This window comes from Paraburkholderia gardini (assembly GCF_907164545.1).
Lineage (GTDB): Bacteria > Pseudomonadota > Gammaproteobacteria > Burkholderiales > Burkholderiaceae > Paraburkholderia > Paraburkholderia gardini.
The window spans coordinates 57,672-115,342 of record NZ_CAJQZB010000001.1; the positions used below are offsets into that span (position 1 = coordinate 57,672).

A 57,671-nucleotide genomic window follows, 5' to 3' on the forward strand; every position below is an offset into this window, starting at 1 on the left:
CAAGGAGCTCGGGTTGACGAACCCGGTTATTCACTTCGTTCATGCAATCCCGAGCGGCCCGACTGTCGACTTTCTCGTGAACGGCGCAGCGCTGCAAACCAAAATCGACTACAAGGGAGTGACGAACTTCGCGAACATCAACACCGGACAGACCTCGGTGGCTTATGCCGCCACGGGCACGACGACACCGCTTGCAAGCGGCTCGTTTCCTGATGTCGCGAAAGGTCATGAATACACGGTGCTCGCGGTCCCCGGGCTGCCGACACCGGATATCGGCCTGATCGACGATCCGTTCGACAAGGGGCTGCTGTCCAATAGCGCCCGCGTGCGTGGCTTCAATGCATCGGTGAACGCCCAGAACATCGACCTGTATCTCGTTGCGCCGGGCACCGACATCACAACCGTGAGCCCGACGATGTCAGGCCTTTCGTTCAAGAATGCGGTGCCTGCAAGCGGCCAGGATTCGATCTATGTGAACGGCGGCACGTACGTGCTGATCGCGACGACGGCGGGCAGCAAGACGAAGATCTACCAGTCGGGCTCGTTCACGCTCGGCAATAACGCGGACTGGCTGATCACTTCGGTGCCGACCGCGGGCGCGCTGAGCCAGGCGATTCCGAACCAGTTGCATATGCTCGTCGCGCAAGGCGGCAATACGACCACGCCCGCGATCGAACTGAACGATACCCTCACCGGGCTCTGATGCCGGTGAAACGGCTCGCGCTGGAATAACGCAGGCGACATGGCGGGGGGGAGGGCACGACGGCGATCCACGAGCGTGGATCGCCGTTTTGTCTTGATACATGTGCATCCGCGAACCGGATGCACAAACAACAAAAATGCCCGTCGCATTCGGCGCGACGGGCAGGCAGCCCTCGGAGGCCAAAGTCAGGGCGCGCACCTGAAGGCGCGCGCGGACAGCGGATTTACTTGGCCTTTTCCGCCGAGTTCGAAATGGCGTTGCCGCCTTTGGAGATATCCTGGCCCGCGCCCGCAACGGTATTGCAGCCGGTGACCAGCATCGCGGACCCTGCGAGCAGAAGCAAAGCGATCAGTCGAGTCATGAGTGTTCCCCTTATGAAGTGTGGCATTGGCAAACGCGCCGTGTGGCTCGACGCGTGCTATCTATCGTCCGACCGGGCGATGAAGCAGGCCGATCGGGTCTGATTGTATGTTAAAAAAGGGGGCAGGCAGGCGCTGTCGGTGCGGCGGCGATTTTCCTGTAGGCACACTCCGGTGTTTGCGTCGGTGCAGTCCTACGTGCGCACACCGGGTGTCGTGACCGGCGGCGCGGAGGTCGGGGGCGCCCCGTCGGACGGCGCGATCGTGCTGGCCGTCGGCATTGTGACGCGAATGTCCGTGCCGCCGGCAACGCCGCGCCGGATGTCGAAGTGACCGCCGCGCGCGGCGACCCGCTGGCGCATGCCGAGCAGCCCGTGAGTGTGCGTGCGCCTGAGATCGGCCGGTGTGATGCCGATGCCGTTGTCCGCGATATCGAGCGCGACCTGGTCTGCGTGAACCGTCAGGCCGATCGACACGCGCGACGCGTTCGCATACTTCGCGGCGTTCGTCAGCGATTCCTGGGCGACGCGAAAGAGGGCGATTTCCGTCTGCTCGTCGAGCTTGATGTCGTCTTCGGGAAGGCGCTGGTCGAGCACCCAGCCATTGCGTTGGGCCGCTTCGTCGCCGAGCGTGCGAAGCGCGGTGACGAGCCCGAAATTGGCGAGCACGGTGGGCCGCATGTCCTCGATGATGCGCCGCTTCAGCGCAATACCCTGATCCAGATTGGCCAGCGCGCGCGCGAGCTTTTCGGAAATCGCGGGCTCGTTGTCCTTCAGCTTGCGGTTCGCCCATGCGACATCCATCTTGCTCGCCGTGAGAATCGCGCCGAGTTCGTCGTGCAGTTCGCGCGCAAGCTGCGTTTTCTCGTTTTCGCTGACGGCCTGCAGATGCCAGCCGAGCGCTTCGAGCTGGCGTGTGCGCTCGGTGACAAGCTGGTCGAGCTCTTCCTGTTGCGTGATCAGCTGGCGCTGCACGCGCGCCTGTCGCTCGAACTGGATGCCGAGGTTACGGAACAGCAGAATGAACAGGACGATGTTCAGCGCCGACAGCCCGCCCGCAATGAACGTCGAGATGCGCTGGTCGCCGCGGCTCGCATCGAGGGCGTGCTGGGCACGGCGCTCTTCGTTGTCGCGCAGCAGCGCGAGCGTGCTGTCGATCAGCGCGGTATCGACGGGACGTGCCTCTGTCGTGGCCGGACAGGTCGCCAGACCGGCGTCGGGCCCGGCATGTTGCAGCGCGTCGCGACCGGCGCCCGTGCGCGCCTCGATCAGCCGCGCGATCTGGCGGAAGCCTGTCTCTTCCGCGCTGTCGGCCCGATGACGGAAGTAGGCGTCGAGTTGCTGCGAGGTCTGACGAATCTTCCCTGCGGTCGTGCAATAGCCGCTTGCCCATAGCTGCTGTTTCGTCAGAAGGAATGTGCTTTCGTCGGCGGTGAGCTGCGCAAGCTGTGCGGCGAGCGTGCCCAGTTGCACCGTTGCATCTTTCGCTTCGAGTGCGGTTTCGTATTCGTCAGCGATGCGCTGGCGTCCCGTTTCGAGAATCACAAGACCCCCGACTGTGATGACGATCGCTACCGTCATCGCAATCGTCCAGCTGCGATCGCGCATCCAGTCGTTGAGTCGTGTCGCTGTATTCAAGGTCGCTCCTGAATTGAAGCACCAGTGTAGCGTCTGTCATGCCTTCTGCCGCGTGCTCCGGTCAACGCAGACGGCGCATGAGCGCGAGTAAAGCTTCCGTCATGGCGTGTAAGCGGATTCTCACACGAAAAACGGCGTGAGCCGGAGTGTCAACGTCGACGTGCATCTTTACCATGAGAATCAGTCCCGGTCTTTTACGCATACAGGAGGAAACGATCATGCTCAAATGGGCGCTGATTTTCGCCGTCATCGCGGTCGTCGCCGGCCTCTGTGGATTCACCGGCATTGCAGCAGGCGCAGCGGGAATCGCCAAATTCCTGTTCGTGCTGTTCCTGATCCTGTGCGTGGTGTTTCTTGTAATCGGCTTCGTCATCACGAAAAAAATCGTCGACTAGCGAAACGCGTTCTGGAGCCCGTTCCATTCAATGCTTTAACCAGAACCAGCAGTCACAGGGAGAAACGCCATGCTTCACTATGCGCTCATATTTTTCGTCATAGCGATCATCGCCGCCGTGTTCGGTTTTACCGGCATCGCGGCGGGCGCGGCGGAAATCGCGAAGATTCTGTTCTATATTTTTCTGGTCGTCTTCGTCGTCACACTGCTGCTCGGCGTGTTTCGAACCTAGCCAGAACATTCGCCACTATCAAGCGCGTGGCCGCTTTCGCAGCATGCGCGCAGTCCCCCCACGGATCAATACAAGGAGTTGCTAAATGTCGAAAACCTCTAGCGGGCAAAGCACGGCGAAAGGCTCTTTTGTGATGGATGTGAAGAAGATCCGCGAGCAGGCGCGCCAGCACATGTCCGAAGGATCGGTCACACAAAGCTATGCCGCGGATCGTGAGACAGTGCTCAAGCTGCTGAACGATTCGCTCGCGACGGAAATCATCTGCGTGCTGCGTTACAAGCGCCATTACTTCATGGCCAAAGGGATCAATTCGGAAGGCGTCGCCACGGAGTTTCTCGAGCACGCCAACGAAGAGCAAGGTCACGCCGACACGCTCGCCGCACGCATCGTGCAACTGGGCGGCGAACCGGACTTCGCGCCCGACGGCCTCGCTTCGCGCGCGCATTCGGAATACAAGGAAGGCAAGGATCTGACCGACATGATCCGCGAGAACCTGATCGCCGAGCGCATCGCCATCGATTCGTATCGCGAGATCATTAACTATATCGGCGACAAGGACGTCACGACGCGCCGTATCTTCGAGGAAATCCTTGCTGTCGAAGAAGAGCATGCCGACGATATGGCGGATCTGCTCGAAGGCCGCAAGTAGGTGAGCCGGCGGATGAAACGGCAAACGCCGCGGTGCGGTTGCGTGGCACGGAAGCGGTCCCGGCTTGCATGCGCCGGGACACCACTACAATAGGTGCTCTGGATGGATCGCCACGGCATGGATGGGAACCGATGATTCGAGTCTTGATAGCGGACGATCACGCCATCGTACGAGGCGGGTTCAGACAGTTCGTCGCCGATGAGCCGGACATGTGCGTCGCGGCGGAAGCCTCGACCGGCGACGAAGCGATCAGTCACGTGCGTGAGCAGGCGTTCGACGTTGTGCTGCTCGATATCGCGATGCCCGACAAGAACGGCATCGATACGCTGCGCGTCATCAAGCAGGTGCGCCCCGAGCAGGGCGTGCTGATTCTGTCCGGCTATCCCGAGAGCCAATATGCGATCAATCTGCTGCGCGCGGGTGCCAACGGCTATCTGAACAAGGACTGCGAGCCCGACGAGATCGTGCGGGCGATCCGCGCGGTGGCGCGTGGACACCGTTATCTGTCGGAGACGATAGCCGATACGCTTGCGAACAATCTCGACAAACCGGCCGCGGGCCAGCCGCACGAGCAGTTATCGGAGCGCGAATTCCAGATCTTCCGCAAGCTTGCCGCCGGACAGATTCCCACCGATATCGCCGAGGAACTGCATCTCTCCGTGAAGACAGTGAGCACCTATCGCGCGCGCGTGCTGGAGAAAATGAATCTCACGAACAACGCGGACCTGACGTACTACGCGATCAAGAGCGGCCTGATCGAGTAGGCATGCAATGGCAAACCATCCCATGAGCCGCGAACCTGAAACGCTTTCCGACGAAACCCGCAGCGCGCCGTTACGCGTGCTGCTGATCGAGGATTCGCCGCTGATCCGGCGCAGTCTGGTGGAAGCGATCGATGCTTCCGGCACGCTCCAGGTGGCCGCCTGGGCCGATACTGCCGACGACGCCATCGCGCTGCTCGACGGCGAGCGGTTCGACGCCGTGATCGTCGATCTGCAGCTCAAGCACGGTTCAGGCGTGCCGGTACTGGCTTATCTTCAGCGCGACGGACTGATCGACACGACTTTTGCGGCGGTACTCACGAATCACGCCTTGCCGGCGTACCGCGCGCGCTGCGAGCAGTATGGCGTCCGCCACTTCTACGACAAATCGTTCGAATTCGATCGCGTGATCGACGCGTTGCACGACTACGCGCGCTCGCGCGGCAGCCGGCCCGTCTGATTGTCGACGGACCACGCGACCGGTCCCAGATGGTTCAGATGAATGCGCGACGCGTTCAGGTCGCGCGGACCGCTGCCGGACCACCGCGCAGATGATTCCATGCCGCGAGCGCGGCGCACAGAAAACCGGCAACCGACACACCGATCCAGCCAGCCGCCTGCCACGTGAGCGCGCCGATTGCCGATCCTGCCGCACCGCCGATGAAATAGCACACCATGTAGACCGTATTCACGCGGCTGCGCGCTTCGGGCTTGAGTGCGTAGATGCGCGACTGGTTGGAAATCTGCGCGGCCTGCACGCCGATATCGAGCACGATCACACCGACGACCAGCCCGGCAATGCTCGCGCCCGACACGCCGAAAATCACAAACGACACGGCGACGAGCCCGATCGCGAGTGTGATGATCGAGCGCGGCCCGCGCCGGTCGGAGAACTTGCCGGCAAGCGGCGCGGCCAGCGCGCCCGCGGCGCCCACGATGCCGAAGAGGCCAGCCGCCTGCGGCCCCAGATGAAACGGCGGCCCGGCAAGCAGCAGCGACAGCACCGACCAGAAGATACTGAACGCGGCGAACAGCGCGGCGCCCGTGAGCGATGCCTCGCGCAGCCCGCGGTGCTCCACGCTCAGATGCCACATCGAGGCGAGCAGTTTGCCGTAGCTGAGCGTCGACGTCGGCTTGCTGTGCGGCAGGCGCATCACGATGACAACCGAGAGGCCAAGCAACGCGACGACCGAGGCAAAGAACACCGCACGCCAGCCGAAATACTCCGCGACAAAACCCGCGGCGGTCCGGGCGAGCAGGATGCCGAGCAGGAGGCCGCTCATCACCATGCCGACGGCGTGTCCGCGAGCCGAGGGCGGTGCCAGTTCGGCCGCGAACGGCACGGCCTGCTGCGCGATCGTCGCCAGTACGCCGATCGCGAGGCTCGCGACAATCAGGACCGTAAGGCTGGGGGCGATGCCCGCGACGAGCAGCGAGACGCACATGCCGGCCGTCTGCAGCAGGATCAGGAAGCGCCGGTCGAAGCGGTCCCCAAGCGGCGCGAGCAGCAGCATGCCGAGCGCGTAGCCAAGCTGCGTGACCGCCGGTACAGCGCCGATCCACGACGCGCTGTGCGGAAACGACTGACGGAAATCGTCGAGCAGCGGCTGGTTGTAATAGATGTTGGCGGCGCCGACCCCGGCGATCGTCGCGAGCAGCAACAACAGGCCGCGCAGCGAAGCAGGGGAAGGATCGGTAGCACTCGAACCGGATGTGGACATGGAAATACGTAAAGGCGAACGGGATGGGCTCAACCGGCCAGTCAATCAGCTGCCCAGCCGGAGAGGCGGTGCCGCGCATCGGCGGCACCTTGAGCGTGCCGATCATACCGGAGCGCGCGCGACCCTGCTGGGCATGGCTTTGTGCCCTTGCGCCTTCGCGTCGTTTCGCCTTTGTACGCTCTTGCCGCGGACGCGCTCAGTCGATCAACGCGCCAGCCGGCTCATGGAACGGATATGGGCCGTCGGCGGCGTCGACATACGCGTGATGCGTGACGATGCCGGTGGCGGGCTCGTAGCGGTGCAACGCGAACGCGGGCGGTTCCAGCACGAAGGCGGACGGCGCATCGTCGCGCAGATCGAGCGCGACCTGATGGGCGGGCGCGGGCACAGCTGACGCAATCGTGCCGCCGAAGCGCACGAACATCGGCCGGTGCACGTGGCCGCAGATCACGCGCTCGACGTTCGGATGCTGCGCGATGAGCGCTGCGAGACGCACGGCGGCGGGCGGATCGAGCCGCGCGCGGTCCATATGACCGATGCCGCATTCGAACGGCGGATGATGCAGCGCGACGATCACGGGCCGGTTGCGCGCGACGTCGAGTTGCGTGACGAGCCACGCGAGACGCGCGTCGCACAGCTGGCCCGCGCTCTGGCCAGGCTGCAGCGAATCGAGCGCGATGAAGCGGATCGGGCCGATGTCGGCGGCGTAGTGCACGAACTCGCCGCCTTCGAACAGTTCCGCGCGCTCGGGAAACACCTCGCGAATTTCAGCGCGCCCGTCATGATTGCCGAGCAGCAGGTAATACGGAATCTCGAGCGCGGCGAGCAGCGACTTCAGATGACGATATTGTTCGACCGTGCCCTGGTCGACGAGATCGCCCGTCATCAGCACCACGTCGGGTCGCGGTACCAGCGCATTGAGCCGTACGATGCAACGCTGAAGTGCGGCGGCGGTATCGACGCGCCGGTAGGCGAGCGCGCCGGGGGTCTTGATGTGCAGGTCGCTGATCTGGGCGATAAGCATGAAGAAAGGTCCTTACGTACGTAGTCAGACGTTTGAACAGTATTGCATTATCACGCGAGCGCGATCAGCGCGTCCTCGGCGATCGACAGCCCGACTGGTGTTCCGCACGCCAGTTCGACGCGCCCGGCGACATCGACGACGAGCACATCGGGTGCCGCGCCACGGATCGTGAGGCGTGTACGTTCGCCGAGGAACGACGCACCGTCGATCGTCCCACGCAGTTGCGCGTGCGCCGGGTCGACCAGTTGCGCGTCCTCGGGCCGGAAAAACAGTTCGCGCGTACCCGTGCCGGACGCGTGCGCCGGACGTGCCGCCGGCACTGCGCCGCCGGTCGTGATCAACGCGCCATCGCGCCATTCTCCCGCAAGCCGGTTGATCGTGCCGATGAACCCGGCGACGGTGCGGTTCGCCGGCTGGTAGTAAATGCCGCGCGGCGTGCCGATCTGCTCGATGCGTCCCGCGCTCATCACGACGATGCGATCGCCGAGTTCCATCGCTTCGGCCTGGTCGTGCGTGACGTAGACGGTCGTTACACCGAGATCGCGCAGCAGCGTATTCATTTCAGCGCGCAATGCGTCGCGCAGACGCGCGTCGAGCGCGGTCAGCGGTTCGTCGAGTAACAGCACGCGCGGTTGCAGCGCGAGCGCACGCGCCAGTGCGACGCGCTGGCGCTGGCCGCCCGAGAGCTGGTCGACCGGCTTGTCGGCGTGGTCGGTGAGACGCATCATCGCGAGCAGTTCGTCGACGCGCCCACGCAACGTCGCGGCCGCGACGCGCCGGATTTTCAGGCCATAGCCGATATTGCCGCGCACGTTCAGATTCGGGAACAGCGCGTAACTCTGGAACACCATGCCGACCTGGCGTCGCTCGATGGGCAGCGCCGTGACATCTTCGTCGCCGAACAGCACGCGGCCGCCGGCGTCGGGCGTTTCGAGGCCGGCAATCATGCGCAGCGTCGTGGTCTTGCCGCAGCCTGACGGCCCGAGCAGCACCAGTGTTTCGCCTGCCTCGATCGACAGGTCGAGCGGTTCGAGCACGCGGGTATCGCGAAACGTCTTCGAGCAGCGGTTCAGCGTGATGGGAACGGAGGCGAGTTTCATGGCGTAACGTCCGGATGGTTCGGGGTATCGGGCGAAGAGAGCGGGGCACGCGCGCGATGTTTCGAAGCGCCGCGCCGCTGCCCGGTGGCATCGACGCCGAGCCATTGCATGACGATCAGCAGCGGCATCGTCATCAGGAAGAAGAGGATCGTGTACGCGCTGCCGATTTCGATACGTAACGATGCATACGTGTCGGCGAGCCCGACCGGGAGCGTCCTGGTATCGGGTGTATGCAGCATCCACGTGAGGTTGAATTCGCCGATCGACAGCGTGAGCACGGCAAGCGCGCCCGCGACGATGCCGGGTTTCGCGTTCGGCAGGACGATCGTGACGAAGCGCTGAAAAAACCTCGCGCCGAGACTTGCCGCGCCTTCTTCAAGCGTACGCAGATCGGACCCCGCGCAGACGGCGGAGACGGCGCGCACCATGAACGGCAACGTGAACACCACATGACCGGCGACGATAAACGCAACGCTCATGCGAAACATCGTCCATCCGCCGTATACGACGAGAAGCGCGAGCGCGGAAGCGAGCCCCGGCAGCGCGACGGGCAGTACCAGCAGTTCCTCGATGACACGTGACAGACGCGTCTTGCTGCGCGCGAGGGCGTAACCCGCCGGAACGCCGGTCAGCAGCGTGATGACGAGCGTGGCCGCCGCGACTTCGAGCGAAAGAAACACCGACGCGTGATACTGCGTCCACACTTCGACGAGCCAGCGCAACGTCAGTCCGCTCGCGACGCCCTGAAAATAGTTGACCGTCAATCCCGCGACGATCGACATCACGACGGGAAGAATCAGGAACGCGCACAGCAGGAGCGTAACGCACCATTGCCCGAGCGCGAGCCACGTACGCAGAGAGGGAAACCTGGACGCGCGTCCCGCAGGCGCCGTCGATGCACTGCTGTGTGCGAGCGAACTCATGATGCGCTGATCCTCCTGCATTACGCGGTAGCGGCAACTGCCGATCCGGTTGCGCTTCGCGCGAGCGCCAGTACCAGCCACGTCACGACGCCGAGCAGGATCGACAGGCCCGCGGCCGTCACCATGTTCGCGTTCAGCGTGAACTCGGTGTAGATGGTCATCGGTAGCACGTCGATGTCGGTGGCGAGCGTGAACGCGGTGCCGAACGCGCCCATCGCGGTCGCGAAGCACACCGCACCGGCGGCGATCAAGCCTGGTGAGAGCGCCGGCAGAACGACGTCGCGCATGATCTGCCACGGCGATGCACCGAGCGAGCGCGCGGCTTCTTCGAGCGACGCATCGAGTTTCGTGGCCGATGCCATTACCGTGACGATCACGCGGGGGATCGAGAAATACAGGTAGCCGAGAAAGAGCCCGCTCATCGAATACGCGAAGACCCAGCGGTCGCCGGTGAGTTTCAGCGAGAGCGCACCGATCAGACCTTGTCGCCCGGCGAGCATGATCACCATGAAGCCGACGACCACGCCGGGAAACGCGAGCGGAAACGTCAGCAATGCGAGCAGCGCGCGCTTGCCCGTGAATTCGCGACGTGCGAGCAGCAGACCCGCGATCACCGACAGCACGAGCGTCGTCAGCGTGACCGCGGCGGACAGGACGACGGTTGCGCCGAGGCTGCGCATATAGCGGCCATTGCCGAGCAGCATGCGATACGTTTCGAACGCGTGACCGTCGGCGCTGACCTGCAGCAGCACGACGACGGGGAACAGCCAGAACGCGATAAAGACGGCGAGCGCCGGTGCGAGCAGCGCGATGCGCCAGCGTAACGGGAACGTGATGTCGTGCATGACGGGTGTGAGAGGCGTAATAAACGTGGGCGTGCCGGCATTGTCGCGACCTGCGCGCGTTAAAACCGCGCACAGGTCGCGCTTTCGTTCAATGCATGATCTGCAGATAGCGTTCGCCGAAGGCGGTCTGCTTTGCGGCCATCTTGCCGAAGTCGACCGGCTGGGCGCGTGCGTAGTCGCTGGCGGGCAGGAACTTCGAAGCGGCCTCGCTGCTCATCGCGCCTGCGCGTACAGGGCGCAGATACGCGTTCGCCCACAGTGTCTGGCCTTCATCGGACAGCACGAAATCGAGCACCTTCCTGCCGTTCGCATCGTGCGGCGCGCCCTTCACGAGACTCATCACGTACGGCACGGAAATCGTGCCTTCCTTTGGAATCACGAACTCGACGTTCGCGTGATCCTTGTACTTCGCGCGATAGGCGTCGAAGTCATAGTCGAGCAGGATCGGAATTTCGCCGGACAGCACGCGCGCATAGGCCGTCTGTTTCGGCACGATCGGCGCGTTGGCCTTCATCTTGCAGAACCAGTCGAGGCCCGGCTCGAAATTATCGAGCGTGCCGCCCAATGCCTGATTCACCGCGACCGCCCCTGCGTAACCGACGAACGCACTCGACGGATCGAGATAACCCACCATGCCCTTATATTCGGGTTTCAGCAGATCCGCCCATGAGCGCGGCGCGGGTCTGCCTTCGAGTGCATCCTTGTTGACGAAGAAACCGAGCGTGCCGGAATGGATCGCGAACCAGTAACCCTGCGGGTCCTTCAGGTTCGCGGGAATGTCGTTCCAGTGCGCCGGTTTGTACGGCTGGATCACGCCTTTTTCCTTCGCCTGGAACGCCGAGGACACGCCGAGATATACGACATCGGCGACCGGGCTTTTCTGCTCGGCCATCAACTGCGCAATCGCCTGGCCCGAATTCTTGTTGTCGTACGGCACGCGAATACCGGTCTTCTGCTTGATCGCCGCGATCTGGCTGGCCCAGTCGGCCCATTCGGGCGGGCAGTTGTAGCAGATCGCGGTTTCTTCGGCGTGGGTGAGCGGTGCCGCCAGCAGCGCGGCCGACGCGACGAGCGTCATGCCTGCCGCGCGCACGAGCCGGCGCAGCAGCGAATCGATAACGAAGGGGCGACGGTTCACAACAGGTCTCCTTTCAGGGGAAGTGTCAATGCATACGGATGAAGCGTGAGCGTGGGAGAGGACGCGCGCGTGGATTTCACCGGCCTGCCTGCGGCAATTCGCGCGCGCGGGCGACACCGCCGTCGCTTGCGATGGCGGCGATCGTCGCGCCTGCGCGCAGCGTGTGCGGCAATGTCAGCGAGAGCGACGCATCGCTTTCATACGTGCCTTCGATGCGACCGGTGAGCCGGCGCCACGCGGCGCAGCCGATCTCGCGATTTGGCGCACCGATGCTCGCCAGCGGCGGCGACAGCAGGTCGCCGACCGCGAGCCCGTCAAAACCGAGAATCGACATATCGCGCGGCATGTCGAACTGCGCGCGGCGCAGGCCGCGCATCACGACCATCGCAAGCAGATCATTACTGCAAAACAGGGCGGTGGGACGCGCCGGGCCACGGGTCAGATGCGCGAGCACCGAAGGTGCGAGTTCGTCGGCATTGAAGTCGATCTCGAGCGCCGGTGCGGGCTGAAGACCGGCCTGCTGCATCGCCTGCGCGTAGCCTGCATGGCGCATCCGTGCGCGGTCCGACGCGGCAAGCGTGCCGGCGAGCATCAGGATGCGGCGATGGCCGTGGGCGATCAGCATGCGCACGCCATCGTATGCGGCAAGCCGGTTGTCGACCGAGACCGAGGGACGGCGCACCGTATCGTTATGCATCAACACGTAGAGCAAACTGTCGCGGTCGAGTTCGTCGAGCACGGGGTGCGTGTCGGCATCGGCGACAGTCAGGATCATTCCTTCGACACGTTGTGTGCGCAACGTCTCGATTGCGTGGCGTTCACGGTCGGCATCGTATTGCGTCGTCATCAGCATGAGGCGATAGCCTTGTGCCGAAGCGAGTTCGTCGATGCCCTGCAGACATTCCGCGAAGACAGGATTCGCGAGCGTCGGCAGCACGACGCCGACCAGGCGCGAGCGCTCGCCACGCAACTGGCGGCCAAGCGGACTGGGACGGAAGTGAAGGGCGTCGATCGATTGACGTACCTTGTCGAGCGTGACCGGATTGACGGTATGCGGTGCGTTGATCGCCCGTGAGACCGTTGCAATCGAGAAGCCCGCATGCGCCGCGACATCCTTGATCGTAGGAATCATCCACTCGCCCCGTGTTGTAAACGTTTTCGTCGAGCGGATTATCTGGAAGGTTTGTGACTGGGCGATGACGGCAGCGGGCCGCGGGTGCCACGCCGCCTGCGGAGTGGCATGTGAACAATCGGGTAGAATGCCGCGCTGCAACCGCACCCGGCTTTTCCAATGAAAACCCATACGCTACGCGAGGAGTGGTTCTCGAACATCCGCGCGGATATTCTCGCCGGCATTGTCGTCGCCCTTGCGCTCATTCCAGAAGCACTTGCATTTTCCATCATCGCAGGCGTCGACCCGAAGGTTGGCCTGTACGCCGCGTTCAGCATCGCGGTCGTGTCGGCAATCGCTGGCGGTCGTCCTGGCATGATTTCCGCGGCTACCGGCGCGGTGGCGCTGTTGCTCACGTCGCTCGTAAAGACACATGGTGTCGAATATGTCTTTGCCGCCGGCATTCTTGCCGGTGTGCTGCAGATCGGCGCAGGCCTGCTGAAACTCGGTGCGCTAATGCGCTTCGTGTCGCGCTCGGTGATCACGGGTTTCGTCAACGCGCTCGCGATCCTGATTTTCCTCGCGCAGATGCCTCAACTGCACAATGTGCCGTGGTACGTCTACCTGATGGTGGCTGGCGGCCTCGGCATCATTTATCTCTTTCCGCGCGTCACGCGGGCAGTGCCGTCGCCACTCGTGTGCATCATCGTGTTGACGGCGATTTCAATGGCGCTGCATTTAAGTTTGCACACCGTCGGCGATATGGGTTCGTTTCCAGATGAATTGCCGGTATTTTCGCTGCCACACGTCCCGTTCTCTTTCGACACACTGCGAATCATCTTTCCGTATTCGCTTGGCATCGCTGTAGTGGGTCTTCTTGAGTCGCTCATGACGGCGGCCATTGTGGATGACTTCACGGATACATCTAGCGACAAGAACCGGGAATGTCGCGGTCAGGGCTTCGCAAACATCGCAGCGGGTTTCCTGGGCGGCATGCCCGGGTGCGCGATGATCGGCCAGACGGTTATCAACGTAAGATCCGGCGGGCGAGGGCGTCTGTCCACATTCGTTGCCGGTGCGTTCCTGCTCGTACTCGTCGTGTTCCTGGGGCCGTGGGTCAAACAGATACCCATGGCCGCGCTCGTCGCGGTCATGATCATGGTTTCGATCAGCACATTCAACTGGCGCTCCATCCGGAACCTGCGGACGCACCCGAAAAGCTCATCGATCGTGATGCTGGCGACAGTCGCTGTCGTCGTGGCGACCGGGAATCTCGCCATCGGCGTCTTTATCGGCGTATTGCTAAGCGCGCTGTTCTTCACGTCGAAGGTGCGCCAGGTGCTGGTCGTCGAATCGTCGCTGGACGAAGCGAAAAGCGAGCGCCGCTACCTCATTCGCGGGCAGGTTTTTTTCGCTTCATCGGAAGCGCTTGTGTCGGAGTTCAACTTCAGGGAGACGGTCCAGTCGGTGCGTCTCGATCTGTCGCACGCACATTTCTGGGACCTCACGGCAATCGACGCGCTTGACCGGATCGTGCACAAGTTCCGTCGCAACGGCATCGCGGTCGAAACGACAGGGGTGAATCGGGCGAGCGCCACGATGATCGAGAAGTACGCGACGCACGATAAAGATACGCCGGCGGCACACTTCGAGCCTTCCCATTAAGCCATCGCGCACGAGGCCGCTTTACCACCCGGTGGGTTGTGCCGACCGCCTGGCAGACTAGTTCAGGAGATTTGCCGAACTGCTCACGACTGCCCGGAAATCGCCGCTGCTTTCCGTGGATGAGAGATCCGCGAGAAAACTCGAACTCCACCAGTGGACGTCGAACTGCCTGATCCGTTGCATCAATGCCGTGTGGCGGGCAGTCCGCTCTTCAATCGACATCGTGAGCGCACGCTGGATCGCAAGCGCGGTTCCTTGCGTATCGTACGGATTCACAAGGAGCGCTTCTTTTAGCTGCTCAGCCGCGCCCGCGAATCGGGATAGAACCAGCACGCCTGGATCCGACGGATCCTGTGCGGCAATAAATTCCTTGGCGACCAGATTCATGCCGTCACGCAGCGGCGTTACAAGCGCGACACGACTCGCGCGATAAAGACCGGGCAGCTTCTTGCGCGCGACATTGCGATGGATGTACCGAACCGGCATCCAGTCCAGTTCGCCATAGTCACCGTTGATCGCGCCGCACAGGCTGTCCATTTCAACGCGAAGATCGTCATACGCGCCCACGTCCTCCCGGCTTGGCGAGGCGATCTGGATGAGCGTCGCACTGTTGCGGTTCTCGGGATATTTCGCGAGAAGTTCACGAAAGGCATGGACCCGCTGCGGCAGACCTTTCGAGTAGTCCAGCCTGTCCACACCCAGAAGCAGGCGGCGGCGCGAGTACTCCTCGCGGATCTGCCCGAACATTTCGACGCCATCCCGGCTCCTTGCCAGGCTGGCGAATTCATCGACATCGATCCCGATTGGGTATGCCCCGACGCGCAGCGTGCGATTGAACGCACGCAGGCGGTTGCCAGGCAGCGTGTCGGCCTTTGCTTCGGACTCGACGTATCCGGCGAAATGGGTCACGTCCGCCTCGCTCTGAAAGCCGACCAGATCGTAGTCGAACAGTGAACGCATGAGCCATTCGTGCTCGGGAATCGCAGCCATGATGAGCGGCGGCGGCATGGGAATGTGCAGGAAGAATCCGATCCGGTTGCCACAACCCAGGGCGCGCAGTTCTGTAGCGAGGGGAATGAGGTGGTAGTCGTGGACCCAGATGATGTCGTCGGGTCTAAGCAGGGACATCAGCTTGCGGGCAAACAGCTGGTTGACACGCCGGTATCCGGCGGCGAATCGAACGTTGAAATTCGCGAGGTCGAGCCGGTAGTGAAATACCGGCCATAGAACCTTGTTCGAGTACCCGAGGTAGTAGGTATCGTGATCTTCCTGGGTCAGGTCGAGTGTCGCCAGTTGCACGTTGCCGACCGTTTGCAGCTTGATGTCGCTCTCGCCGGATGTCCCGGATTCGCTATCGCGAAGTTTTCCGCTCCAGCCAAACCACAGGCCACCCGTCTGTTGCAGACTCTCCTTCACTGCAACTGCAAGGCCGCCGGCTGCAGCCTTTCGGGGATCGGCGGTACGATTTGAAACAACGACAAGACGGCTCACTCGATCCTCGCGATGGGTTAAGACAGGCCAGGGCGAGGGCACAACGCAGGTCGGCGAATCTACCCGTTAGCGGCATTACTTGCCTGTCGCTACACGTCGTCCAATCATCCGGCACGAACAAAACACCTTTACCGAACACCTGTTTTTCACTAGAGCGTGTAAGCGATCGTAACACGGGCATACCGCTGCTACCAAACGGTCGCGATGGTCATGCGTGGCGGTACACGCAGGAAACTGGCGTTGCGAGAGGGTGATGAAGCGTTCGTTAAGTGTGCTACGGGATCGCGATAGACCGACGTTTCGTATCGTGTTTCTGGACTGGAATTTATTCGAGCGTTGCGAGGAACCGGAGATCTTGTGCGCCTGGCGTCAGGATCCCCTTATGACAATGGCAGTTCGAATAGAGATGGACGGCAGCCGGTTTGCCGGTCATCCCCCACATGTCCCCATTGTCAACGGAACCCTCCGAGTTTCCCGGGAAACAAAAAACCCTCGAAGCATTGCTGCATCAAGGGTTTAAGGAGTTTCCAGGAATCGACCGGCATACTAGCTGGTGCCGGGGACCGGACTTGAACCGGCAAGCTGTTAAGCGGCGGATTTTAAGTCCGCTATGTTTACCAATTTCATCACCCCGGCAGGGTCATAAAACGGACGAGATTCTATCACGCACGCTACCTTGTCAGTCAGGTCCGTGCCCACCTTTGCCCCATGAGGATCGAGCGAAATTCGGGAGTTCCGGCCTCAAGCGCCTTTGTATTGCGGCTCGCGCCTTGCAGCAAAAGCGGCGATCCCTTCGGTCGCATCGTCGGTAAGCAGCAAATTGCGTTGGAGTTCCGCCTCTTTGGCCAAACCTTGTTCCATTGGGAGCTCGAAACTGGCAAGAAGCGCCTGCCGAGCCGCCAACACTGCCAGGGGGCCATTTTTTGCTGTCAGCAGCACCTCCGTAGCTCGATGCCTGAACATCGTTGTCCTGTTGTGACTGGGCAGTGCGCATCCCGGCCTGACTTGCCGGACTGCTTTCCTGTGCGAAAGACAAGGCGGGTGCGGCCAGGGGCCGCGATGACAAGAGTGCGCGCAAAAGACTTCATGATGACCTCCGGAAACCCCCTGCTGCGAACGGATGTCCGCAGCACTTGAAAAAAACTACATGTACGGGGCAACCGGCATTCAGGACGATGCTCCGCCACGCACATCTTCCTTACCCATGGCGCTCACAACAAAACACCGCGTCAACGAGGAATGTCCTGTTGGGCATACGTTGATTCCCACCCGCCGCCAAGTACCTTGCATAGCGTGATGAGATTGGCGTCGGCGGCGGCCTTGCTCAAGGTTGCTCTGCGCGTCGAGCAACTGTTTTTGCACGTTAAGAACATCGAGAGAATCGACTGCGCCTGCCTTGTACGGTTGTCGTGCAATCGCCAGCGCGCGCTGGTTCAGGCTAACGACCGCTATCAGGCGATCACGACGCTGCGATGCAGGCGATCTTGCGGCGCGCGTCGCGATGGGTTATCTGATTGTCGGAGATGGGGCGCGTTTCTTAAAGCTCAGGCAGGCCGCGCGTGAATTTCCATGAACAGGCGTTCACGCTAACCACGGCCCGCATACGGTTCTCTAAACCGAGTCAGCCGTTGCGACTGCAAGACGAAGTTCACGGTAGGCGATCACCAGCACGTCGAGACTGAATGTACGGTTCAGGCCGCTGGGATTTGGCAGTACCCATGCGCGGGCGCCGCCGAACGCTGCCGGTTGCGGGCCCCAGCAGATATCGCGTTTGCCGGACATTGCCGAGAGCGCCATCTTTCCGAGGAAGGCGACGTATCGCGGCGCATGGCGTTCAATCTTCCGCTCGAATTCAGCCGCAGCCGCGTCGAACTCCCATTGTGACAACTCGTCCGCTCGTGCCGTCGGACGCGAGACTACGGTTGTCAGGCCACAACCATATTGCAGAAACGTGCGGTCGTCTTCAGGGCGAATCTGTTGAGGAGTAAAACCCGCTAGATGAACGGCCCGCCAGAACCGGTTGCCTCTGCCGGCAAAGTGACGGCCGGTCGATGCCGCACGGACGCCTGGATTTATTCCGCAAAATACAACTGATAGACCCGGTTCCAGAATATCCGGAAGACCTTGAAGTGAATCGGAGTGAGTCACGGATGGTGTCGGCCTTTTCATGAAGTACATTTGATTCACCGGATGGGAACAACCGGCTATGTCAGCGACGATACATGCCACTGGCTTTCCACGCAAAGGCTCACCTTCATCGATCCGGGCAAGCGGTCGCGCATCGTGGAGATGACGCGCGATGACGGTCTTGCGATCGCGAGAAAGCAGGTGGCGGTGCAGTCGCTGATTGCGGCGTTCCGCATGGTCGGCACGCGCAAGGCAAAGCTGGACCCGCTGCTGTGGACTTCGCCACATGCTCCAGTCGAACTCACGCCTCTGTTCCACGGCTTGTCGGCGGCAGACATGTCCACGCGCTTCAGCACGGCCGACACGTTGCTTTTCGACGAAGACGCAACGCTGCGCGATATCGTCACGGCGCTCGAAGAGACGTATTGCGGCACGCTGGGCGCCGAGTTCGACGGCAAGGATGGGGCCACCCTTCGGCAGGCGACGTCAAGCATCACAAGGGCTTTAGCAGTGTCACGCAGACGGGCGACGGGCCGTTCGATGTCGTGCTCGCATTCAATCCGTCACATCTGGAATTCGTCAACTGTGTTTCCAATGATGGGGCCTGGGCAAAGCTACCCGAACATGATTACCGGGCGGTTTATCCCGTCCCGCTCCAGGCAGGAACCCGGAGGGAAGGGCACAGGGCGTCAGGCGGCCGCGGATATGTTCCAGCCATTATTTCCCTGCTGCCAGGCAGAGCCGCTGGAACCGGTCGGGCCGGGTACGTCTCACATCGTTCAAGACTCCACGCAGATAAAACTGCTCGCGGAATTCACATTCCCCTTGCCGCCATAGCGCGGAAACATCGGATACCGGCATAGCGGCCGCGAACGTCCGTTGGTCGCCGCGGCGATATCGGTCGCGATCAGCGTCTCCGGGGCGGTGCCGCGCGTCACCCAGGTGTCGAGTGCACCGAGCAGATCCGTCGATGGAATGAACGCGCCGCTGCCGTGCTGGAAGCCAGGCACCATGTAAAGCCGCATGAACGAGTCGACCGTGCCGGAGCCGAAGCGGTCCACGAGTGCTTCGTAATACGCGATCGTCTGGTTCGGGCTGATGACTTCGTCTGCGAGCCCGTGCAGGGTGATCAGCTTGCCGCCGCGTGCGATATAGCGGCTCAGGTCGGGGTTCATCGCGCCGATCGTCCGCGAGAGCGCCACGATCTGCTGACGGTATCGGCCCGGATGCAGCACGTCGAACTTCAGCGAATCGAAGGCCGGGTCGCGCGCGATGAAGTACCGGGCGTAGCCGTTGCCCTGCGAAAACAGATAACCGTTTGCGACGATCGTGGGCGACGTGCCACAGGCGTCGTTGCGCGCAAGACCGAGCATGCCGGTGAAGAGCGCGCCCTGAAACACGTTGTAGCCGCGATAGCGGGTCACGTTCCATGCGAGCGGCCAGGGCAACGATATCCCGCCGCGTAGCACGTCGAGTGTCGCGAGCTGGGCATTCGACAGGCAGGTGCCGTTCGCGACGCCGGCTTCGCCCGGCGGACACCGTAACGAGGCGATCATGTCCGCCTCGTGCCTGCGACATGCGCTGACGTCGCTCACGATACCGTCTGCCGCGCCATCGAGCTGGTCGCACACTTCAAGCGTGCGCTGATAGACGCGCTCAAGCAGTGGCCGCGGCACGAAACCGCCCGGCGTCGCGTACTCGGTCTGGCCGACTTTCACGCCGAGCAGACGTACACCGGAAAAATTCAGCGCGGGCGAGTTGGCGATTACACCGTCGTAGTCGTCGGGAAAGCGCTGCATGACGGTGTAGCCTTCGCGTCCGCCCGTCGAGCCGCCGGCGAAGTACACGTGCTCGGGCCGTCGGCCGTAGGCGTGCCCGATCAGCGCGAGCGCGACGTCGTGTGTCTTCTTCAGATGCGCGTAGCCGAAGTTGACGACCGCTTCGTCGACGAGACCGAACACCGCGAGGGCGGAATTGCCGACGTGGCCGGAATCGTCGCCGAACGTCGCGTAGCCTTGCGCGAGCGGCGCGCGGTCCGGCCAGAACGGCATCACATCCGTGCCGCTCACCACGACGCCGTTATAGCCGCCGCCGCCCACCTGCAACGCGCGGCCGTTCCAGCGGCGTGGCAGGTTTACGTCGAAGCGGATATCGGGCGTGCCGACCTTCAGCGGCTTGATGCTGCCCGTGATCCGGCAGTATTCGCCGTCCTGGTTGTTGTGGGCAGTCGCGGCGATCATCTCCGCGGTGTCGATTCGCGCGCCGCCAGTGGGCAGACCGATGATCCCGGGCGGCAGCGTGAGTCCGGCGAGCTGGATGCATTGCATCGCGAACGTCGGTTCGGCCGCCGCCGCCGCGCCTGCGCTGCCAACACCCGCGGCCAGCAGCAACACGGAGCAAACGCGCATACGAAAGGACACACGCAGCGGCACACGCACGGATACGCGCAAGGAGACGAAGGCGCGCGGGGCGCCGGATGAACCGGCTCGCGCGCTCATCCGCAGCCGGCGCTATTGACGGCCGTACGCGCCTGCAGGCCTTTCCACCCGCTCCAGCCGCGCGCGATGACAAGCATCGCCGTGATCGCGACGAGATCGCCGGCGAGCGCCGCCACCGTGTGCCCGAAGCCGGGCAGGCCGCGTGGCGTCGCGGTGTCGACGACGAGCGAGACCAGCGTGCCCGTGACGAAACACACGAGCCCGGTGCGTCCGACGGTCACGACGGCCGGCAGCCGCCGTGCCAGCCGCGCGATGCTGCCGGTATGCACGAAACGCGCGGCAAGCCACGCGATGACGAGGAAATTGATCACACGATCCATCGAGAGATTCTGTTTGAGATGACCCGGTAACGCCTGTGTCAGCACGAACAGCTTGACCACGGCGAACGCGAGCACGGCGGCGACGGCAATCCGTGTCAGCCAGCGCGCGGTATTCGACGTATGAAAACGCTCGCCGACCGGCTGCAGGCGGGACAGGATGCCGAGTACGAACATCAGTTGCCATGCAAACGGATTGAAAGCCCAATTGCCGACGTCGTCAATGCTGAAAAGCGAGGCTAGCGGACGCGCGAGCGCCCAGACAGCGAGGCTCAGCGTCATCGCAAGCAGTGCCGAGCGGCGCGCGAGCGGCACCGCGAACGGCACGCACAGCGCGAAGATCACATACATCGGCAATACGCTCGACAGATACGGCTGACGCCTGAGCACCGCGATATCGAGCGCTGCGCGCAGCGGCTCGCTGGAAAACGGTGGCCAGCCGGACAGCTCGACCATCGGCCGGTTCAGATGAAAGAGCGCGAGCGCGGCGCCCGAGACGAGCGTCAGCAGGGCGGTGAGCAGATACGCGCGATAGATTTCCCAGCTACGTCTGAAAAAGCGCTTCTGGGCGGCGCCCGGACCGCGACGGTCGAGCACGGCCATATAAGCCGCCGCCGATGCATAGCCGCCGAGAAACACGAACACTTCCGCCGAATCGCACAGCGCGTACGCGTGCAGCATCAGATGCGACAGCACGCTGCCGGGAATATGGTCCAGCACGATGACGATCAGCACGATCCCGCGGAAAAAATCCACTTCGATCGAACGGCCTTGATGCGAATTCATGAGTGTTCCCGCGTACGATATGTCTCTCTGTCGGAGCGGCATGAAAGCAGATCGTTCCGCGTAAACGCGGATAGTGTCAATTGAATTCGCGTGAGATCGCTGCGCTGCCAGCCAACTGAAATCACGCTGTCGGCGCGTGGTAATCCCGGTCGCGCAACACAGCGGTTTTCGACAAAACTCCCCACAATCCGGATCCGGTCATGCAAGCATCGCGTCGCAGCTTTCTCATTCTCAGCTCCGGCATGGTGTCGTCGCTGGCGTTGTCCCGCGCGGCCCTCGCCGACGCACCGAAACTCAGCGAGGACGATCCCGCTGCACAAAAACTCGGCTACCGGCTCGATGCCTCGAAGGTCGACCGCGCGAAATTTCCGGGCTGGGCGGCCAGCCAGACCTGCAGCAACTGCTCGCTTTATCAGGGCAGCGCGAGCGATCCGTACGGCGGTTGCGCGCTCTTTGGCGCGAAACAGGTCGCGGCGCACGGCTGGTGCGCGTCCTGGACGAATGCGTAGGCGGTGCTCGCCGGTCGCGAGGGCGCGCCGCGGGTGCGATAATCGCGGTTTGCCGTCTGCCCTGTCGCAACCCGCCTTACGGAGATTATCTTGAGCCGCCTGGACAACCCCTTACACGATCAGGAAGCCGGCCGCGCCGACTCGACGCAGGACACCACCCGCATCGACGACACCCGCATCGGCGCCGTCCGCCCCCTTATTTCTCCGGCGCTGCTGCAGGACGAACTGCCGGTTCCGCCGGACGTCCAGGTGCTTGTCGAGCGGAGCCGCTCGGCGATCGCGGACATTCTGCACGGCCGTGACGACCGCCTCGTGGCCGTCGTCGGCCCGTGTTCGATCCACGATCATCAGCAGGCGATGGATTACGCGCATCGTCTGAAGGAGGCCGCCGGCGCGTTAAAAGACGATCTGCTCGTCGTCATGCGCGTCTACTTCGAAAAGCCGCGCACGACGGTCGGCTGGAAGGGCTACATCAACGACCCGCAACTCGACGGCAGCTTCCGCATCAACGAGGGGCTGCGCCGCGCGCGTGAACTGCTGCTCGACATCAGCAGCCTCGGCCTGCCCACCGCGACGGAATTTCTCGACCTGCTGAGCCCGCAATACATCGCCGACCTGATCGCGTGGGGCGCGATCGGCGCGCGCACGACGGAAAGCCAGAGCCATCGCCAGCTGGCGTCCGGCCTGAGCTGCCCGATCGGCTTCAAGAACGGCACCGACGGCGGCGTTCAGGTGGCCGCCGACGCGATCGTCGCGGCCCGCGCGAGCCACGCGTTCATGGGCATGACGAAGATGGGCATGGCGGCGATCTTCGAAACCCGCGGCAACGATGACGCGCACGTGATCCTGCGCGGCGGCAAGAAGGGCCCGAACTACGACCGCGCGGGCGTCGAGGCGAGCTGCTCGGCGCTGCGCGAACTGGGATTGCGCGAGCAGGTGATGATCGACTGTTCGCACGCCAATTCCGGCAAGTCGCATCTGCGGCAGATGGACGTCGCGGAAGATCTGGCCACACAGCTTTCGGCCGGCGATCGCCGCATCATTGGTGTAATGATTGAAAGCCATCTCGAGGAAGGGCGTCAGGATCTGAAACCCGGCGTGCCGCTGCGTTACGGCGTGTCGATCACGGACGCATGCCTTTCGTGGGCGCAGACCGCGCCCGTGCTCGACAGGCTCGCCGCCGCCGTACGGGCACGCCGCGCGGGCTGAATTCCGGGCTGGAAACCCCGGCTTTGGCCCGATCCGGGCCGCCGGGGCTTGCCGATTGTTCGTATCCGCCGACAAGTGACTTCGCGTTTCGTGCATTTATCCGTGGGCGTGTCCCCTCTAGAATTGCTTCCATCGACACATTGGATGCAGTGCCCAGACGCACACGGGCAACGGAGTGGACATGAGAGACCTGATCGAACGCCAGCTTTATCACCCGGCCGTGGTGTTGCCGATGGTGTCGCTCATGCAGCTCATGGTGTCGCACGATTTCAACCTGAGCCAGGTGGGGTTTGTCGTCGCTACGCGCGGCGCGAAGGCCGCACTCGAGCGCTCACGCGAACTGATCTGCCACGTCCACTGCGAAGGCTGACCGCCCGCTGAATCGCGCCTCGACGCTTCACCCGCGCTAAAGACCCCCGAAACCGCACAGCGGAAAAGTCACGTGTAAGATGGCACGACCCCTTACCGGCTTCCGGAGGTCTGCCATGCCCCAGCATTTCGACGCTATCGTGATCGGCACCGGGCAGGGCGGCTCGCCGCTGGCGGTGCGGCTTGGCGAAAGCGGCCGCAAAACCGCCGTCATCGAACGTGCGGCGTTCGGCGGCACCTGTGTGAACGTGGGCTGTACGCCGACCAAGGCGTACGTCGCCTGCGCGCGCGCCGCCCACGTGGCGCGCCATGCGGCCGCGTACGGCGTCCAGATCACGGGCGACATCACGGTCGATCTCGCGCGCGTGAAGGCGCGCAAGGACGAGATCATCGGGCAGTCCAGAGGCGGCGTCGAAAAGTGGCTGCGCGGCGCGACTAACGTAAGCGTCTTTAACGGCCACGCGCGCTTCACGGGTCCGCACACGCTGCACGTCGAAGGACGCGACGGCCAGCCCGATCAGGATCTCGAAGCCGATGAGATTTTCATCAACACCGGCACTCGCCCGGTCGTGCCGGCGCTGCCCGGCATCGACGACATCCGCTATTTCACGAACTCGACGCTGCTTGAGCTGACGACGTTGCCGGAACATCTGGTGATCGTCGGCGCGAGCTATATCGCGCTGGAATTCGCGCAGGTGTTCCGGCGCTTTGGCAGCCGCGTGACGGTGATCGTGCGCGGCGATCGTGTGCTGAGCCGCGAAGACGCGGATTTTGCGAAGGCCGTGCAGGATGTGTTCGTGCGCGAAGGCATCGAGTTCTGCTTTCACGCCGAACCCACGCGACTCGAGGCATCCGGTTACGAGGACGGCGAAGGCACCGCGGTGCGCATTCATTTTTCGGGCGATACGCCCGCGCTCGACGCTTCGCATCTGCTCTTCGCGACAGGACGTCGTCCGAATACCGACGATCTCGGTCTTGAGGCCGCGGGCATCGCGGTCGACAAACACGGCATGATTCCTGTCGATGGCGAACTGCGGACCTCGGTGCCTGGCGTGTGGGCCATCGGCGACGTCAACGGACGCGGTGCGTTCACGCACACGTCGTATCACGACTTTCAGGTCGTCGCGGCCAACGTGATCGATGCGCAGCGAACGGGCGAGCGACGCAGCGTCGACGGCCGCACGATGGTGTACGCGGTATTTGTCGATCCGCCGCTTGCGCGCGTGGGGATGTCGGAAGCCGACGTGCGCAGGTCGGGGCGCAAGGCGCTCATCGCGACGCTGCCGATGTCGCGCGTCGGACGTGCGCGCGAAAAAGGCGAGACCGCGGGTTTCATGAAGGCGCTCGTCGATGCCGGTACAAGGCAGATTCTGGGCGCGACGATTCTCGGCGTGGACGGCGACGAGGCGATTCATACGTTCATCGATACCATCGAAGCCGGCGCACCGTACACCACGCTGATGCACGCGATGCACATACACCCCACCATCAGCGAACTGGTTCCAACGCTGCTCGAAGGCCTCAAGCCGATGGTTTGAGTTGTGGCCCATGAAGAGGCGCAGGCGATGAAACCCGAGACCGGCAATCTGTTCGACGTGGCGGGACCCACGGGTCCTGACGAGCGGTTCGACACGCTGATCGATCGCACAGGGCTGCGTATCGAGCGAATCATTTCGACAGGGCAGGCGAGCCCGGAGGGCTTCTGGTACGACAGCCCTCACGAAGAATGGGTTCTGCTCATCGCGGGCGCCGCCGCGCTCGAATTCGAAACACCCTCTGAAGACATTGTGCGGCCACACATGATGCAGCCTGGCGATTACGTGCGGATTCCCGCGCATTGCCGGCATCGCGTGGCGTGGACGGACGCAGGCGAACCGACGTTCTGGCTCGCTGTGCATTACGAACGCGCCTGAACCGTCTGGCCGCCCGGCGATGTGCGGCCTGCTAGCATTGAGATCCAGCACGACCCATCTTCAAGGAGCACCGCGATGATCAGCGGAAAAACGACGCTTGTTGCACACATCGGCTATCCGACGGAGGCGTTCAAGGCGCCATTGATCTATAACCCATGGTTCGAGAAAAACGGCATCGATGCCATCGTGATGCCGATGGGCGTGAAGCCCGAGGACTACGTCGCGTTTCTTCCGTTGCTGTTTCGCATGTCCAATATCCGCGGCGCGCTCGTCACGATGCCGCACAAGGTCACGACGGTGAGCCTCGTCGACGAAGTGACGCCGACCGCCGCCATCGCGGGCGCCTGCAACGCGATCCTGAAGCGCGAGGACGGCACGCTGCTCGGCGACCAGTTCGATGGCGCGGGCTTCGTGCGCGGGGTCGAGCGCAAGGGGCGTGCGCTGAAGGGCGCGCGCGTGCTGGTGCTCGGCAGCGGCGGCGTGGGTTCGGCGATTGCAGCTTCGCTCGCCGGCGCGGGCGTCGCGGAAATGGCGCTGTTCGACACGGCCGGAGCATCGGTCGAGGCGCTTGCGGACCGTCTGCGCAAACACTATCCGCAACTTGTCGTGACCACGGGTTCCAGAGACCCAGCGGGCTTCGATCTGATCGTCAACGCGACACCGCTTGGCATGAAAGACGGCGATCCGATGCCGTTCGACATCGACCGCATCGCACCCACCACGTTCGTTGGCGAGGTCGTGATGAAGGCCGAATACACGCCGCTTCTGCGCGCGGCGAAGGACAAGGGATGCCCTGTGCAGGTCGGCACCGACATGCTGTTCGAAATGATCCCGGCTTATCTTGAGTTCTTTGGATTCGGTACTGCCACGCCCGAGGCGTTGCGCGCGATTTCGCGGATCAGGCAGCAGGATTGAAGCCGGGCGGCGGGCAAATCGTTGCCGCAAGGGCGTTTTCGCACTCAGGACAAACCCGGATTACGCGCGAAATATGGAAGCGCGAAAGCATTGAGAAGGGTTCGCGCGGCTAGACTGCCCGGGAAAAACGTCTGAAAGACGCCAACCCGCCCCGGGACAGATCGGAGACAACGCAATGAACCACGCCTTCGGCTACGCCGGGCGAATCGTCGGCGCAGCCATGGCGGCGTCCGCCGCGCGCCTGCGCCCCGCTGCGCGCGCGACAGACAGGGAGGAACGCCGCGCCGTGTTTCCGGGAAGCCTGCGCGGCCGGCTGTTGTGGTGGCTGCTGCTGCCCCTGGCGGCGTTCGTGTCGATATCGGGAGTGATCTCGTTTCGCAACGCAATGGCGACAGCCGATCTCGTGCAGGACAACGCGCTTGCTTCGTCGATGCGGATCATCGGCGAAGACATCGACTGGAATGACGGCTCGGTCGCGGTGCAGATTCCCCCCGCCGCGCTGGAACTCTTCGAATCGCCGGAGCAAGACAGTGTGTATTACCGCGTCGAGACAAGCGCGCACCAGCTGCTTGCGGGCGGCACCGAACTGCCGTTGCCACGTGGCATGGATCCCGTCCCTGTGCTGTATTCAACGCGTCTCGACGACGGCCGCCCCGTGCGCGCCGCGGCCTACGTGCGTCAGCTGTACGACTCGGGACGCACGGAGGAAGTCGTCGTTGCCGTCGCGAAGACGGAGGCCTCGCGCGATGCGATGGTCTGGCAGTTGCTGCGTCCGCAGCTTTTCGGCGAGGTGTTGACGTTGCTGCTGGCGATGGTCTTTGTCTATCTTGGACTCACGTTCGAACTACGGCCGTTGATGAAGGTGAAGGACGACGTTGCCGACAGAAATCCGTCGCAGCTGCAACCGCTGCGCGTCGCGCGGCTTCACGTCGAACTGCGCCCGATCGTCGATGCGATCAACCAGTGTATTGCGCGCATGGGCCAGCAGACCGTGATGCAGCGGCAGTTCATCTCCGACGCCGCGCATCAGTTGCGCACGCCGCTCACGCTGCTCGACGCACAGATCCAGTTCGCGCGGCAATGTGAAAGCCGTGACGCGCGGCTAACCGAAGCGCTTGCCGGCATGCACAAGAGCAGCCGCAGGATGACGACGCTGACCGACAAGCTGCTGTTGCTCGCACAGGCGGAATCGGCGGCGCCGTCCCACACGGAAGAGTGCGTCGATCTGGTCGCGCTGATCGCCAGCGTGCTCGAAGCACTGATCGCATTCGCGCAGGCGCGCGAGATCGACCTGGGGGCGGAGCTCGAGGACAGCCTGTACGTCACCGGTGACGAAGCGTTGACCACGGCGCTCGTCACCAATCTGGTGGACAACGCGCTGCGCTATACGCAGACGGGCGGCCGCGTGACCGTGCAGGCGCACCGTTCACCGGACTGCGTGATCCTGCGCGTGATCGACAATGGCCCGGGGATCAGGGCTGACGCGAAGGCACGCGTTTTCGAACGCTTCTATCGCGCGTCGAGCCACGCGGACGGCACCGGCCTCGGTTTGCCGATCGTGCGTGAGATCGCGCTGCGGCAGGGCGGTACCGTCGTGCTTGAATCAGGCGAGAAGGGCATCGGTCTCGTGGCGACCGTCGAGATGCGTCCATGGCAGGCCGCGCCACGCGCGGATAGCACGAAGGAAGAGACATGAAGCTGCTGCTTGTCGAAGACGACGCCGATCTCGCGCGCTGGGTGATCAACCTCATGCAGGTCGAGAATTTCGCACTGGACTGGGCCCAGGACGGCGAACGCGCCGAAACGCTGCTCGGCCTGCAGCACTACGACGCGGTGCTGCTCGATCTGCGATTGCCCGGCATCGGCGGCAAGGATGTGCTTGCACGTCTGCGCCGCAAGCGCGACACCGTGCCCGTGCTGATGCTGACCGCTAACGGCTCGACCGACGACAAGGTCGCGTGTTTCTCGGCGGGCGCGGACGATTACGTCGTCAAGCCGTTCGATGCACGCGAGCTGGTCGCGCGCATCAAGGCGCTGATACGGCGGCAGGCTGCGGGTGACAAGGGACAGCATCTCGACTGCGGCGATCTGCACTACCTGTTCGACACGCGCGAGTTCATGCTGCACGGTGAACCGTTACCGTTACGCCGTCGCGAGCACGCGATTCTCGAAACGCTGATTCTCAGACAGGGCAAGACGGTTTCGAAGGCGGCGCTGATGGACAGCGTCTTCAACCTCGACGACGAGCCGAGCGCCGATGCGATCGATATCTACATTCACCGCCTGCGCAAGCACCTTGCCCATTCGAGCGCGAGAATCATGACCTTGCGCGGTCTTGGCTACATCCTTCGCGAAGAAGAGCCGCGCGAAGTCTTTGCCGGTGGCGCTGTTGCGATGCCAAGCTAGTGTTTTCAGCAACGTTTCCCCGATGTCATGAAAGAGGCGCGCCTCGGGTGCAAAAAACCAGCTTGAACCCGCGACCGCCATCCACACGCGTTTTAAGCATCGCTTAAGCTAAAACGACGCAGTGGTTTAAGGTTAGGGTCAGGTCGTAAGCGTTATTTCAGGGTCACAACTTCCAGTCAACCTTCGGGTTCTGGAAGTTTCTGTTTCGCCATGACGTCTAAGGGTTAGTTAAGGATTCGCTCCTTATCCTGTCGCATGTATCGTCCGGATTATCCGGGCGGTCATGTTCAAGGAGAACTCGCATGAAAGCCCTTATCTCATCGCTTGTCGTCGCAGGTGCGCTGATTGTTCCCGTTGTGTCGTTCGCTCAGGATGGCGGCAACTATCCGGTCACCCGTGATACCGTTCGCGCGCAGCTCGTGCAGGCAGAGCAGTCTGGTGAGCTGCATCAGTCGAAAGTGCATTACCCGCGGTTCGACCGGTCCGCGCATGCAGTCGCGTCTAACGTCGCACCGGCGGGGAATGTCGATTACGGTCCCGCGACAAATGGTTCAGAGCAATCGGGTCAGCCGGCCAGCGTTTCCCATGACGTAGCCGGGCACTCGTTGTATTCGCGTCATTGAGCGTTTCGCTTGATGTGAAAAGAAGGGGCGCCGTGTGGCGCCCTTTTTTTTGCCTGTGGATGTCGCGATAACCGAAAGTACAAATGCGGACCCTTTAGCGGGTCCGCCTGCACTACGCCAGATCAAACGGGTTCCGAAGGTTTTCCTTCAGCAGGCTTGCGTTGCTTCATCAGCAGTTGCAGCAGCACTGGCAGCAGCAAAAGCACCAGCGGCAATTGCACGATCAGCCCGGAGATGATCGCGACAGCAAGCGGCTGCTGCATCGCCGAACCCTGGCCGAGCGCGAATGCAAGTGGCAGCAACGCGAGAATCGCGGCGATCGTCGTCATCGCGATCGGCCGCAGACGGTTGCGTCCCGCCTGAACCAGCGCGGTTTCGAACGGCACGCCTTCATCGCGCACGAGCCCCTGCAGTTCCGACACGTAGAAGATCGCCACTTCCGTCACGATACCGATGATCATCGTCATGCCCATCATCGCGGAAATGTTGAGTTCGATGCCGGTCACCCACAGGCCGATGAAAACGGCACCCGTCGCCAGCAGCGGCATGGCCATGACGGCGATCGCGACGCGGAAGCGTTCGTAAAGAAACAGCAGCAGGCCGAACACCAGCGCGACCGCCGCACCGAACACCGTGAGCAGTCCCTTGAACGCGATCTGTTGTTGCTGATACAGGCCGCCCAGTTCGTAATACATGCCCTTCGGCAAAAGATCCGGATCGGCCAGGGTCCTCTGCACATCGGCGATGGTCGAGCCCAGGTCGCGGCCGTCGATCCGTGCCGTGACCGCAACCATGCGCTTGAGATTGTCGCGGCTGATCTCGGGCTGTCCCGTCACGGTCACGCGGTCGGCCACGCGTTTAAGCGCGAACAGATGGCCGTCCGGCGCGCGGATCTGCAACTCGCCGAGTTGCGTATCGGTAAGCGTGAGCGCGCCGGCAACCCGTACGCGCACGCCGACGGTTCTGGGGCCGCTCTGGAACTGCGTCGCGACGCTACCTTGCACCATGTCAGACACCGCCTGCGCGATCGACTGCGGGTCCATGCCTTCCGCCGCGGCCGCGTCGGGCCGGATGTGCAGTTCCAGTGCGTCACCGGCCGGATTGATGCCGTCGTTCACATCGACCACACCCTGAATCTTGCCGATGTTCGCGGCTACTTTTCTTGCGGTGGCGTCGAGCGTCGCCTGATCGTCGGAGTAGATCTTGATCTGCACAGGTTGCGGCACCGCGGTGAGGTCGCCGATCAGATCTTCCATCAGTTGTGCCAGTTCGATGCTGACGCCGGGCACCTGGGTTTCGATCTTCGAGCGGATCTCTTCCATGACCGTTGCGATCGGTTCGCGGCTGCCCGATTTGAGCCGCACGAAGAAGTCGCCGCGATTCGGTTCCTGAAGATCGCCGCCAAGACCCGCACCAGTACGACGCGAATACGTCGCGACGTTCGGATTCGCGCGGATGATCGTTTCGACCTGCCGCATCAGCCGGTCGGTCTCGGTGATCGAAGTGCCCGGTTCCGTGTGATAGTCGAGCACGAAACCGCCTTCGTCCATCGTCGGCATGAAGCCGCTGCCGACGCGGGTAAATGCAAATGCAGCGACCACGATGAGTGGAACCAGTCCGACGAGCACCAGCAGCGGGCGCGTGGTGACATGCTCGATCAGCCACGCGTAACGATGGTTCATCCATAGTGCGAAGCGCGATTCGCGGTGCTCCTCGGCGTCTTTCGGCTTGAGCCAGTGGTCGCACAGGATCGGCACCGCCAGCCACGTGACGAGGAACGAAATGAACAGCGCGCTTGCCATCGTGATCGACAGCGCCTTGAAAAACGCACCCGTGACGCCGGACAGAAACGCGAGCGGCACGAAAATGATCAGCGTGGCCGCGGACGATCCGGCAAGCGGCCGCGTGAATTCGAGCGCCGCCGTCATGACACGGCCGTGAAACCTGTGCGCGCCGGCTTCGCGCATGCGTCTGACGATGTGCTCGATCATCACGATCGCATCGTCGATCACGAGGCCCACTGCCGCCGCCATTCCGCCGAGCGTCATGATGTTAAAGCCCATGCCGAACACGTCGAGCAGCAGGATCGTCGCGGCCATCACGACCGGTACGAGCGCGACCGCGATCGCCGTGATTTTCCAGTTGCGCAGGAACGCGAACAGCGTGAATGCCGCGAGCACGACGCCGATCATGATCGCGTCGCGCACGCTGGTTGCGGACGCGATGACGAGTTCGCTCTGGTCGTACCAGTTCGCAAGATGGACGCCGGGCGGCATCTGATGCTGAAAGTCCGCGAGTTTCGCGCGGATCGCTCTCGCCATCGCGACGCTGTTCGCGCCTGGCTGCTGGAAGATGTTGACGAGAACGGCGTCCTGGCCGTCGGCGGTGACGCGCATCCATTGCGGCACGACGCCCTGCTGCACGCTGGCGACGTCGCCAAGACGAACCTGTGATGCGCCGTTCGCCGAGACGACCACGTTCTTCAGTTCGGCGATCTGCGTGACGGTCGTGTTGGCGATCACGAGATACAGCTTGTCGTGGTCTTCGATACGGCCGGTCGCCATCAGTACATTGCTCGCGCCGATCGCCTTCGACACGTCGGCGAGCGAGAGTTTGTACGCGGCGAGCCGGGCAGGGTCGATCGCGACTTCGAATTCGTCCTGCGCGCCGCCGGTGATATCGACGCGCGCCACGCCTTCGACCGACGACAGCAGCGGACGCATCTGGAACTGCGCGAGATCGTGAAGTGCCGACGGCGACTGCTGGTTCGAGGTGAGGCTGTAGGCCAGCACCGGGAACACCGTCGGGTCCATCCGGCGAACCTGCATCGACGTGCCCGGCGGCAGCGTCGCCAGAATCTCGCTGATCGCCGACTGCGCCTGCAACGTGGCCTGCGCCATGTCCGTGCCCCAGTCGAAATTGATCGAGATTTCGGCCGTGCCGCGGCTTGTTTTCGATTCGACGTCACGCACGCCCGGCACGCGGCGCAGCGCTTCTTCAACGGGCATCGTGACGAGCGTCGTCATCTGTTCGGCGGGGCGGTCGCCGGCATCGAGCGAAACCACCGCGCGCGGAAACGCGACGTTCGGAAACAGCGAGATCGGCAGGCGAAACGCAGTGAGCGCGCCCGCGATCGCGAGCAGCGCGATCACGAACAGCAGCGAACGTCGATGCCGTTGCATCCATTGACCGAAATTCATCGCGCGGCGCTCCCGTCTGCCTTGCCGTCAGTCTTTACGGCCATGCCGTCGGTGAGCTCATAGTTGCCGGAGACGACGAGCGGGAGCGTGCCGTCGATCATGCCGTCGACGCCATAGCGGCCGTTGTCTTCCACACGCGTGACGACGTTGACCCGATGCGCCGTTTTCGCGGGCGTGATCTGGAACACGTAGTCGCCATGGCTGTCCTTCAGCACGGCGTTGCGCGGCACGATCCAGTGCGTGCCCGTGTTCGTCGCGATGTCCGCGCTCACACGCGTGCCGGGAATGAAAGCGGTTTGCCCGAGCGGCACGTTCGCGCCGATATTCACGAGCTGGCTTTGCGGATCGACCGAGGCGCCTACCATCACGACGCGGCCGGGTACCGCCGATTTCGCGAGTGCAACGGACAGGCCATGCAACGTCACCGCATCGCCCGCGTGGATCGAGGCCGCATCCGAAGGCTCGACGCCAAGCGTGACGTTGGCGCGCGCGTCCTTGCCGCTGTCGCCGGCCGCGAGCTGCATGATCGCGGCGCCCGGCTGCACCTGGTCGCCCTGCGCAACCGACACCTGCAGCACGACGCCGTCCACCGGCGAGTTCACCGTGCGTGCGCCGGGACCGACGCCCATCTGGTCCTGCGCGGCGAGCGCCTGCTGCGCGTCCTGCGCGGCTTTCCTCGCCGTCGCCAGTTGCGACTGTGTCGCGAGACCCTTGTCGAAGAGCGATTGCGTGCGCGCGACTTCGCCCTGCGCGAGCGTGAGCGCGCTCTTCGCCTGCGTCGCGGCGAGCACCGCTGCCGGATCGGCCTGCACGACGGCCAGCGGCATGCCGCGTGTGACGCGCTGGCCGGCCTGCACACGCATCTGCGTGACGCGCGCGACGTAGGGCAGATTGAGGGTCGTCACGCTGGAGGCCGAAGCGGCCACGATACCGTACGCGCGCACGGGCTGCGCGATCGTGTCGCGATGTACCTGAGCGGTCTGCACGCTGACGACGGGGTCGCCGTCGGCGTGAGCGGACGGCATCCCGAAGAGGGACGCAAGGGCGACGCAGACGGCAGCGCGCTGTGCCCGCGTCGTGAGGCGATTAGTTCGCATGGTTTTCGGTGAAAGTCTGGTCGGAAGAAAAAGCGTCGGGAATCGCGGCGCCGAGCAGCGCCTGCAGCGCGATCCGCTCTTCAGCGAGCGATTCGCGCAGCGTGGCGACGTCGACGCGTCTGGTGAGTGCCGCGCTTTGCGCATCGACGTAGGCGCCGAGCGTGAAGTTGTGGTCCCCGTACGCCTGCCGCGCGTGGTGAGCGGCGCGATCGGCATCGGGTAACGCGGCTTCTGTCTGCTGGAGCTGACGCGTCAGGATCGCGGTGTCCGCGCGCATGTGCGCGACGTCGGCGTATGCCTGGTTGAGCCGGTCCTGATACTCGTCGCGCAGGCGCTGGCGCGTGGCCTTTTCGATCGCGACATTGCCCTGGTTGCGGTTGAAAACCGGCAGGCTCAGGTTGATCTGGAAGCCGCTCGTATAGATGTTCGAGGTGTCGCGCGCACGCACGAAGCCCACCGACAGGCCCGGAAACTGCGACAGCACGGCGGCGCGGTATTTCTGCTCCTGTGCTTCATAACCCGCCTGCAGCGCGAGCAGGTCGGGGCGGCGCTTCGGCAGCGTCGTGAGCGCGGCGTCGATGGTGGCGTCGTCGACGGGGGCGCTGTCGTTGTCGCTGGTCAGCGTGAGCTGCACGTCGGGCGCGAGGCCGAGGAGCGCATTCAGATCGTGATGGGTCTGTTCGGCGGCGCGTTCGGCATCGGTGAACTGCTTGCGCGCGTCGCTGTACGACGTGAGCGCGGCGGTGAGGGTGTCCTCGGTGAGATTGCCTTCGCGCTGCGCCTGGGCCATGCGTTCGTATCGCGTGCGGGACAGTTCGCGTTGCTGCTCGAGCAGCGGAAGCGTTTCGTCCTGGAAGCGCGCCTTCAGGAACAGCTGCTTCGCCTGCGCGACGATCTGCCATTCCTGCCATAGCAGACCGAGGTCGGTCTTCACATAGGTCGCATCCGCCGAGGCCTTGTTGGCGCCGCGCGTCACGATCGCCATGACGTCCATGCTCAAGCCATAATTGAACGCGCGCGTGAGGCCCTCGGCGCCTGGATAGTCGCTGGAGATGCTCAACTGCGGATCGGGCAGCAAGCCGGCGGAAAACGCCTGCGCGTGGGCAATGCCGAGATCGTCGCGGGTCAGCTTCAGATCGGGGTTGTTCGCGACAGCCAGCATCGCGACTTCCTCTATGTCGAGTCCGTCGGACGGATCGAAGCGGTGAGCCGCCAGCTCGGGCAGCGGCATGGTCGCGGGATCGATCTGGATGCGCTCGAGCGTGGCGACGGACGTCGACGTGTCGTGTGGCGCGAGAGGCTCGCGGTGATACCACGTGCAACCGGCGAGCAGCGCGGCGCAAACGGGCACGAGGGCACGTAGTGGAAGCCGTAACCGAAGCCGTAACGACCCGGATGCAGGCACACGGAGTCGTGAGTGAAACTGGGGAATAGGCAAGTCCTGCTCCTCGCGGAAAAGAGGCGGACGCGTGTGTTCAAGCGGTGGCGCGTCCGGATGAGGAGCGATTTTCACGATTTGCAGCTTAAGTAACGCTTAAGCGCGCGTTAAGCTTCGGACAGTGACAATGCGGACCTGTACAAAAGACAGCGGAGTGACCCGATGCGTCTGCTACTGATCGAAGACGACGAAATGATTGCGGAAACCGTGCTCGAATCGATGCGCCGCGTGGGCTATGCGATCGACTGGGCGAAGGATGGGCGCGCTGCCGACCTGTCGCTCGGCAACGGGGTCTACGACCTCGTGCTGCTCGATCTCGGTCTGCCGAAAAAAGACGGCATTGCCGTGCTGAACACCTGGCGCAAGGCGGGCGGCGCCGCGCCTGTCATCATCCTGACCGCGCGCGACGCGGTGGACGAGCGCATTCGTGGCCTCGACGCGGGCGCGGACGACTACCTGATCAAGCCGTTCGATCTCGACGAACTCGCCGCGCGCGTACGCGCGCTGCTGCGCCGCCGCACCGGACAGAAGCAGCCGGTCTATGCGCACGGCGAGCTGATGCTCGATCCCGCCGCGCACGAAACGACGAAGAACGGCGAAATCGTGCCGCTCCTGCCGCGTGAGTTTGCGTTGCTGCAGGCGTTGATCGAAGAGCCCTCGCGCGTGTTCACGAAAGCGGAACTCGAGGAAAAACTGTACGGATGGGGAGAAGAGGTGGGCAGCAACACGATTGAAGTCCACGTACACAGCCTGCGCCGCAAGATCGGCGCCGGGCAGATCGTGACGGTCCGGGGCGTCGGCTACCGGCTGAAGAGGGCTGAATGACGTCGATCCGGCGCTGGCTGCTGGGCTGGCTCATCTTCGGTCTTGCGGCCGCTTCGCTCGTGGCCGGTTATGGCATCTTCTACACCGCGCGCGAGGAAGCGAGCGAACTGTTCGACTACGAGTTGCGCGCCGTGGCGCTCTCGCTGCCTTCCAGTCTGGAAAATACCGAAAGCGTGCAGCACACGCGTCCCGATTTTGAAGGAATCTCCGACGACCGCATCGTCATCGCGATCTGGGACAAGGACGGCATACTGGTTTATCAATCGCTGAGCGCGCCTGAACTGACGCGTTTTCCCGCCGGCATCCGCACGATCGAACGCGGCGAGCGTCACTGGCGCGTGTTCGGGCTGCAGCAGGCCGGGCGTTTCGTCCAGGTCGCGCAGCCGGTGTCGGTGCGCGAGGATCTTGCGTTGCGGCTCGCGCTACGCACGCTGTGGCCGCTCTGGCTGCTGATTCCGGTGACGATCGTGCTGGTCCTGTTCGTGGTCGCGCGCGGGCTCGCGCCAATCGGCGGTCTTTCGCGGGCGCTTGCCTCGCGCTCGATCGATTCGCTCGACCCGGTGCACCTGGAGGGGCGCATGCCGGACGAAATCCGGCCGCTTGTCGAAGCGCTGAACGACCTGCTGCAGCGTCTGAACGTGGCGTCGCAGGCGCAGCGCATGTTCGTCGCGGACGCGGCGCACGAACTGCGTTCCCCGCTGGCCGCGCTGAAGCTGCAGTTGCAGGCCGCCGTGCGCGACGGCTCGCTGGTGGCGCGAGACCAGACGCTCGATCGCATCGAAGGCCGGCTCAATCGCCTGATTCATCTGGTGCAGCAGTTGCTGACGCTCGCGCGCGAGGACGCGCAGCCGGCCACGTCGATGACGCCCATGAGCCTGAGACGGGTGGGCGAGCAGTCGGTCGGCGACTTTTCGCTGCTCGCCGAAGCAAAGGGCATCGACCTCGGCCTGGAACTGTTCGCGCCGCGCACGCCCGACGACGCCTATATGGTGCTCGCGGAGCAGCATGGGCTTGGCGTGCTGCTGGACAATCTCGTCGACAACGCGATCCGCTATACGCCGGCGGGCGGCAAGATCGACGTGATCCTGAAGCGCGATGCGGATGCCGTCGGTTTTGTCGTCGTCGACAACGGCCCTGGCATTCCGGACAGCGAGCTGGTGCGCGTACTCGACCGGTTTTATCGCGTCGCGGACGCCGAGGGGCAGGGCAGCGGTCTTGGCCTGGCGATCGCGTCGCGCATCGCGGGGCGGCATCGCGCGACGCTCACCGTCCGCAACAATGTCGACGCACCGGGCCTCTCGGTGTCGGTAACGGGTTTGCAGTCGCGCTAAAGGCTTTTGTAATCCGTCGCGTGATTCGCCTGATTTGATGGCGATCGCGGGCGCGCGCAGGCCGGTCCTTAAGATTTCCTTCAGGTATCGCCGGTAGTATTTCCCTCGTCCTCGTATACACCCGGCCCGACGGGCCGGGAAACGCGCCCGGCACACCTGCCGTGGTCGTCCTGAGATCAATGAACGCACGGACCGCACGCGCCCGGCCAACGGACTGGCGGCGCGCACGGTCACGCGCGCTTGCCGGAGTATCCATGAAGACGCTGTTCTTGCAGGCGCCGTCCTACGACGGTTTCGACGGAGGCGCGGGTTCGCGCTATCAGGCCAGACGGGAGATCCGCTCGTTCTGGTATCCGACGTGGCTTGCACAGCCTGCCGCGCTGATCGCCGACAGCCGCGTGCTCGACGCACCCGCCGACGGGCTGTCGGTCGACGCAACGCTCGATATCGCGCAGCAATACGACCTCGTCATCATTCACACCAGCACGCCGTCGTTCCCGACCGACGCGCTGTTCGCCGAAGACCTGAAGAAGCGCAAGCCAGCTGTATTGATCGGCATGGTGGGCGCGAAGGTGGCGGTCGATCCGCACAATTCGCTGACCGCGACGGAAGCGATCGACTTCGTCTGTCGCGAGGAATTCGACTTCACGTGTCAGGAAGTCGCTGAAGGCAAGCCGTTTGCGGAGATTTCCGGGCTTAGCTATCGTGCCAGCGACGGCTCGATCGAGCACAACGCGCCGCGTCCGATTCTGGAAAACATGGACGAGTTGCCGTTTGTCGCGCCGGTATATAAACGCGATCTCAGGATCGAAAACTATTTCATCGGCTATCTGAAGCATCCGTACGTGTCGATCTACACGGGCCGCGGCTGCCGTTCGAAGTGTACGTTCTGCCTGTGGCCGCAGACGGTGGGCGGCCACCGCTACCGCACGCGTTCCGTCGAGAACGTGCTGGAAGAAGTGAAGTGGATTCGCGACAACATGCCCGAGGTCAAGGAGATCATGTTCGACGACGACACGTTCACGGACTTCAAGCCGCGCGTCGAGGAAATCGCACGCGGGCTCGGCAAGCTGGGCGTGACGTGGTCGTGCAACGCAAAGGCCAACGTGCCGTACACGACGCTGAAGATCATGAAGGAAAACGGGCTGCGTCTGCTGCTCGTGGGCTATGAATCCGGCGACGACCAGATCCTGCTCAACATCAAGAAAGGTCTGCGCACGGACATCGCACGTCGCTTTAGCGACGATTGCCGCAAGCTCGGCATCAAGATTCACGGTACGTTCATTCTCGGTCTGCCTGGCGAGACCCAGGAGACGATCGAAAAAACAATCGAGTACGCGAAGGAAATCAATCCGCACACGATCCAGGTGTCGCTCGCCGCGCCTTATCCGGGTACGACGCTCTACAACCAGGCCGTCGAAAACGGCTGGCTCGAAGAGAACAAGGTGATCAATCTCGTCAGCAAGGAAGGCGTGCAGCTGGCCGCGATCGGCTATCCGCATCTGTCGCGCGACGAGATCTATCACCAACTGGAACGCTTCTACAAGCGCTTCTATTTCCGTCCCTCGAAGATCTGGGAAATCGTCCGCGAAATGCTGATGAGCTGGGAGATGATGAAGCGCCGGTTGCGCGAAGGCGTCGAATTCTTCCGGTTCCTGCGCGCACACGAAGCGTGAGCGCGCTGCTCGGGCCCGACGGTCCGGCGCACGCGCTGCATCTGCTGCTCGTTGCGCTGGCCTTCGCGTGCGGTGCGTGCGCGCTGTTCGGTATCGGCTACACGCTGCTGGCGGCGATGCTGAGCGGTCGTTTCTTCAGACGCCCGGGCGCGGAGCCGGCCAGCTTTCCGCCGGTGACGATCGTCAAGCCGCTGCATGGCAATGAATGGGCGTTGTCCGGCAATCTCGCGAGCTTTTGCGTGCAGGATTATCCGGGCGAGGTGCAGTTCCTGTTTGGCGTGCACGATCCCGCCGACCCCGCGTTGAGCGTGCTCGACACGTTGCGTCGCGCGCATCCCGGGGCGGATATCGGTGTGATCGCGGATGCGCGCCTGCACGGCCCGAACCGCAAGATGAGCAACATCCTCAACATGCTGCCGCATGCGCGGCATGATGTGCTTGTGTTCGCCGATAGCGATGTCGGGGTCGAGCCGACGTATCTGCGTCAGGTGATCGGCGAGTTGCAGAAGCCGGGCGTGGGTCTTGTCACGTGCGCCTATCGCGGCGCGCCCGATCCCGGCTTCTGGCCGCGTCTGTCCGCGAGAGCCACCAATTACCAGTTTCTGCCTGGCGTCGTCACCGGTCTCGCGCTCGGTCTCGCGCGGCCATGCTTCGGGCAGACCATCGCGATGCGCCGCGATACGCTCGAAAAAATCGGTGGCTTCGCGCCGTTCGTCCATCATCTCGCGGAAGATCACGCGATCGGCGAAGCGGTGCGCATGCTCGGCGAGCGGGTGGCGGTTCCGCCGTTCACCGTCTCGCACGCGTGCGTCGAGACCAGCGCGGCAAAACTCGTTGCGCACGAACTGCGCTGGAGTCGTACGATACGTCGTGTCGAGCCGCTCGGCCATCTCGGCTCAGCGCTCATGCATCCGCTCGCGTTCGCGCTGCTGGGCGTGGCGTTTTCGGGTGGCGCGACGTGGGCGTGGGCTGGCGTGGCGGCATCCGTGGTGGCACGCATGGCGCTTCAGTTGTTGGTCGATCACGCGCTCGAACAGCGCTCGCGTGACCTGTGGTTGCTGCCGGCGTGGGACGTGGTGGCATTCGCGATCTTCGTGGCGAGCTTTTTGTCCTCACGCGTGATCTGGCGTGGTTTCAGCTTCAATGTGGACGGCGATGGAATGCTGTCGCCGGTTCAGGATGAATGACGACACTCTGTCGACTGTAAAACGCGCGTCGCTGATGAAGCATCTGGGCCGGATTACGGCGCTCATCGGTCTCGTGATCTCGCTTGCGCTCGTGTATCGGGAACATCCTGCCGCGGTTCTCGGATTGATGCGCGAGGCGGGTGCCGGTCTCGTGCTCGCCGCGCTCGCTCACGTGCTGCCGATGCTCGCCAATGCGCGTGACTGGCAGACGCTGATTCGCGGCACGCGGCGTCCGCGTTTCACGCACATGCTGCGTCTCGTCTGGGTACGCGAATCGGTGAACAGCATGTTGCCGGTTGCGCGCGTGGGCGGCGAAATCGTGTCGTTCCGGATGCTGCGGCGCTGGGGCGTCAAATCGCCGGTCGCGGTGGCGAGCCTTGTCGTCGACATGCAGCTCACCGTCATCAGCCAGTTGATGTTCACGATGGTCGGCATCGGTTTTCTGTTCGCGCATGCGCAGTCGGGCACGTTGCGGCTGGCAGGTGATCTGGCATGGGGCGTCGTCGTGCTCGCGCCGTTACTCGTGTTGTTCGCGATGGTGCAGCACGCGAGCCCGTTCGAGCGGATCACGCGCGTGCTCAATCGCGTGACGAGCGGCAAGCTCGCCGCGCTGACGGGCGAATCCGCGCGGATCGACCGTACGATCAAACACATCTGGCGCAGGCGAGCGACCGTGCTGCGTTATCTCTTCTTCTGGCAGCCGCTGCAGTGCATCGCGACTTCGCTGGAAATCTGGATCGCGCTGTATTTTCTGCACGCGCCGGTGAGTTTCACCGAAGCAGTCGTGATCGAATCGCTGATCCAGGCCGTGAGCAGCGCAGCGTTCTTCGTGCCGGGCGGTCTCGGCGTGCAGGAGGGCGGCTTTATCCTGATCGGCGGCGCACTCGGCCTCGATCCGGCAACGTGCCTCGCGCTCGCGGGCGCGCGCCGCCTCCGCGATCTGCTGATTTTCATTCCCGGGCTCGTTGCGTGGCAGTTCGCCGAATCGACGCGTGAAGCGCGCGCGACGGCATGGCCGCCGGCATCGCGACGCAACGCCCCGGACCGTCAGGCTACCGGTTCGTAAGCGGGAAACGAAATCTCTGTCGCCAGCCCGCGATTGCCGATACCGGTGCCGAACGTCAGCCGCGCATCGAAGTGCTCGACGATCCGCGCAACGATCGACAACCCGAGTCCGCTGCCGTTCGCCTCGTTTCCTTTCGCCCTGAAAAAACGGTTCGTCAGATTCGCAAGATCGCCGTGCGCGACGCCGGGTCCGTCATCGCGCACGGTCAGCAACACGCGTCGCGATTCGCGGCGCACGGCCACTTCGATTGCGCCGCCCGCGCGGCCGTACTTGATCGAGTTGTCGATCAGGTTGTCGAGCAGAATGCCGATCAGCACGGGTTCCGCGGTGATCTCCGCCTGCAGGTCACCGGTCAGCGCGACGGTCATGTTCTTTTGCAGTGCGTTCTGTTCGTTCGCAAGTACCGCATCGCGCGCGACGACGCCCGCCTGCAGCGGCGACGTGCTCAACTTTTCGTGTTCGTCGAGCCGCGCGAGCAGCAGCAACTGCTCCGCGAGCCGCGCGCTGCGATCGACGCCCTGCACGACGCGCTGCATCGCCAGCCGCTGCAGCGCCGGGTCGGATTCGCCCAGCGCGACCTGCGCCTGAACCTTGATGGCGGCGAGCGGTGTCTTGAGTTCGTGGGCGGCGTCGGCGGTGAAGGCGCGCTCGCGTTCGATCGAATGTCGCAGGCGCGAGAGCACATGATTGATCGCGTCGACGAGCGGGCGCACCTCGGTCGGCGCGCGGCCCATGTCGATCGGCTCGAGCTTGTGGATATCGCGCGCGCGGATCGCTTTCGACAATATCTTGAGCGGTGCCATGCTAAAGCCGATGCTGAACCAGACGAAGAGCGCGAGCACCGGCAGTGCGATGACGATCGGTCGCGCGATGCGCCGCGCGACACCGCTTACGAGATCGCTGCGTGTATTGGCCGGCTCGAATACGCGCACGCTGTGACCGAGCGTGGTGTTGCGCAGCGTGAACGTGTGCCACGACTGGCCGCCGAGCACCATCGTGCGGGCGCCGCTCGTGGGCGGCACGGGCAGATCGGCGGCGTGCAGCGCGACGAGTTGCGGGCTCGCGGCCAGCACGCGGTTGTCGGCGTCGCGCACCTGGAAGAGCGCGTCGCGCGGCAGCGTGTCGTCGTCATCGTCGTCGCTCGCGCCAGGGTCGCCGCCTTTTTCTTCTTCACGCACATCGATACGCGCGTTGGCGAGCGTGACCAGGTTCTGCTGGTCGAGCAACGCGAGAATCTGCGCGAGTTCGGCGAGGCGGGCGTTTTCCCAGTCGCTGACTTCGTCGCTGGCCTGCTGGTAGCTCGACACGAGCGCGATGCTCCAGACGAGCGCGATGCTGGTCAGCACGAGCAGCATCAGGCGACGGCGGATCGACCCCAGGATCATGGTTTCTCCACGACGTAACCGATCCCGCGCACGGTCGTGATCAGCGTCGCGCCGAGCTTCTTGCGCAGGTTCGAGATGTGCACTTCGATCGCGTTGCTCTCGACTTCTTCCTGCCAGCCATAGAGGCTTTCTTCGAGCCGCGAGCGCGATTGCGGCACGCCGGGATTCGTGACCAGCTGATGCAGGATCGCCCATTCGCGCGACGTCAGCGGTACACGGGTTCCATCGAGCGCGGCAGTGCGCGCGGCCGGGTCGACGGTGAGGTCGCCGTGACGGATCAACTCGACGCTGCGGCCCTGCGCGCGCCGCAGCAGCGCACGGCAGCGCGCGATGAGTTCAGCGAGATCGAAGGGCTTGCCGAGATAGTCGTCGGCACCGGCGTCGAGGCCGTCCACGCGATCGGCGACCGTGCCTTTCGCGGTCAGCACGAGCACGGGCACGTCCTTGCCGGCGGTGCGCAGGCGCCGCAGCACTTCCGTGCCGGAAATTCGCGGCAGGCCGAGGTCGAGAATGACGAGTGCGTAATCGGTGGTGGAAAGGGCGAGATCGGCCTTGTGTCCGTCCCGCGCCCAGTCGACGGTGAAACCCGCCTGACGAAGGCCTGCTTCGACACCGCAGCCGATCAGGTCGTCGTCTTCAACAAGGAGCACACGCATGAGAAAAATATCCGTTTCAGGTGTCGCGATGGTGCGGCGCATGCCTGTCGTTTCGCGGATTGCGAATTCACGATTGCCGGATGTGAATCGCAATGTCGCGCAGTATCGCGACGACAGCTTTGCCGAAGGCATATTACGCTGCCTTGCACGCGTTTTCCTTGCAATCGCTGCTTCAGGTTTCCTTCAGGTTGGATCGGTACTATCGGCAGCAGGTGAAATGCGCCAGCGTCAAGGCACGCGTTTTGTTGCTGATTTTCCCACCGATGTCGTTCTGGATAAATCACCCGGTCCCGTCATGAAGCCAGCCGTCGTCGACATGCTGCGTGCCCATCTGCTGACCGCATCGCTCGCCGCGATGTGCTTTCAGGTCATCGCGCTGGCGTCGCTCTTCTTCGACGTCTCCGAGGCGTCGCTCGAATCCGTGCCGTTCAGGGTGCTCGCGCTGGGGTGTGTCGTCACGAGTGTGCTGCTCACGCGGCAGGTTGCCTCGATGTCGTTCAGCCGTGCGCTGCACAGCCATCACGCGACGTATCGCACGGCGAGCGCGCTGGGCGGTGTGGTGTCGGTGGCGTCGAACTGCCCGCTGCGCAGGCTGGTGATCCTGCATCTGCGCATGAGCGGCAGGCCGTTCGAGGTGGTACAACGCCAGCCGTGCCACGCGAAGGCGGGCGGTAGCGCGTTTCGCCGCTGAACCGGATCCGTGGTTTTTCGATACGTCTGACTTTCGAACTGGTGTAGCAGCCACACCGGCCAGGTGCGCAAAGCTGACGCCGTGCTGCATCCCTCCATCAGCCCGTCCATGTAGCGCCACTTGCGATGCCGGTCCATCGCGGTGTCGAGCGACGCGGCGCGAATCCCTCTTCCCCGACAGAAAATCGACGCGTTCCGGATAATGCGGAACGACGGCCACGTTGGGCGAAGTCGCGGCATATCGTCAGTCTATGTAAGTCTATAAATGGCAGGCATTCGCGTCTGCGAGTGCTGTCAGGCAAAATGGTCAGCCCGACCGGCCTGCACATGATCCATACGGTTTGCAAGGCGGCCCGGCTGAATGACCGGACAGTTCAGGCGCGACACTGCGTCCGCTAAAGAAAACACAAACGACTGGAGACGAAACATGCACGTGCTGACTCAAAGCCGGACCGCTTGCCGCGCGCGTGCAGGGTGGCTATCGCTGGCAATCCTCGTGGTTTGTCTGCTGGCGGGAATGCCCGGTCACACGCTGTTTGCCCAGGGCACCGACAACGCCGCGACGCTTCGCAACAGGTTTCAGAGCCTGACGCAGCAACTCGAACACAATCCGTTTCACCGGCAGCTTTATATGGATTCGTCGGAATCGCCGACGAACCTCAAGGGCGACATTTACGCTGTCGTCGACTATCCGTTCGCGACCGTGAACGGCGCGCTGAACGACCCGGCGAATGGTCCGGCCAACTGGTGCGACGTGCTGATCCTGCATCTGAACGTGAAGTACTGTCATGCCGCGACACACAATGGCACCGCGCAGCTCAGCGTGAACCTCGGCAAGAAGGTGGAAGAGAAGCTGTCGTCGACTTACCGCGTGCAGTTCAACTACCGCTCCGCGGTGACCAGCGCCGATTATTTCCGTGTCGAACTGAATGCGGATACAGGCCCGCTCAGCACGAAGAATTACCGGATCGTGCTGGAGGCGATTCCGCTCAGCGGTAACCGTACGTTCCTGCATCTGACTTACGCCTATGGCTATGGCGTCGCGGGACGCCTTGCGATGAAGACGTATCTGTCGACCATCGGCAGCGACAAGGTCGGCTTCACGACGGTGAACGATGCGTCATCGGGGCAACCGGAATATATCGGCGGCGTGCGCGGCCTGCTCGAGCGCAACACGATGCGCTACTACCTCGCGATCGACGCGTATCTCGGCGCGTTGCAGGCGCCTGCGGGCGCGCGTCTGCAGCAGCGTCTCACGACGTGGTTCGATGCCACCGAACAATATCCGCGGCAGCTTCACGAAGTGGATCGCGACGACTATCTTCAGATGAAGAACAACGAATACCAGCGCCAGCAGACGGCGCAGTAGCGGCGCGGCAAGGGTGTGGCTCACGCGCATGACGCCCTTGATGAGCGATTCCGGCCGCGCTGGCCTCGTCAGGTGCGTGGGGTTATCGTTATTTCCGGCTGCGGCGGGTGCTCGTTACTGGCTTGCTACACTGAATGGGTATCCCTGCCTGCCGGTTCCCGCGCAAGAACGACGCCACTGCCGTTGCCCGTCCAGATCAGGATTTCGTATGAACAGAGGCGCCCGGAACCGGTCGCCGTTGCGTGGCCGGGATCGACCCGGAGGTTCCTCATGTCCAGCATATTGCGTTTGCGTCTGTCGGGGACCGTCGTGCTTGTCGCGCTGTGCGTCGCGACGACGGCGGTGTTCGCGGCGCGCGCGCAGCGGACGCCCGATGCGGTTCCCTCCCAGCTTCTGAGCGACGACGAACGCGTCGATTTTTGTGCGCAGATGCAGCGCGCGACGACGCCGGCCGCACGGCTGGCCGTTTTCGCGCGTCTGCGCGATACGCTGACGCCGCGCGCCAGCGTGCAGGCGGTCGCGTTGCCCTCGTGGCTGCTGGACGGGCGTGAGCCCCGCGCGTCGGGGCGTTCGAAAGACAGCATTCCAGGCCTCGGATGCGCACCCGGCGCCGCGTCGCATTCCGCACCCGCGGCGACCCAGACGCCGGCGGCGCCATCGCGTGAGGTTGCTGTCGGGAGTACCTCGCGATCAACGCCCGTAGCGTCCATGGCACCCGCCCCGGTTCGCGATGAACCTGCACAGCCGCGATCGCGGCCCGAAGCGCCCGTGCCCACGACGGCGAACGCATCTGCTGCTGCCGTTGCAGCGATTCCGGACGCGGCGCACGGCGGATTTCCCGCTGGGCGCGATCACGGAATCGACTTCGTGACAGGCGGAGTGGGCGAGGACGAGGCCGCCGCGCTGCGCCAGCTCGCGTCGAGCTACAACATGCGCGCGACGTTCACGCTTCGAAACGGCGAGTATCTGTCCGGCGTCGCGGTGCAGGTGTCGCGTGCCGATGGTACGGTCATGCTTTCGACGCACACGGAAGGCCCATATCTTTTCGCGCGGCTGCCGTCAGGGCACTATCGGGTGCTGGCCACGGTCGACGGCATGACGCGTGCCCGCGAGCTTTATGTGCCTTCACGCGGCGGCGTGCATTTCACGCTGACGTGGCCCAATGCTTCCGCACGATAGCTCGCAATGAAAATGCAAACACCATCGCGCATTGGCGTGATTTCCGACACGCACAATCTGGTGCGTCCTGAAGCGCTCGCGCATCTGGCCGGCTGCGAGGCGATCATCCACGCGGGCGACATCTGCGGACAACCGGTGCTGGATGCGCTTGCGCGGATCGCGCCTGTCAGCGCGGTGCGCGGCAACAACGATACCGGTGGCTGGGCGGCGTCGCTGCGCACGCGCGAGATCGTGACCGTGCAGCAAACGAAGATCCTCGTCGTGCACGATATCGCGGACATAAAAAGCGATCCGAGCGAGGACGGGATCGGCGTTGTGATCACCGGTCATTCCCACAAGCCGCTGATCGATACCCGCGATGGCGTGCTGTACCTCAATCCCGGCAGCGCCGGTCCGCGACGGTTCAGATTGCCCGTCACGGCAGCGATCCTGCTGATCGACGGCGCGCATGCGGAGGCTTCGCTGCATCGGCTGATCGAATGAAAAAGCCAGCACGAAGCTGGCTTTTCCCGTGAAGCGATAAAGAACGCACAGGTGCTGACGTTACCCGAACGCCGCACCCAGGCACCTGACTACATCAAGCGCGTGCCGTTGCGGCCGATGCATAGGCTTCGTCCATTTCGGCGGCTTCGCGTTCGCCGCGCAGCACCGCGTGCGCTTCGGCGCGTGTCGCCACGCACGGACCCGAGCCGAGCAGCGGCTTGCGTGCGGTCTCGCGCAGCGCCAGCACCGACACGATCCCGATCAGCGATGCGCCCATCAGGTAGTACGCCGGCATCATCAGGTTGCCGGTCGAGTTCACGAGCCACGCCGTGACGAGCGGCGTCGTGCCGCCGAAGAGCGACACCGAAATGTTGAAGCCGATGGCGAGCGCGCCATAGCGGATCTTCGTCGGGAAGAGCGCCGGCAGCGCCGACGGCATCACGCCCGTGAAGCACGACAGCAGCGTACCCAGAATCAGCAGGCCGAGGAACACCGGCAGCATCGCGCCGGTACGGATCAGCAGCAGCGACGGGATCGACAGCAGCAACAGGCCCACGCAGCCCGCCAGCATCACCGGCTTGCGGCCGACACGGTCCGACAGACGGCCGGCATACAGCGTCATCGGCATCATCAGCACCATCACGACCAGCACGAGAAAGAGACCGTGTGTTTCGTTGAAGTTGAGCGTCGCGGACAGATAGCTCGGCAGATACGACAGCGCCATGTAGTCGGTCACGTTGAAAATCAGCACGAGGCCGACGCACAGCAGGAGCGGTTTCCAGTGCTGCGCGAGCAGATCGCGCAGCGACTGCTTCGGCGCAGCCTTGTCCTCGGCTTCACGCTGCTCGGCCTGCTTTTTGAATGCAGGCGTTTCTTCGAGCTTCATCCGGATGTACAGACCCACCAGACCCAGCGGCCCCGCGATCAGGAACGGCACACGCCAGCCCCACGAAAGCAGCGCGTCCTGCGAGAGCGTCGCGCTCAGCACGGCTACCGTGCCCGCGCCGAGCACATAGCCGATCAGCGTGCCGAATTCGAGGAAGCTGCCCATGAAGCCGCGTCTGCGATCGGTCGAGAACTCCGCGATGAAGGTCGCCGCGCCACCGTATTCGCCGCCGGTCGAGAAACCCTGCACGAGACGCGCGACGAGCAGCAGCACCGGCGCGAAGATGCCGATCGACGTGTAGCTGGGAATCAGGCCGATGGCGAACGTGCCGAGCGCCATCATGATCATCGTCATCGCGAGCACACGTTGACGGCCGATGCGGTCACCCAGTGGGCCGAACACCATGCCGCCGATCGGGCGCACGAGGAACGCGGCCGCGAACGTGCCGAATGTGGCGATCAACTGGGCGGAGGGGCTGCTCGACGGGAAGAACACCTTGCCGAGCGTGACGGCGATGTAGCTGTACACGCCGAAGTCGAACCATTCCATCGCGTTGCCGAGCGCCATGGCGCCGACGGCACGCTTGAGAAGGGATTTATCGACGATCGTGATGTCGTCGAGGGTCAGGCTGTCTTCTTTTTTGTGATGTCGCCAGAAGCCGTTGCTGGAAGCGGTCAAGGTTGATACTCCAATGACTGCGGCTGAAACGCATGAGCGATCCGCCACGGTTGCCGGAAAAGTGCAGTTTCGCGAAAACGTTTTCTCGCCGTGGGTCCACAGACCGCACACGGGCGGAAAAAGAAACGCCCGTGCCTCGCGAGGGTGGTCGCGAAATTGCACTCGTTCGAGTTGCTGCTGACTGTTGCACCTGCGTGGCCGTTGAAGGGGGGCAGATGCATGAGGACGCTGAACAGGACAGGTTGCCCGCCCGCGCCACTGAAAGGCTTGAAACGAAAAAGGCCGGTGATTTATCGCGACTCCGTAAGGGAAGTGCGATGCGACCGACAAGCCTTCTTGTATAAAAACTATTCAACCCCGACCGGCTGACTCCTGTTCGACACAGGTTGACCGGTTGTGAATTGAACGCGAATGATGGTGGATTGCTGTTGAAACGAGGCACATAGTAGCATGATGACGGCGGATCGTGCAAACGCGGCGGCCGGCCGGGGGCTGCCTGACCTTGCTCGATCCCACGCCTGGCGGGCGATCGGGCGGATTGTGCGGGAATGAAAAAGCGGCCTGAAAGCGGGGGCGATGAGCAGCGTAAGCGGGTGAATTCCTGCTCGCCGACAGAGTGAAAACCCGGCGAAAAGTATCGCTATCGGGTAAAAAAAATCCGCGCAGCGCGCGGATTTTTCTCGAGGATGGCGGAAATCAGCCTTGCGGCGGCGGCACGTAGCCAGCGGCCTGATCGGCGCCTTCGCCGAAGAAAAACTTCTCCGTCTGCTTCATCAGGTACTGGCGGGCGCGCGGATCGGCCATGTTCAGGCGGTTTTCGTTGATCAGCATGGTCTGGTGCTTGAGCCACGCCTGCCACGCTTCCTTCGAAATACCTTCATAGATGCGCTTGCCGAGTTCGCCCGGCAGCGGCGGAAAATCGAGGCCTTCGGCTTCCTTGCCGAGCTTCGCGCATTGAACCATACGAGCCATGCTGTGTTTCTCCTGTATCAGTGTGGGGCGGCAGTCGCCTTGTCTGGGCCGTTCAGAGCTGTTTCATCAGCACGAGCGACTTGCGCTGCCAGTTATAGAGCCGGCGACGGTCTTCAGGCAGGTCGTCGACCGTGACCTTCACGAAGCCGCGCTTCAGGAACCAGTGTTCGGTGCGGGTGGTCAGCACGAAAATGCGCGTCAGGCCGCGTGCGCGTGCGCGCTGCTCGATGCGCTTGAGGAGCCGTTCGCCGTCGCCCGAGCCTTGCGCTTCCGGCGACACCGTCAGGCACGCCATTTCGCCGATGCGCTCCTGCGGATACGGGTACAGCGCCGCGCAGCCGAACAGCACGCCATCGTGCTCGATGACCGAGAAATGATCGATATCGCGTTCGATCTGGTGGCGGCCGCGCCGCACCAGCGTGCCGTCTGACTCGAGCGGCTCGATCAGCGTCAGAATGCCGCCGACGTCGTCCGGCGTCGCTTCGCGCAGGCTTTCGAGGTTCTCGTACGAGATCATCGTGCCTACGCCGTCGTGCAGGAACAGTTCGAGCAGCAGGCTGCCGTCGAGCGCGTAGGGCACGATGTGCGCCCGCGCGACGCCGCCGCGGCACGCGCGGATCGAATGTTTCAGGTAGAACGCCTCGTCGCCCTGCAGCTCGCCGCTTTCGTGCAGCTTGTAGGCGTCGTCGAGCGAGAGTTCGCGGATGAGCGCGCCTTCTTCATCCATCAGGCCGGCCGTTTCGGTCAGGAACACGATCTTGTCGGCGCGCAGCGCGATCGCCGCCGCCGAAGCCACGTCTTCCATGTTCAGGTTGAACGCCTCGCCGGTGGGCGAGAAGCCAAGCGGCGAGAGCAGCACGAGCTTGCGGCTCGCGAGCGAATGACGGATCGAATCCGCGTCGATCTTGCGCACCACGCCCGTGTGCGCGAAATCGACGCCGTCCAGAATGCCGACTGGCCGCGCCGTCACGAAGTTGCCCGACACGACGCTGATGTGCGCATGCGCCATCGGCGTGTTCGGCAGGCCCTGGCTGATCGCCGCCTCGATATCGAGACGCACTTCGCCGGCGGCTTCCTTCGCGGATTCGAGCGCGCGGGCATCGGTGATGCGCATGCCGTGCGAAAACTCCGACTCGACGCCATGCAGGCTCATCTGCTCCTCGACCTGCGGTCGCGAACCATGGACGAGCACGATCTGGATGCCCATCGCCTGCAGCAGCGCGATATCGGACACGAGCGCGTTCAGAAGACCCTGATGCACCACCTCGCCGCCGAACCCGACGACGAACGTCTTGTTGCGGAACGCGTGAATGTACGGCGCGACCGAGCGCATCCAGTCGACGAACTGCGCGTGGTGGGCGATGTCTTCCGCGGTGCCGGACGAAGCCGGAACGCTCGCGGGCGTGGGGACGAGGTCGGTTTGGGAATTCATGCCCGGGATTATAATGCGCCCCCATGTCGAACGTACCCAAAAGTCCCACTGCGGTGAATGCGAATCACAAGCCCGAGGGCGGGCGAGGCGAGCCGGCGCACACGCGCGAGGATCGCGCGGGCGTGGGGCACACGCCGCGCAACCCCGTGGACGATACGCGGGAGGCGTCACAAACGGACGCCGCCAAAGCCGCGCGAGACGATCGCGCCAGTAGCCAGAAGCCGGCGGCACAGAAAGAACAGGCTCGCGGGACGGATGCACTGGCATTGTTGCGCCAGGCGCTTTTGCAGCAAAAACCGCCGCCCGGGCCGCCACAAAAGAAGCAGTCGAAGCCGCCGGAGCCCCCGGTTAGCGCGCCGTCACGCGCTTCTGGAGCGGAGCAGCCAGACGCGGCTCGATCCCCGAAAAAACCTTCGTCCGGCGAGCCGGATGATGCGCGTGCGCAACGGGCGCAGGCGCAGGTTTCCCCGCGAACTTCGCAACCGTCGCCAGACGCACGGCGAAACCTGCGGCAGCAGCGCCGTGACGGAACGCCGCGCGAAGCCGGACGCGCGGACAGTGCGATGCCGCCGCGCAAGGAAGGGGCGTCGCCGGGTGCCGTGCAACCGCACGGCGCGCAGCGTTCGCGCAACGAAGCCCAACCGCGAAACCCGGCGCAGCGGCGCAACGACGGCGGGCCGCCCAGGTCCGGTCAGCGGCGCCATGAAGAACAGCCGTCCCAAAACGACCCCGCCGCCCCGCGCGAAAAGAAACCGCCGCGTGCCGCGCGCGTCGTGGAGCCGAACCCCGTTCCGCCCATTACGTTTCCCGAAGCGTTGCCCGTGTCGGGCCGGCGCGACGAGATCGCCCGCGCGATCTCGGAGAATCAGGTGGTGATCGTGAGCGGCGAAACCGGCTCCGGCAAGACCACACAGCTGCCGAAAATCTGTCTGGCGCTCGGACGCGGTCCCGGCGCGGGCGGCTCAGGTCTGATCGGCCACACGCAGCCGCGCCGGATCGCGGCGTCGGCGACGGGCCGGCGCATCGCCGAGGAACTCGGCACGCCGTTCGGCGAAGTGGTCGGCTACAAGGTGCGCTTCACGGACAACCTGTCGCCTGGCGCATCGGTGAAGCTGATGACGGACGGGATCCTGCTCGCCGAAACGCAGACCGATCCGCTCCTCAAGGCCTACGACACGATCATCATCGATGAGGCGCACGAGCGCAGCCTGAACATCGATTTCCTGCTCGGCTACCTGCGCGAGATCCTGCCGAAGCGTCCCGATCTGAAAGTGATCGTGACGTCGGCGACGATCGATGCCGGCCGCTTCGCGCGCCATTTCGGCAGCGACGAAAAACCCGCGCCGGTGATCGAGGTCAGCGGGCGTCTGTATCCGGTCGAAGTGCGTTACCGGCCCGTCGTCGAGGACAGCCCCGCCGTGAAATCGGCGGAGGGCACGTCGTCCGGGCGCGAGCGCGCGGATCGTCGGGAGCGCCAGAAATCGCAGCGCGATGCCGATCGCGACCTGATGGAAGCGATCGTCGATGCCGTCGATGAACTCTGCCGTGAAGGCCCGGGCGACGTACTCGTGTTCCTGCCGGGCGAGCGCGAAATTCGCGATGCCGCCGAGGCGCTGCGCAAGCATCATCCGCCGCATACCGAAATCCTGCCGCTGTTCGCGCGCCTTTCGGCGGCCGAGCAGGAGCGCGTGTTCAAGGCGTCGAACGCGCGCCGGATCGTGCTCGCGACGAACGTCGCCGAAACGTCGCTGACCGTGCCGGGCATTCGCTATGTGGTCGACTCGGGTCTCGCGCGCGTGAAGCGTTACTCGTATCGCAACAAGGTCGAACAATTGCAGATCGAGTCGATTTCGCAGGCGGCGGCGAACCAGCGCGCCGGACGATGCGGCCGTGTCGCCGATGGCATCTGCATCCGTCTGTACGAGGAAAGCGACTACCAGGGCCGCGTGCGGTTCACCGATCCGGAAATCCTGCGCTCGTCGCTCGCGTCCGTGATCTTGCGGATGAAGTCGCTGCACCTGACTGAAATCGAAACGTTTCCGTTTATCGAGCCGCCGCCAGGCCGGGCGATCGCCGACGGCTACCAGTTGCTGAACGAGCTGGGCGCCGTCGACGACGATAACGCGCTGACGCCGCTCGGCCGCGAGCTCGCGCGCCTGCCGCTCGATCCGCGCGTCGGCCGGATGATTCTCGCCGCGCGCGACCAGCAGGCGCTGCGCGAAGTGCTGATCATCGCGAGCGCGCTGTCCGTGCAGGACCCACGCGACCGGCCGGTCGAAGCGCAGGAGCAGGCCGATCAGGCGCATCGCCGCTTCGCCGACGACCGTTCGGAATTCCTCCAGTGGCTGAAGATCTGGACGTGGTTCGAGGAAGCCGTCGCGCACAAGAAATCGAACAGGCAACTGGTCGACGCGTGCCGCGCGAATTTCCTGTCGCACCTGCGGCTGCGGGAATGGCGCGACGTGCATTCGCAGTTGCTGACGGTGGTGCGCGAGCACGGCTGGCGGCTCAACGAAAGCGAAGCGACGTTCGAGCAGATCCATCTGGCACTTCTGACGGGCCTGCTCGGCAACATCGGCCTGAAGGCGGATGACGAGCCGTACTATCTCGGCGCGCGCAGCATCAAGTTTTACCTGTGGCCGGGCTCGGCGCTCGTGAAGAAGGCGGGCCGCTGGGTCATCGCCGCGGAACTGGTCGAGACGAGCCGTTTGTACGCCCGCTGTATCGCGAAAGTCGAGCCGGAGTGGATCGAGCAGATCGGTGCGCATCTGCTGAAAAAGTCGCTGTCCGAGCCGCATTGGGAAAAGCGCGCGGCACAGGTGTCGGCGTTCGAGCGCGCGGTGCTGTACGGTCTGCCGGTGTATCACCGGCGGCGTGTGAGTTTCGGCAGGCAGGACCCGACGCGTGCGCGTGAGCTGTTTATCCGTGGCGCGCTGGTCGAGGGCGAGTTCGATACGAAGCTCGCGTTTTTCGCGCATAACCGCAAGCTGCTCGCCGACATCGAGCAGCTGGAACACAAGTCGCGCCGCCAGGATGTGCTGGTCGACGACGAGCTGATCTTCGGCTTTTACGACCAGGCGATTCCCGAGGGCATTTATACAGGCGCGTCGTTCGAGCGCTGGTACAAGGACGAAGTTAAAAAGAGCGGGCAGACCGGGGACAAGCTGCGTCTGCTGTATCTGTCGCGTGACGATCTGATGCGGCACGAAGCCGCTGGCGTCACGACCGATCTGTTTCCGAAGCGCATGACGATGTCAGGCGTCGAAATGGCGCTCACGTATCACTTCGAGCCGGGTTCGCCGCGTGATGGCGTGACGGCGGCCGTTCCGCTCTATGCGTTGAACCAGGTCGACGCGCGCCGCTGCGAATGGCTCGTGCCCGGCATGCTGAAGGAGAAGGTGCAACTGCTCCTGAAGTCGCTGCCGCAAAAGCTGCGCCGCCACTGCGTGCCGTTGCCGGAGTACGCCGCGGGTTTTGTCCAGCGCACCGGTGGCCCGCGTTTCGGCGCGGGCGGTCTGCTCGAAGCGCTGATCGCCGATGTGCGCGAACAGACGCAGATCGCGATGAAGCAGTCGGACTTCAAGCTCGAGACGCTGCCGGCGCATCTGTTCATGAACTTCAAGGTCATCGACGAGCACGGCCGGCAACTTGCGATGGGCCGCAATCTTGCGCAACTGCGTGCTGAACTCGGCGGCCAGGCGCAGCAACATTTCCAGAAGATCGCGGCAGGCGCCGCGCCTGGCGGCGCACCGGGCCTGTCGGGACACGTTTCCGGCGATGCGGTGCCGCGCGATGCGGCATCGGTGTCGCCTTCCACGAAAGCCGGCACGCGTGGCGGGCAGGGTGGAAGTACGGCACAGACGGCGGCAGCGGGCAGCAATACCGTGACCGCGCTATACGAAAACCTCACGACGTGGAATTTCGGCAAGCTTCCCGAGTTGCTTGAAATTCGCCGTGGCGGGCAGACCCTGTTCGGCTACCCGGCGCTCGTGGATCGCACGGCACACTGCGACGTCGAAGTGTTCGACTCGCCCGAAGAAGCGGCACGGATTCATCGCGCCGGTCTGCGACGTCTCTTTGCGCTGCAGCTACGCGAGCCGATCAAATATCTCGAGAAGAACCTGCCGGGCATACGCGAAATGTCGATGCAGTTCATGCCGCGCGGCACGCAGGAAGAATTGCGCGACCAGCTGGTCGACATGGCGCTCGATCGCGCCTGCCTGCAGGATCCGCTCCCCGATGACGACCTCACGTTCCACACACGACGCGACGAAGGCCGCGGCCGTCTGACGCTGCTTGCCCAGGAAATCGCACGCCTTGCCGGGCAGATACTGGCCGAATACGCCGCGGTGACCAAAAAGCTCGTGCAGGCGAAATCGTTCACGTCAGCGCATGCGGACATGCAGAACCAGCTGAATGCGCTGATCGGCAAACGCTTTGTCGTCGATACGCCTTATGTGCAACTGGCACATTTCCCGCGCTACCTGAAGGGGATCGCGTTGCGTATCGACAAGCTGAAAGCCGACCCGGCCCGCGATGCGCGCCAGTTCGCGGAATTCCAGCCGCTGCTGCAGCACTATCAGCGTGCGATCGCGCAGCGCGGCGGCGTGATGGATTCGCGGCTCACGGAATTCCGCTGGCTGCTAGAGGAACTGCGGATTTCGCTCTTCGCGCAGGAGCTGCGAACGCCGATGCCGGTCTCCGTCAAGCGTTTGCACAAGGTATGGGAATCGATGCAACGCTGAGCGGCGCCAGGCGAGCTCGCGTGTGGCGCATGTGCGGTGGCCCGCTGCGCTCACACGCGTGATGCGTTACCAGTGCATGCCTGCTCCAGCCGATGCGCCGAATTCGCCGCGCGAACTGGCGGTGCCCTGGACCTTGTAGGCCCATTTTCCTGTTCCCGAGAGTTGCGACACGCCGAGCGCCACGGCGGACTGGCCGCCATAGGTGCCGGCCGCGGCCGCCACCATGCCGTGACCGGGCAACACTGCCTGCGGCAGTCCGGCAACCGCCAGCGCGGAAGCCGTGCCGCCGTAAGCATCGCGGCGGGCGGACCGCACCTGGTCGTCGGCATAACGGTTCGCCTGGCCGACCGCGCCGCTCATGCCCTGGTTCAACTGGTTCACGTTGACCGCATCCGTGCCCTGCACGCCGGCCGCAACGTTTCCAATCTGCCGCTCCGCGCCCGCCGCGCCGACTGAAACCGTATTCGCCCGATCCGCAATGGATCCCGCGCCAAGCGCCACGGCGTTGTCCGCGCTGACGCTGGCGCCCGCCCCAAGTGCGGTTGCGTTCGCAGCGCTCGCGACCGTGTTCGCACCAAGTGCGACGGCGCCGGTTCCGGTTGCCCGGGCGTTCGCGCCAGCCGCGACGGAGTGCGCGCCGCTCGACTGTGCGGCTTCGGTATCGCGATCGCCATCGGCGCTGAAGAGTGGATTGGCGGCATTGACCGCGATGTGCCCGATCGCGTCGCCCACCGCGGCGTTTAACTGGCCGACGTTGACCGCGTCGAATGCGTCGATCCCGTTCGCGACGTTATGGATGATCGTCCCGCCGCCAGTCGCGCTGCCGGCAAGCGTGATGCTGTTGTGGTTGACGGTGGCGTCGGGGTTCGTGTCGTAGGTGACGGCGCTTTCGGCCCGGGTTGCCGCCTGATCCGCCTTTGCGCTCACGGCGTTCAGCTGCGCGACGTTGACTGCATCGTGCGCATCGACGCCATCCGCGACGTTGTGAATCACCGTGCCGCCTCTTGCCGGATCGCCGCCGAGAGTGAAACTGTTGCGGTTGAAGGAGCCGTCCGCGTAGCGGTCATAGAACGCGGCGCCTTCGACCTTGCTGTCGAGCGCTTTCAACTGGCTCAGATTGACCGCATCGGTATCGGCCGCACCTGCGGCGACGTTCGTGACGCGCCGCTCCGCACTGGCGGCACCCACGGAGACTTCGCCGGCGGCCGTGGCGCCCGCGATCATGAGCGTCGCGCCGACTGGCGTGAACGCGAGTGTGGCTAGATTCGCGTACGTCGTGGAGTCGGCGCCAAGCGCAACGCTGTTCGCGCGCGTGGCCTGGGCGCCGTTGCCGATCGCGACGGACGACAGTCCGCTGGCATTCGCCGCCGCGCCGACAGCCGTGCTGCGCGAACCCGTCGCGGTGGCGAAGATGCCGGTTGCCGTGGCGAGATCGACGGCTTTCGACTGATAACCGGCCGCAAACGCGCCGTTGCCGGTGGCGCTCGCGTCCTTGCCGGTCGCCATCGCACCGAGCCCGCTGGCGCGCGCGTTGCCGCCGATCGCGATGGCGCCGGTGCTTGTCGCGGCCGCGCCGTCGCCGACGGCAACCGCATCCGCACCGGTGGCGCTCGCGCCGTTACCGGCTGCGACAGCCGCCGTGCCGGTAGCACGTGCATTGGCGCCCGCCGCGACGCTTCCGGAGCCGGCAGCAGCCACGGCGTTGTCGGAATCGTCGTTGGCGCCATCTGCCTTGAAATACGGATCGGTGCCGCTGACGGCCGAAACGGTTACGGCGGAGGTTATCGGCGCCGCCGCCTGTTCCAGTTGGGGAGCGCTGGCGGCAGGGGCTGACGCCGAGGCATATGCCGATGTGGCCCCAGCCGTCGCCAGCAGGGTCGCCGTCGCGAACCGGATTAAAATCCGCCCATGCATTGAGCGCAGGGTCGAGACAGGATGCGCGTTACGGAAG

General features: G+C 63.8%; 50 protein-coding genes, 1 tRNA gene and 1 pseudogene (1 of these 52 only partly in view). 27 read left to right on the plus strand and 25 right to left on the minus strand.

From position 1 onward, the window contains the following. On the plus strand, positions 1-703 hold the 3' portion of the coding sequence (locus LPA37_RS00230) for a DUF4397 domain-containing protein (RefSeq protein WP_228975884.1). 83 nt of this gene lie to the left of the window's left edge; 703 of the gene's 786 nt are visible here — the last part of the coding sequence; its start codon lies beyond the left edge, outside the window; the stop codon is at positions 701-703. A 223-nt stretch (positions 704-926) separates the two neighbouring features. Here the strand turns inward: LPA37_RS00230 and LPA37_RS00235 are convergent, their stop codons facing one another. Further along, positions 927-1,064 (minus strand): entericidin A/B family lipoprotein, encoded by a 138-nt coding sequence (locus LPA37_RS00235; protein WP_228975881.1) that lies wholly within the window; start codon positions 1,062-1,064, stop codon positions 927-929. A 192-nt stretch (positions 1,065-1,256) separates the two neighbouring features. Further along, positions 1,257-2,669: a sensor histidine kinase gene (locus LPA37_RS00240; protein WP_229011202.1), complete on the minus strand. Its 1,413-nt coding sequence runs from the start codon at positions 2,667-2,669 to the stop codon at positions 1,257-1,259. A gap of 248 nt (positions 2,670-2,917) precedes the next feature. Between LPA37_RS00240 and LPA37_RS00245 the strand changes: the two genes are divergently transcribed. The 5 genes from LPA37_RS00245 (at position 2,918) to LPA37_RS00265 (ending at position 5,195) form a co-directional block, all read left to right on the plus strand. After that, positions 2,918-3,094, plus strand: a complete 177-nt coding sequence (locus LPA37_RS00245) for a DUF1328 domain-containing protein (RefSeq protein ID WP_228975880.1) — start codon at positions 2,918-2,920, stop codon at positions 3,092-3,094. Positions 3,095-3,163: 69 nt separating this feature from the next. Next, a complete protein-coding gene (locus tag LPA37_RS00250) occupies positions 3,164-3,325 on the plus strand; it encodes a DUF1328 domain-containing protein (RefSeq protein WP_228975878.1) in 162 nt (53 codons plus the stop codon). 85 nt (positions 3,326-3,410) lie between these two features. Beyond that, positions 3,411-3,974, plus strand: a complete 564-nt coding sequence (locus LPA37_RS00255) for a ferritin-like domain-containing protein (RefSeq protein WP_228975875.1) — start codon at positions 3,411-3,413, stop codon at positions 3,972-3,974. 131 nt (positions 3,975-4,105) lie between these two features. After that, entirely contained in the window at positions 4,106-4,738 is a 633-nt protein-coding gene (locus LPA37_RS00260) for a response regulator (protein ID WP_228975873.1), read from the plus strand. 22 nt (positions 4,739-4,760) lie between these two features. Continuing rightward, positions 4,761-5,195 (plus strand): response regulator, encoded by a 435-nt coding sequence (locus LPA37_RS00265; RefSeq protein ID WP_228975871.1) that lies wholly within the window; start codon positions 4,761-4,763, stop codon positions 5,193-5,195. A gap of 55 nt (positions 5,196-5,250) precedes the next feature. On the opposite strand, the gene LPA37_RS00270 is transcribed toward LPA37_RS00265, so the two are convergent. The 7 genes from LPA37_RS00270 to LPA37_RS00300 form a co-directional block, all read right to left on the minus strand. After that, complete coding sequence (locus LPA37_RS00270; protein WP_229010987.1) at positions 5,251-6,456, minus strand: MFS transporter; 1,206 nt, start codon at positions 6,454-6,456, stop codon at positions 5,251-5,253. A 196-nt stretch (positions 6,457-6,652) separates the two neighbouring features. Then, complete coding sequence (locus tag LPA37_RS00275) at positions 6,653-7,480, minus strand: phosphodiesterase (RefSeq protein ID WP_228975859.1); 828 nt, start codon at positions 7,478-7,480, stop codon at positions 6,653-6,655. Positions 7,481-7,530: 50 nt separating this feature from the next. Next, on the minus strand, positions 7,531-8,580 hold the full coding sequence (locus LPA37_RS00280) for an ABC transporter ATP-binding protein (protein WP_228975855.1): 1,050 nt from the start codon (positions 8,578-8,580) through the stop codon (positions 7,531-7,533). Continuing rightward, positions 8,577-9,503, minus strand: a complete 927-nt coding sequence (locus LPA37_RS00285; protein WP_228975853.1) for an ABC transporter permease — start codon at positions 9,501-9,503, stop codon at positions 8,577-8,579. Before LPA37_RS00285 ends, LPA37_RS00280 begins: the two co-directional genes overlap by 4 nt. Before the next feature lie 20 nt (positions 9,504-9,523). After that, positions 9,524-10,348, minus strand: a complete 825-nt coding sequence (locus LPA37_RS00290; protein WP_229010989.1) for an ABC transporter permease — start codon at positions 10,346-10,348, stop codon at positions 9,524-9,526. Positions 10,349-10,436: 88 nt separating this feature from the next. Further along, positions 10,437-11,426 carry an ABC transporter substrate-binding protein gene (locus tag LPA37_RS00295; protein ID WP_229011204.1) on the minus strand — a complete coding sequence of 330 codons (990 nt, stop codon included), beginning with the start codon at positions 11,424-11,426 and terminating at the stop codon, positions 10,437-10,439. A 136-nt stretch (positions 11,427-11,562) separates the two neighbouring features. Further along, entirely contained in the window at positions 11,563-12,618 is a 1,056-nt protein-coding gene (locus LPA37_RS00300) for a substrate-binding domain-containing protein (protein WP_228975850.1), read from the minus strand. Between the two features lie 159 nt (positions 12,619-12,777). Here LPA37_RS00300 and LPA37_RS00305 point away from each other — a divergent pair, with 159 nt between their 5' ends. Further along, positions 12,778-14,262 (plus strand): SulP family inorganic anion transporter, encoded by a 1,485-nt coding sequence (locus LPA37_RS00305; RefSeq protein WP_228975846.1) that lies wholly within the window; start codon positions 12,778-12,780, stop codon positions 14,260-14,262. Positions 14,263-14,319: 57 nt separating this feature from the next. Here LPA37_RS00305 and otsA read toward each other — a convergent pair whose 3' ends face one another. From otsA to mug, 5 genes and pseudogenes are all read right to left on the minus strand, one after another. Then, positions 14,320-15,753, minus strand: coding sequence for an alpha,alpha-trehalose-phosphate synthase (UDP-forming) (gene otsA, locus LPA37_RS00310; protein ID WP_228976102.1), 1,434 nt, complete (start codon positions 15,751-15,753; stop codon positions 14,320-14,322). A 551-nt stretch (positions 15,754-16,304) separates the two neighbouring features. After that, positions 16,305-16,389: transfer RNA gene (locus LPA37_RS00315), tRNA-Leu, on the minus strand. A gap of 105 nt (positions 16,390-16,494) precedes the next feature. Continuing rightward, complete coding sequence (locus LPA37_RS00320) at positions 16,495-16,692, minus strand: Clp protease/crotonase-like domain-containing protein (protein WP_229010991.1); 198 nt, start codon at positions 16,690-16,692, stop codon at positions 16,495-16,497. A 290-nt stretch (positions 16,693-16,982) separates the two neighbouring features. After that, a pseudogene (locus tag LPA37_RS00325) lies at positions 16,983-17,223 on the minus strand (TolC family protein); the annotation flags it as partial. A 141-nt stretch (positions 17,224-17,364) separates the two neighbouring features. Continuing rightward, the gene (gene mug / locus LPA37_RS00330) at positions 17,365-17,922 is read right to left on the minus strand and encodes a G/U mismatch-specific DNA glycosylase (protein WP_228976101.1); all 558 of its coding nucleotides are present in this window, start codon (positions 17,920-17,922) and stop codon (positions 17,365-17,367) included. 21 nt (positions 17,923-17,943) lie between these two features. Here mug and LPA37_RS00335 point away from each other — a divergent pair, with 21 nt between their 5' ends. After that, entirely contained in the window at positions 17,944-18,717 is a 774-nt protein-coding gene (locus LPA37_RS00335) for a hypothetical protein (RefSeq protein ID WP_229010992.1), read from the plus strand. Here LPA37_RS00335 and LPA37_RS00340 read toward each other — a convergent pair. Continuing rightward, positions 18,660-20,288, minus strand: a complete 1,629-nt coding sequence (locus tag LPA37_RS00340; protein ID WP_229010995.1) for a tannase/feruloyl esterase family alpha/beta hydrolase — start codon at positions 20,286-20,288, stop codon at positions 18,660-18,662. The two genes, LPA37_RS00335 and LPA37_RS00340, sit on opposite strands and share 58 nt — an antisense overlap. An 86-nt stretch (positions 20,289-20,374) precedes the next feature. Then, positions 20,375-21,481: an OpgC domain-containing protein gene (locus LPA37_RS00345; protein WP_228975839.1), complete on the minus strand. Its 1,107-nt coding sequence runs from the start codon at positions 21,479-21,481 to the stop codon at positions 20,375-20,377. Between the two features lie 200 nt (positions 21,482-21,681). Here LPA37_RS00345 and LPA37_RS00350 point away from each other — a divergent pair, with 200 nt between their 5' ends. The 9 genes from LPA37_RS00350 (at position 21,682) to LPA37_RS00390 (ending at position 29,425) form a co-directional block, all read left to right on the plus strand. Beyond that, positions 21,682-21,990, plus strand: coding sequence for a high-potential iron-sulfur protein (locus LPA37_RS00350; protein WP_229010998.1), 309 nt, complete (start codon positions 21,682-21,684; stop codon positions 21,988-21,990). A gap of 90 nt (positions 21,991-22,080) precedes the next feature. Beyond that, entirely contained in the window at positions 22,081-23,199 is a 1,119-nt protein-coding gene (locus LPA37_RS00355) for a 3-deoxy-7-phosphoheptulonate synthase (protein ID WP_324251707.1), read from the plus strand. A gap of 181 nt (positions 23,200-23,380) precedes the next feature. Next, positions 23,381-23,569, plus strand: coding sequence for a hypothetical protein (locus LPA37_RS00360; protein WP_228975834.1), 189 nt, complete (start codon positions 23,381-23,383; stop codon positions 23,567-23,569). 115 nt (positions 23,570-23,684) lie between these two features. Further along, positions 23,685-25,106, plus strand: a complete 1,422-nt coding sequence (locus tag LPA37_RS00365; protein WP_229010999.1) for an FAD-containing oxidoreductase — start codon at positions 23,685-23,687, stop codon at positions 25,104-25,106. 27 nt (positions 25,107-25,133) lie between these two features. Then, on the plus strand, positions 25,134-25,481 hold the full coding sequence (locus LPA37_RS00370; RefSeq protein ID WP_228975829.1) for a cupin domain-containing protein: 348 nt from the start codon (positions 25,134-25,136) through the stop codon (positions 25,479-25,481). Between the two features lie 75 nt (positions 25,482-25,556). Next, positions 25,557-26,396: a shikimate dehydrogenase family protein gene (locus LPA37_RS00375; RefSeq protein WP_228975827.1), complete on the plus strand. Its 840-nt coding sequence runs from the start codon at positions 25,557-25,559 to the stop codon at positions 26,394-26,396. 286 nt (positions 26,397-26,682) lie between these two features. Continuing rightward, entirely contained in the window at positions 26,683-28,092 is a 1,410-nt protein-coding gene (locus tag LPA37_RS00380) for a sensor histidine kinase (RefSeq protein ID WP_228976096.1), read from the plus strand. Continuing rightward, entirely contained in the window at positions 28,089-28,802 is a 714-nt protein-coding gene (locus LPA37_RS00385) for a response regulator transcription factor (protein ID WP_228975825.1), read from the plus strand. Before LPA37_RS00380 ends, LPA37_RS00385 begins: the two co-directional genes overlap by 4 nt. A gap of 302 nt (positions 28,803-29,104) precedes the next feature. Then, positions 29,105-29,425: a DUF4148 domain-containing protein gene (locus tag LPA37_RS00390; RefSeq protein ID WP_228975822.1), complete on the plus strand. Its 321-nt coding sequence runs from the start codon at positions 29,105-29,107 to the stop codon at positions 29,423-29,425. Positions 29,426-29,547: 122 nt separating this feature from the next. Here LPA37_RS00390 and LPA37_RS00395 read toward each other — a convergent pair whose 3' ends face one another. The 3 genes from LPA37_RS00395 to LPA37_RS00405 are packed head-to-tail and all read right to left on the minus strand — an operon-like array spanning position 29,548 to position 35,073. Continuing rightward, the gene (locus LPA37_RS00395) at positions 29,548-32,625 is read right to left on the minus strand and encodes an efflux RND transporter permease subunit (protein WP_229011001.1); all 3,078 of its coding nucleotides are present in this window, start codon (positions 32,623-32,625) and stop codon (positions 29,548-29,550) included. Continuing rightward, on the minus strand, positions 32,622-33,722 hold the full coding sequence (locus LPA37_RS00400) for an efflux RND transporter periplasmic adaptor subunit (protein ID WP_228975815.1): 1,101 nt from the start codon (positions 33,720-33,722) through the stop codon (positions 32,622-32,624). Before LPA37_RS00400 ends, LPA37_RS00395 begins: the two co-directional genes overlap by 4 nt. Then, positions 33,712-35,073, minus strand: coding sequence for a TolC family protein (locus LPA37_RS00405; protein ID WP_228975812.1), 1,362 nt, complete (start codon positions 35,071-35,073; stop codon positions 33,712-33,714). The genes LPA37_RS00400 and LPA37_RS00405 overlap by 11 nt, the downstream gene beginning before the upstream one ends. Positions 35,074-35,322: 249 nt before the next feature. On the opposite strand from LPA37_RS00405, the gene LPA37_RS00410 reads away from it, so the two are divergent. From LPA37_RS00410 to LPA37_RS00430, 5 genes are all read left to right on the plus strand, one after another. After that, complete coding sequence (locus LPA37_RS00410; RefSeq protein WP_228975810.1) at positions 35,323-35,985, plus strand: response regulator; 663 nt, start codon at positions 35,323-35,325, stop codon at positions 35,983-35,985. Further along, the gene (locus LPA37_RS00415; protein ID WP_228975806.1) at positions 35,982-37,316 is read left to right on the plus strand and encodes an ATP-binding protein; all 1,335 of its coding nucleotides are present in this window, start codon (positions 35,982-35,984) and stop codon (positions 37,314-37,316) included. The genes LPA37_RS00410 and LPA37_RS00415 overlap by 4 nt, the downstream gene beginning before the upstream one ends. 254 nt (positions 37,317-37,570) lie before the next feature. After that, positions 37,571-38,992, plus strand: coding sequence for a hopanoid biosynthesis associated radical SAM protein HpnJ (hpnJ, locus tag LPA37_RS00420; RefSeq protein WP_229011003.1), 1,422 nt, complete (start codon positions 37,571-37,573; stop codon positions 38,990-38,992). Positions 38,993-38,997: 5 nt separating this feature from the next. Further along, complete coding sequence (hpnI, locus tag LPA37_RS00425) at positions 38,998-40,179, plus strand: bacteriohopanetetrol glucosamine biosynthesis glycosyltransferase HpnI (protein WP_407672470.1); 1,182 nt, start codon at positions 38,998-39,000, stop codon at positions 40,177-40,179. A gap of 34 nt (positions 40,180-40,213) precedes the next feature. After that, complete coding sequence (locus tag LPA37_RS00430; protein ID WP_228976091.1) at positions 40,214-41,245, plus strand: lysylphosphatidylglycerol synthase domain-containing protein; 1,032 nt, start codon at positions 40,214-40,216, stop codon at positions 41,243-41,245. On the opposite strand, the gene LPA37_RS00435 is transcribed toward LPA37_RS00430, so the two are convergent. After that, positions 41,227-42,630 (minus strand): ATP-binding protein, encoded by a 1,404-nt coding sequence (locus LPA37_RS00435; RefSeq protein WP_228975802.1) that lies wholly within the window; start codon positions 42,628-42,630, stop codon positions 41,227-41,229. The genes LPA37_RS00430 and LPA37_RS00435 overlap by 19 nt on opposite strands. Beyond that, the gene (locus LPA37_RS00440) at positions 42,627-43,286 is read right to left on the minus strand and encodes a response regulator (RefSeq protein ID WP_228975800.1); all 660 of its coding nucleotides are present in this window, start codon (positions 43,284-43,286) and stop codon (positions 42,627-42,629) included. Before LPA37_RS00440 ends, LPA37_RS00435 begins: the two co-directional genes overlap by 4 nt. Between LPA37_RS00440 and LPA37_RS00445 the strand changes: the two genes are divergently transcribed. From LPA37_RS00445 to LPA37_RS00460, 4 genes are all read left to right on the plus strand, one after another. After that, the gene (locus LPA37_RS00445; protein ID WP_228975798.1) at positions 43,285-43,977 is read left to right on the plus strand and encodes a hypothetical protein; all 693 of its coding nucleotides are present in this window, start codon (positions 43,285-43,287) and stop codon (positions 43,975-43,977) included. The genes LPA37_RS00440 and LPA37_RS00445 overlap by 2 nt on opposite strands. A gap of 426 nt (positions 43,978-44,403) precedes the next feature. Beyond that, positions 44,404-45,345 carry a hypothetical protein gene (locus LPA37_RS00450; RefSeq protein WP_407672462.1) on the plus strand — a complete coding sequence of 314 codons (942 nt, stop codon included), beginning with the start codon at positions 44,404-44,406 and terminating at the stop codon, positions 45,343-45,345. Between the two features lie 270 nt (positions 45,346-45,615). Beyond that, entirely contained in the window at positions 45,616-46,524 is a 909-nt protein-coding gene (locus tag LPA37_RS00455) for a hypothetical protein (RefSeq protein ID WP_229011006.1), read from the plus strand. 6 nt (positions 46,525-46,530) lie between these two features. Further along, a complete protein-coding gene (locus LPA37_RS00460) occupies positions 46,531-47,007 on the plus strand; it encodes a metallophosphoesterase family protein (protein WP_229011008.1) in 477 nt (158 codons plus the stop codon). Between the two features lie 94 nt (positions 47,008-47,101). Here the strand turns inward: LPA37_RS00460 and proP are convergent, their stop codons facing one another. From proP to argA, 3 genes are all read right to left on the minus strand, one after another. Continuing rightward, on the minus strand, positions 47,102-48,571 hold the full coding sequence (gene proP / locus LPA37_RS00465; RefSeq protein ID WP_228975790.1) for a glycine betaine/L-proline transporter ProP: 1,470 nt from the start codon (positions 48,569-48,571) through the stop codon (positions 47,102-47,104). Positions 48,572-49,267: 696 nt separating this feature from the next. Beyond that, positions 49,268-49,543, minus strand: coding sequence for an oxidative damage protection protein (locus LPA37_RS00470; RefSeq protein WP_228975788.1), 276 nt, complete (start codon positions 49,541-49,543; stop codon positions 49,268-49,270). 52 nt (positions 49,544-49,595) lie between these two features. Beyond that, a complete protein-coding gene (gene argA / locus LPA37_RS00475) occupies positions 49,596-50,975 on the minus strand; it encodes an amino-acid N-acetyltransferase (RefSeq protein ID WP_228975786.1) in 1,380 nt (459 codons plus the stop codon). A gap of 563 nt (positions 50,976-51,538) precedes the next feature. Between argA and hrpA the strand changes: the two genes are divergently transcribed. Then, complete coding sequence (hrpA, locus tag LPA37_RS00480; RefSeq protein WP_229011011.1) at positions 51,539-55,720, plus strand: ATP-dependent RNA helicase HrpA; 4,182 nt, start codon at positions 51,539-51,541, stop codon at positions 55,718-55,720. A gap of 66 nt (positions 55,721-55,786) precedes the next feature. On the opposite strand, the gene LPA37_RS00485 is transcribed toward hrpA, so the two are convergent. After that, positions 55,787-57,418, minus strand: coding sequence for a YadA family autotransporter adhesin (locus tag LPA37_RS00485; RefSeq protein WP_228975775.1), 1,632 nt, complete (start codon positions 57,416-57,418; stop codon positions 55,787-55,789). Between the last annotated feature and the right edge of the window lie 253 nt (positions 57,419-57,671).

Coding starts and splice junctions, on each gene's coding strand:
- LPA37_RS00235 (WP_228975881.1), bottom strand. CDS start 1,064: ATGACTCGACTGATCGCTTTGCTTCTGCTCGCAGGGTCCGCGATGCTG.
- LPA37_RS00240 (WP_229011202.1), bottom strand. CDS start 2,669: ATGCGCGATCGCAGCTGGACGATTGCGATGACGGTAGCGATCGTCATC.
- LPA37_RS00245 (WP_228975880.1), top strand. CDS start 2,918: ATGCTCAAATGGGCGCTGATTTTCGCCGTCATCGCGGTCGTCGCCGGC.
- LPA37_RS00250 (WP_228975878.1), top strand. CDS start 3,164: ATGCTTCACTATGCGCTCATATTTTTCGTCATAGCGATCATCGCCGCC.
- LPA37_RS00255 (WP_228975875.1), top strand. CDS start 3,411: ATGTCGAAAACCTCTAGCGGGCAAAGCACGGCGAAAGGCTCTTTTGTG.
- LPA37_RS00260 (WP_228975873.1), top strand. CDS start 4,106: ATGATTCGAGTCTTGATAGCGGACGATCACGCCATCGTACGAGGCGGG.
- LPA37_RS00265 (WP_228975871.1), top strand. CDS start 4,761: ATGAGCCGCGAACCTGAAACGCTTTCCGACGAAACCCGCAGCGCGCCG.
- LPA37_RS00270 (WP_229010987.1), bottom strand. CDS start 6,456: ATGTCCACATCCGGTTCGAGTGCTACCGATCCTTCCCCTGCTTCGCTG.
- LPA37_RS00275 (WP_228975859.1), bottom strand. CDS start 7,480: ATGCTTATCGCCCAGATCAGCGACCTGCACATCAAGACCCCCGGCGCG.
- LPA37_RS00280 (WP_228975855.1), bottom strand. CDS start 8,580: ATGAAACTCGCCTCCGTTCCCATCACGCTGAACCGCTGCTCGAAGACG.
- LPA37_RS00285 (WP_228975853.1), bottom strand. CDS start 9,503: ATGAGTTCGCTCGCACACAGCAGTGCATCGACGGCGCCTGCGGGACGC.
- LPA37_RS00290 (WP_229010989.1), bottom strand. CDS start 10,348: ATGCACGACATCACGTTCCCGTTACGCTGGCGCATCGCGCTGCTCGCA.
- LPA37_RS00295 (WP_229011204.1), bottom strand. CDS start 11,426: ATGACGCTCGTCGCGTCGGCCGCGCTGCTGGCGGCACCGCTCACCCAC.
- LPA37_RS00300 (WP_228975850.1), bottom strand. CDS start 12,618: ATGATTCCTACGATCAAGGATGTCGCGGCGCATGCGGGCTTCTCGATT.
- LPA37_RS00305 (WP_228975846.1), top strand. CDS start 12,778: ATGAAAACCCATACGCTACGCGAGGAGTGGTTCTCGAACATCCGCGCG.
- mug (WP_228976101.1), bottom strand. CDS start 17,922: ATGAAAAGGCCGACACCATCCGTGACTCACTCCGATTCACTTCAAGGT.
- LPA37_RS00335 (WP_229010992.1), top strand. CDS start 17,944: ATGGGAACAACCGGCTATGTCAGCGACGATACATGCCACTGGCTTTCC.
- LPA37_RS00340 (WP_229010995.1), bottom strand. CDS start 20,288: ATGCGCGTTTGCTCCGTGTTGCTGCTGGCCGCGGGTGTTGGCAGCGCA.
- LPA37_RS00345 (WP_228975839.1), bottom strand. CDS start 21,481: ATGAATTCGCATCAAGGCCGTTCGATCGAAGTGGATTTTTTCCGCGGG.
- LPA37_RS00350 (WP_229010998.1), top strand. CDS start 21,682: ATGCAAGCATCGCGTCGCAGCTTTCTCATTCTCAGCTCCGGCATGGTG.
- LPA37_RS00360 (WP_228975834.1), top strand. CDS start 23,381: ATGAGAGACCTGATCGAACGCCAGCTTTATCACCCGGCCGTGGTGTTG.
- LPA37_RS00365 (WP_229010999.1), top strand. CDS start 23,685: ATGCCCCAGCATTTCGACGCTATCGTGATCGGCACCGGGCAGGGCGGC.
- LPA37_RS00370 (WP_228975829.1), top strand. CDS start 25,134: ATGAAACCCGAGACCGGCAATCTGTTCGACGTGGCGGGACCCACGGGT.
- LPA37_RS00375 (WP_228975827.1), top strand. CDS start 25,557: ATGATCAGCGGAAAAACGACGCTTGTTGCACACATCGGCTATCCGACG.
- LPA37_RS00385 (WP_228975825.1), top strand. CDS start 28,089: ATGAAGCTGCTGCTTGTCGAAGACGACGCCGATCTCGCGCGCTGGGTG.
- LPA37_RS00390 (WP_228975822.1), top strand. CDS start 29,105: ATGAAAGCCCTTATCTCATCGCTTGTCGTCGCAGGTGCGCTGATTGTT.
- LPA37_RS00395 (WP_229011001.1), bottom strand. CDS start 32,625: ATGAATTTCGGTCAATGGATGCAACGGCATCGACGTTCGCTGCTGTTC.
- LPA37_RS00400 (WP_228975815.1), bottom strand. CDS start 33,722: ATGCGAACTAATCGCCTCACGACGCGGGCACAGCGCGCTGCCGTCTGC.
- LPA37_RS00410 (WP_228975810.1), top strand. CDS start 35,323: ATGCGTCTGCTACTGATCGAAGACGACGAAATGATTGCGGAAACCGTG.
- LPA37_RS00415 (WP_228975806.1), top strand. CDS start 35,982: ATGACGTCGATCCGGCGCTGGCTGCTGGGCTGGCTCATCTTCGGTCTT.
- hpnJ (WP_229011003.1), top strand. CDS start 37,571: ATGAAGACGCTGTTCTTGCAGGCGCCGTCCTACGACGGTTTCGACGGA.
- LPA37_RS00430 (WP_228976091.1), top strand. CDS start 40,214: ATGAAGCATCTGGGCCGGATTACGGCGCTCATCGGTCTCGTGATCTCG.
- LPA37_RS00435 (WP_228975802.1), bottom strand. CDS start 42,630: ATGATCCTGGGGTCGATCCGCCGTCGCCTGATGCTGCTCGTGCTGACC.
- LPA37_RS00445 (WP_228975798.1), top strand. CDS start 43,285: ATGAGAAAAATATCCGTTTCAGGTGTCGCGATGGTGCGGCGCATGCCT.
- LPA37_RS00440 (WP_228975800.1), bottom strand. CDS start 43,286: ATGCGTGTGCTCCTTGTTGAAGACGACGACCTGATCGGCTGCGGTGTC.
- LPA37_RS00450 (WP_407672462.1), top strand. CDS start 44,404: ATGCACGTGCTGACTCAAAGCCGGACCGCTTGCCGCGCGCGTGCAGGG.
- LPA37_RS00455 (WP_229011006.1), top strand. CDS start 45,616: ATGTCCAGCATATTGCGTTTGCGTCTGTCGGGGACCGTCGTGCTTGTC.
- LPA37_RS00460 (WP_229011008.1), top strand. CDS start 46,531: ATGAAAATGCAAACACCATCGCGCATTGGCGTGATTTCCGACACGCAC.
- LPA37_RS00470 (WP_228975788.1), bottom strand. CDS start 49,543: ATGGCTCGTATGGTTCAATGCGCGAAGCTCGGCAAGGAAGCCGAAGGC.
- argA (WP_228975786.1), bottom strand. CDS start 50,975: ATGAATTCCCAAACCGACCTCGTCCCCACGCCCGCGAGCGTTCCGGCT.
- hrpA (WP_229011011.1), top strand. CDS start 51,539: ATGCCGCCGCGCAAGGAAGGGGCGTCGCCGGGTGCCGTGCAACCGCAC.